Origin of the sequence: Pseudomonas sp. BO3-4, from assembly GCF_034044115.1 — a bacterium.
Lineage (GTDB): Bacteria > Pseudomonadota > Gammaproteobacteria > Pseudomonadales > Pseudomonadaceae > Aquipseudomonas > Aquipseudomonas alloputida.
In genome coordinates this window covers 1,355,004-1,408,149 of the sequence record NZ_CP139018.1, presented here as the reverse complement: position 1 = coordinate 1,408,149, position 53,146 = coordinate 1,355,004, and the positions used below count along the sequence as shown (strand labels likewise).

At 60.6% G+C, this 53,146-nt stretch carries 65 protein-coding genes, 2 tRNA genes and 2 pseudogenes (2 of these 69 only partly in view); 21 read left to right on the top strand and 48 right to left on the bottom strand.

Annotated elements, in window-relative coordinates:
- The 17 genes from REH59_RS06500 to REH59_RS06420 form a co-directional block, all read right to left on the bottom strand.
- Positions 1-209 carry the beginning of a phage tail protein gene (locus REH59_RS06500; protein ID WP_320450429.1) on the bottom strand. It extends 460 nt beyond the left edge of the window, so 209 of the gene's 669 nt are visible here — the first part of the coding sequence; it begins with the start codon at positions 207-209; the stop codon falls past the left edge of the window.
- Positions 206-499 (bottom strand): head-tail joining protein, encoded by a 294-nt coding sequence (locus tag REH59_RS06495; RefSeq protein WP_320450428.1) that lies wholly within the window; start codon positions 497-499, stop codon positions 206-208. The genes REH59_RS06500 and REH59_RS06495 overlap by 4 nt, the downstream gene beginning before the upstream one ends.
- 29 nt (positions 500-528) lie before the next feature.
- A complete protein-coding gene (locus tag REH59_RS06490; RefSeq protein WP_210668583.1) occupies positions 529-705 on the bottom strand; it encodes a hypothetical protein in 177 nt (58 codons plus the stop codon).
- A gap of 1 nt (position 706) precedes the next feature.
- Entirely contained in the window at positions 707-1,735 is a 1,029-nt protein-coding gene (locus REH59_RS06485; protein WP_210668585.1) for a major capsid protein, read from the bottom strand.
- Between the two features lie 11 nt (positions 1,736-1,746).
- Complete coding sequence (locus tag REH59_RS06480; RefSeq protein ID WP_236059015.1) at positions 1,747-2,097, bottom strand: head decoration protein; 351 nt, start codon at positions 2,095-2,097, stop codon at positions 1,747-1,749.
- A gap of 13 nt (positions 2,098-2,110) precedes the next feature.
- A complete protein-coding gene (locus REH59_RS06475; protein WP_320450427.1) occupies positions 2,111-3,331 on the bottom strand; it encodes a S49 family peptidase in 1,221 nt (406 codons plus the stop codon).
- Positions 3,332-3,333: 2 nt separating this feature from the next.
- Entirely contained in the window at positions 3,334-4,941 is a 1,608-nt protein-coding gene (locus REH59_RS06470; protein WP_320450426.1) for a phage portal protein, read from the bottom strand.
- Positions 4,942-4,943: 2 nt separating this feature from the next.
- Positions 4,944-5,159: a hypothetical protein gene (locus REH59_RS06465; protein ID WP_320450425.1), complete on the bottom strand. Its 216-nt coding sequence runs from the start codon at positions 5,157-5,159 to the stop codon at positions 4,944-4,946.
- A gap of 12 nt (positions 5,160-5,171) precedes the next feature.
- On the bottom strand, positions 5,172-7,058 hold the full coding sequence (locus REH59_RS06460) for a phage terminase large subunit family protein (protein WP_320450424.1): 1,887 nt from the start codon (positions 7,056-7,058) through the stop codon (positions 5,172-5,174).
- 43 nt (positions 7,059-7,101) lie between these two features.
- Positions 7,102-7,623 carry a terminase small subunit gene (locus tag REH59_RS06455; RefSeq protein ID WP_110740341.1) on the bottom strand — a complete coding sequence of 174 codons (522 nt, stop codon included), beginning with the start codon at positions 7,621-7,623 and terminating at the stop codon, positions 7,102-7,104.
- 148 nt (positions 7,624-7,771) lie between these two features.
- The gene (locus REH59_RS06450) at positions 7,772-8,119 is read right to left on the bottom strand and encodes a phage holin family protein (protein WP_185279662.1); all 348 of its coding nucleotides are present in this window, start codon (positions 8,117-8,119) and stop codon (positions 7,772-7,774) included.
- 207 nt (positions 8,120-8,326) lie between these two features.
- Entirely contained in the window at positions 8,327-8,875 is a 549-nt protein-coding gene (locus REH59_RS06445) for a hypothetical protein (protein WP_320450423.1), read from the bottom strand.
- Positions 8,872-9,204: a hypothetical protein gene (locus REH59_RS06440; RefSeq protein WP_320450422.1), complete on the bottom strand. Its 333-nt coding sequence runs from the start codon at positions 9,202-9,204 to the stop codon at positions 8,872-8,874. Before REH59_RS06440 ends, REH59_RS06445 begins: the two co-directional genes overlap by 4 nt.
- The gene (locus REH59_RS06435) at positions 9,201-11,969 is read right to left on the bottom strand and encodes a bifunctional DNA primase/polymerase (protein WP_320450421.1); all 2,769 of its coding nucleotides are present in this window, start codon (positions 11,967-11,969) and stop codon (positions 9,201-9,203) included. Before REH59_RS06435 ends, REH59_RS06440 begins: the two co-directional genes overlap by 4 nt.
- The gene (locus tag REH59_RS06430; protein ID WP_185279664.1) at positions 11,966-12,169 is read right to left on the bottom strand and encodes a TraR/DksA C4-type zinc finger protein; all 204 of its coding nucleotides are present in this window, start codon (positions 12,167-12,169) and stop codon (positions 11,966-11,968) included. The genes REH59_RS06435 and REH59_RS06430 overlap by 4 nt, the downstream gene beginning before the upstream one ends.
- The gene (locus REH59_RS06425; protein ID WP_185279665.1) at positions 12,162-12,650 is read right to left on the bottom strand and encodes a phage regulatory CII family protein; all 489 of its coding nucleotides are present in this window, start codon (positions 12,648-12,650) and stop codon (positions 12,162-12,164) included. The genes REH59_RS06430 and REH59_RS06425 overlap by 8 nt, the downstream gene beginning before the upstream one ends.
- A gap of 126 nt (positions 12,651-12,776) precedes the next feature.
- On the bottom strand, positions 12,777-13,001 hold the full coding sequence (locus REH59_RS06420) for a transcriptional regulator (RefSeq protein WP_258703218.1): 225 nt from the start codon (positions 12,999-13,001) through the stop codon (positions 12,777-12,779).
- 97 nt (positions 13,002-13,098) lie between these two features.
- Here REH59_RS06420 and REH59_RS06415 point away from each other — a divergent pair, with 97 nt between their 5' ends.
- The 12 genes from REH59_RS06415 (at position 13,099) to REH59_RS06355 (ending at position 18,978) form a co-directional block, all read left to right on the top strand.
- The gene (locus REH59_RS06415) at positions 13,099-13,803 is read left to right on the top strand and encodes a S24 family peptidase (protein WP_320450420.1); all 705 of its coding nucleotides are present in this window, start codon (positions 13,099-13,101) and stop codon (positions 13,801-13,803) included.
- Between the two features lie 139 nt (positions 13,804-13,942).
- The gene (locus REH59_RS06410) at positions 13,943-14,107 is read left to right on the top strand and encodes a hypothetical protein (RefSeq protein ID WP_185279668.1); all 165 of its coding nucleotides are present in this window, start codon (positions 13,943-13,945) and stop codon (positions 14,105-14,107) included.
- On the top strand, positions 14,104-14,613 hold the full coding sequence (locus REH59_RS06405; protein ID WP_320450419.1) for a hypothetical protein: 510 nt from the start codon (positions 14,104-14,106) through the stop codon (positions 14,611-14,613). The genes REH59_RS06410 and REH59_RS06405 overlap by 4 nt, the downstream gene beginning before the upstream one ends.
- Entirely contained in the window at positions 14,610-14,855 is a 246-nt protein-coding gene (locus REH59_RS06400; protein WP_185279670.1) for a pyocin activator PrtN family protein, read from the top strand. Before REH59_RS06405 ends, REH59_RS06400 begins: the two co-directional genes overlap by 4 nt.
- Positions 14,856-14,940: 85 nt before the next feature.
- Positions 14,941-15,456 (top strand): hypothetical protein, encoded by a 516-nt coding sequence (locus REH59_RS06395; protein WP_320450418.1) that lies wholly within the window; start codon positions 14,941-14,943, stop codon positions 15,454-15,456.
- On the top strand, positions 15,453-15,881 hold the full coding sequence (locus REH59_RS06390) for a hypothetical protein (protein ID WP_320450417.1): 429 nt from the start codon (positions 15,453-15,455) through the stop codon (positions 15,879-15,881). Before REH59_RS06395 ends, REH59_RS06390 begins: the two co-directional genes overlap by 4 nt.
- The gene (locus REH59_RS06385; RefSeq protein ID WP_320450416.1) at positions 15,874-16,077 is read left to right on the top strand and encodes a hypothetical protein; all 204 of its coding nucleotides are present in this window, start codon (positions 15,874-15,876) and stop codon (positions 16,075-16,077) included. Before REH59_RS06390 ends, REH59_RS06385 begins: the two co-directional genes overlap by 8 nt.
- A complete protein-coding gene (locus REH59_RS06380) occupies positions 16,074-16,259 on the top strand; it encodes a hypothetical protein (RefSeq protein WP_320450415.1) in 186 nt (61 codons plus the stop codon). Before REH59_RS06385 ends, REH59_RS06380 begins: the two co-directional genes overlap by 4 nt.
- A complete protein-coding gene (locus tag REH59_RS06375) occupies positions 16,256-16,864 on the top strand; it encodes a hypothetical protein (RefSeq protein ID WP_320450414.1) in 609 nt (202 codons plus the stop codon). The genes REH59_RS06380 and REH59_RS06375 overlap by 4 nt, the downstream gene beginning before the upstream one ends.
- Positions 16,861-17,280, top strand: a complete 420-nt coding sequence (locus REH59_RS06370) for a hypothetical protein (RefSeq protein WP_320450413.1) — start codon at positions 16,861-16,863, stop codon at positions 17,278-17,280. The genes REH59_RS06375 and REH59_RS06370 overlap by 4 nt, the downstream gene beginning before the upstream one ends.
- A 217-nt stretch (positions 17,281-17,497) precedes the next feature.
- Complete coding sequence (locus REH59_RS06360; protein WP_320450411.1) at positions 17,498-17,752, top strand: hypothetical protein; 255 nt, start codon at positions 17,498-17,500, stop codon at positions 17,750-17,752.
- Complete coding sequence (locus REH59_RS06355; RefSeq protein WP_320450410.1) at positions 17,749-18,978, top strand: Arm DNA-binding domain-containing protein; 1,230 nt, start codon at positions 17,749-17,751, stop codon at positions 18,976-18,978. Before REH59_RS06360 ends, REH59_RS06355 begins: the two co-directional genes overlap by 4 nt.
- 35 nt (positions 18,979-19,013) lie before the next feature.
- Here REH59_RS06355 and REH59_RS06350 read toward each other — a convergent pair whose 3' ends face one another.
- From REH59_RS06350 to dapA, 6 genes are all read right to left on the bottom strand, one after another.
- Positions 19,014-19,892: a nucleotide-binding protein gene (locus REH59_RS06350; RefSeq protein WP_320450409.1), complete on the bottom strand. Its 879-nt coding sequence runs from the start codon at positions 19,890-19,892 to the stop codon at positions 19,014-19,016.
- A gap of 252 nt (positions 19,893-20,144) precedes the next feature.
- Positions 20,145-20,234 (bottom strand) — tRNA-Ser (locus REH59_RS06345).
- A gap of 91 nt (positions 20,235-20,325) precedes the next feature.
- A complete protein-coding gene (gene purC, locus REH59_RS06340; RefSeq protein WP_003254733.1) occupies positions 20,326-21,036 on the bottom strand; it encodes a phosphoribosylaminoimidazolesuccinocarboxamide synthase in 711 nt (236 codons plus the stop codon).
- 30 nt (positions 21,037-21,066) lie between these two features.
- Positions 21,067-21,825 carry an MBL fold metallo-hydrolase gene (locus REH59_RS06335; RefSeq protein ID WP_003254735.1) on the bottom strand — a complete coding sequence of 253 codons (759 nt, stop codon included), beginning with the start codon at positions 21,823-21,825 and terminating at the stop codon, positions 21,067-21,069.
- Positions 21,826-22,947 (bottom strand): outer membrane protein assembly factor BamC, encoded by a 1,122-nt coding sequence (bamC, locus tag REH59_RS06330; RefSeq protein ID WP_003254738.1) that lies wholly within the window; start codon positions 22,945-22,947, stop codon positions 21,826-21,828.
- Between the two features lie 15 nt (positions 22,948-22,962).
- Complete coding sequence (gene dapA, locus REH59_RS06325; RefSeq protein WP_003254739.1) at positions 22,963-23,850, bottom strand: 4-hydroxy-tetrahydrodipicolinate synthase; 888 nt, start codon at positions 23,848-23,850, stop codon at positions 22,963-22,965.
- A gap of 259 nt (positions 23,851-24,109) precedes the next feature.
- Between dapA and REH59_RS06320 the strand changes: the two genes are divergently transcribed.
- Both REH59_RS06320 and REH59_RS06315 read left to right on the top strand, forming a co-directional pair.
- Positions 24,110-24,670, top strand: a complete 561-nt coding sequence (locus REH59_RS06320) for a glycine cleavage system protein R (protein ID WP_003254741.1) — start codon at positions 24,110-24,112, stop codon at positions 24,668-24,670.
- Positions 24,671-24,681: 11 nt separating this feature from the next.
- Positions 24,682-25,155 carry a peroxiredoxin gene (locus REH59_RS06315; RefSeq protein ID WP_014755600.1) on the top strand — a complete coding sequence of 158 codons (474 nt, stop codon included), beginning with the start codon at positions 24,682-24,684 and terminating at the stop codon, positions 25,153-25,155.
- Positions 25,156-25,272: 117 nt separating this feature from the next.
- On the opposite strand, the gene REH59_RS06310 is transcribed toward REH59_RS06315, so the two are convergent.
- Together REH59_RS06310 and REH59_RS06305 are read right to left on the bottom strand one after the other, a co-directional pair.
- On the bottom strand, positions 25,273-26,343 hold the full coding sequence (locus tag REH59_RS06310) for an AI-2E family transporter (RefSeq protein ID WP_003254744.1): 1,071 nt from the start codon (positions 26,341-26,343) through the stop codon (positions 25,273-25,275).
- A gap of 20 nt (positions 26,344-26,363) precedes the next feature.
- The gene (locus REH59_RS06305) at positions 26,364-26,603 is read right to left on the bottom strand and encodes a sulfurtransferase TusA family protein (RefSeq protein WP_003254745.1); all 240 of its coding nucleotides are present in this window, start codon (positions 26,601-26,603) and stop codon (positions 26,364-26,366) included.
- 122 nt (positions 26,604-26,725) lie between these two features.
- Here REH59_RS06305 and REH59_RS06300 point away from each other — a divergent pair, with 122 nt between their 5' ends.
- Positions 26,726-28,162, top strand: coding sequence for a M48 family metalloprotease (locus REH59_RS06300; protein ID WP_003254746.1), 1,437 nt, complete (start codon positions 26,726-26,728; stop codon positions 28,160-28,162).
- 320 nt (positions 28,163-28,482) lie between these two features.
- Here REH59_RS06300 and nadA read toward each other — a convergent pair whose 3' ends face one another.
- Together nadA and REH59_RS06290 are read right to left on the bottom strand one after the other, a co-directional pair.
- On the bottom strand, positions 28,483-29,541 hold the full coding sequence (nadA, locus tag REH59_RS06295) for a quinolinate synthase NadA (protein WP_003254747.1): 1,059 nt from the start codon (positions 29,539-29,541) through the stop codon (positions 28,483-28,485).
- A 274-nt stretch (positions 29,542-29,815) separates the two neighbouring features.
- Positions 29,816-31,324 (bottom strand): YdgA family protein, encoded by a 1,509-nt coding sequence (locus REH59_RS06290; protein WP_128573900.1) that lies wholly within the window; start codon positions 31,322-31,324, stop codon positions 29,816-29,818.
- A gap of 446 nt (positions 31,325-31,770) precedes the next feature.
- Here REH59_RS06290 and REH59_RS06285 point away from each other — a divergent pair, with 446 nt between their 5' ends.
- The 4 genes and pseudogenes from REH59_RS06285 to REH59_RS06275 all read left to right on the top strand — a co-directional run bounded on the left by REH59_RS06285 (position 31,771) and on the right by REH59_RS06275 (position 36,358).
- Positions 31,771-33,123, top strand: a complete 1,353-nt coding sequence (locus tag REH59_RS06285) for an APC family permease (protein WP_014862073.1) — start codon at positions 31,771-31,773, stop codon at positions 33,121-33,123.
- Positions 33,124-33,189: 66 nt separating this feature from the next.
- A pseudogene (gene mcpU / locus REH59_RS28730) lies at positions 33,190-34,350 on the top strand (methyl-accepting chemotaxis protein McpU); the annotation flags it as partial.
- 150 nt (positions 34,351-34,500) lie between these two features.
- Positions 34,501-35,256: a methyl-accepting chemotaxis protein gene (locus tag REH59_RS28725; RefSeq protein WP_370626846.1), complete on the top strand. Its 756-nt coding sequence runs from the start codon at positions 34,501-34,503 to the stop codon at positions 35,254-35,256.
- Between the two features lie 142 nt (positions 35,257-35,398).
- Positions 35,399-36,358, top strand: a complete 960-nt coding sequence (locus REH59_RS06275; protein ID WP_010952370.1) for a cation diffusion facilitator family transporter — start codon at positions 35,399-35,401, stop codon at positions 36,356-36,358.
- A 93-nt stretch (positions 36,359-36,451) separates the two neighbouring features.
- On the opposite strand, the gene REH59_RS06270 is transcribed toward REH59_RS06275, so the two are convergent.
- The 19 genes and pseudogenes from REH59_RS06270 to REH59_RS06185 form a co-directional block, all read right to left on the bottom strand.
- Positions 36,452-36,527: transfer RNA gene (locus REH59_RS06270), tRNA-Lys, on the bottom strand.
- A gap of 60 nt (positions 36,528-36,587) precedes the next feature.
- Positions 36,588-37,262 carry a 7-cyano-7-deazaguanine synthase QueC gene (gene queC / locus REH59_RS06265; RefSeq protein WP_010952369.1) on the bottom strand — a complete coding sequence of 225 codons (675 nt, stop codon included), beginning with the start codon at positions 37,260-37,262 and terminating at the stop codon, positions 36,588-36,590.
- 17 nt (positions 37,263-37,279) lie between these two features.
- Positions 37,280-37,927, bottom strand: coding sequence for a 7-carboxy-7-deazaguanine synthase QueE (gene queE / locus REH59_RS06260; RefSeq protein ID WP_003254753.1), 648 nt, complete (start codon positions 37,925-37,927; stop codon positions 37,280-37,282).
- A gap of 168 nt (positions 37,928-38,095) precedes the next feature.
- Positions 38,096-38,902, bottom strand: a complete 807-nt coding sequence (ybgF, locus tag REH59_RS06255; protein ID WP_003254754.1) for a tol-pal system protein YbgF — start codon at positions 38,900-38,902, stop codon at positions 38,096-38,098.
- Between the two features lie 6 nt (positions 38,903-38,908).
- Positions 38,909-39,409: a peptidoglycan-associated lipoprotein Pal gene (gene pal / locus REH59_RS06250; protein ID WP_003254755.1), complete on the bottom strand. Its 501-nt coding sequence runs from the start codon at positions 39,407-39,409 to the stop codon at positions 38,909-38,911.
- Between the two features lie 54 nt (positions 39,410-39,463).
- Complete coding sequence (tolB, locus tag REH59_RS06245) at positions 39,464-40,735, bottom strand: Tol-Pal system beta propeller repeat protein TolB (protein WP_012051477.1); 1,272 nt, start codon at positions 40,733-40,735, stop codon at positions 39,464-39,466.
- A 26-nt stretch (positions 40,736-40,761) separates the two neighbouring features.
- Entirely contained in the window at positions 40,762-41,880 is a 1,119-nt protein-coding gene (gene tolA / locus REH59_RS06240) for a cell envelope integrity protein TolA (RefSeq protein WP_012051476.1), read from the bottom strand.
- Complete coding sequence (gene tolR / locus REH59_RS06235; RefSeq protein WP_003254760.1) at positions 41,880-42,332, bottom strand: protein TolR; 453 nt, start codon at positions 42,330-42,332, stop codon at positions 41,880-41,882. The genes tolA and tolR overlap by 1 nt, the downstream gene beginning before the upstream one ends.
- Before the next feature lie 14 nt (positions 42,333-42,346).
- Complete coding sequence (gene tolQ, locus REH59_RS06230) at positions 42,347-43,042, bottom strand: protein TolQ (protein WP_010952367.1); 696 nt, start codon at positions 43,040-43,042, stop codon at positions 42,347-42,349.
- 2 nt (positions 43,043-43,044) lie between these two features.
- Entirely contained in the window at positions 43,045-43,497 is a 453-nt protein-coding gene (ybgC, locus tag REH59_RS06225; protein ID WP_003254764.1) for a tol-pal system-associated acyl-CoA thioesterase, read from the bottom strand.
- Between the two features lie 125 nt (positions 43,498-43,622).
- Complete coding sequence (ruvB, locus tag REH59_RS06220; protein ID WP_003254766.1) at positions 43,623-44,669, bottom strand: Holliday junction branch migration DNA helicase RuvB; 1,047 nt, start codon at positions 44,667-44,669, stop codon at positions 43,623-43,625.
- Positions 44,666-45,283, bottom strand: coding sequence for a Holliday junction branch migration protein RuvA (gene ruvA, locus REH59_RS06215; RefSeq protein WP_003254768.1), 618 nt, complete (start codon positions 45,281-45,283; stop codon positions 44,666-44,668). The genes ruvB and ruvA overlap by 4 nt, the downstream gene beginning before the upstream one ends.
- 109 nt (positions 45,284-45,392) lie before the next feature.
- Positions 45,393-45,917, bottom strand: a complete 525-nt coding sequence (gene ruvC, locus REH59_RS06210; RefSeq protein WP_003254769.1) for a crossover junction endodeoxyribonuclease RuvC — start codon at positions 45,915-45,917, stop codon at positions 45,393-45,395.
- A gap of 185 nt (positions 45,918-46,102) precedes the next feature.
- Positions 46,103-46,849: a YebC/PmpR family DNA-binding transcriptional regulator gene (locus REH59_RS06205; RefSeq protein WP_003254770.1), complete on the bottom strand. Its 747-nt coding sequence runs from the start codon at positions 46,847-46,849 to the stop codon at positions 46,103-46,105.
- A 114-nt stretch (positions 46,850-46,963) separates the two neighbouring features.
- Positions 46,964-48,739, bottom strand: coding sequence for an aspartate--tRNA ligase (aspS, locus tag REH59_RS06200; protein ID WP_014862070.1), 1,776 nt, complete (start codon positions 48,737-48,739; stop codon positions 46,964-46,966).
- Between the two features lie 93 nt (positions 48,740-48,832).
- Complete coding sequence (locus REH59_RS06195; RefSeq protein ID WP_003254776.1) at positions 48,833-49,054, bottom strand: FmdB family zinc ribbon protein; 222 nt, start codon at positions 49,052-49,054, stop codon at positions 48,833-48,835.
- Between the two features lie 94 nt (positions 49,055-49,148).
- Complete coding sequence (locus REH59_RS06190; RefSeq protein WP_003254778.1) at positions 49,149-49,478, bottom strand: ribbon-helix-helix domain-containing protein; 330 nt, start codon at positions 49,476-49,478, stop codon at positions 49,149-49,151.
- Positions 49,479-49,712: 234 nt separating this feature from the next.
- A pseudogene (locus REH59_RS28720) lies at positions 49,713-49,817 on the bottom strand (dihydroorotase); the annotation flags it as partial.
- 49 nt (positions 49,818-49,866) lie between these two features.
- A complete protein-coding gene (locus REH59_RS06185) occupies positions 49,867-50,340 on the bottom strand; it encodes a Dps family protein (protein ID WP_003254783.1) in 474 nt (157 codons plus the stop codon).
- A gap of 280 nt (positions 50,341-50,620) precedes the next feature.
- Between REH59_RS06185 and REH59_RS06180 the strand changes: the two genes are divergently transcribed.
- Positions 50,621-51,214: a cold-shock protein gene (locus REH59_RS06180; protein ID WP_003254784.1), complete on the top strand. Its 594-nt coding sequence runs from the start codon at positions 50,621-50,623 to the stop codon at positions 51,212-51,214.
- Between the two features lie 121 nt (positions 51,215-51,335).
- Here REH59_RS06180 and REH59_RS06175 read toward each other — a convergent pair whose 3' ends face one another.
- Positions 51,336-51,542: a SlyX family protein gene (locus tag REH59_RS06175; protein WP_003254785.1), complete on the bottom strand. Its 207-nt coding sequence runs from the start codon at positions 51,540-51,542 to the stop codon at positions 51,336-51,338.
- 1 nt (position 51,543) lies between these two features.
- The gene (locus tag REH59_RS06170; RefSeq protein WP_003254786.1) at positions 51,544-51,963 is read right to left on the bottom strand and encodes an HIT family protein; all 420 of its coding nucleotides are present in this window, start codon (positions 51,961-51,963) and stop codon (positions 51,544-51,546) included.
- A 691-nt stretch (positions 51,964-52,654) separates the two neighbouring features.
- Between REH59_RS06170 and REH59_RS06165 the strand changes: the two genes are divergently transcribed.
- On the top strand, positions 52,655-53,146 hold the start of the coding sequence (locus REH59_RS06165) for an OprD family porin (protein ID WP_012051471.1). Its footprint extends 774 nt past the window's final position; only the first 492 of its 1,266 coding nucleotides appear in the window; it begins with the start codon at positions 52,655-52,657; the stop codon falls past the right edge of the window.

Here is a 53,146-nt window from a genome sequence, read left to right as displayed (position 1 = left end):
ATTGCGATGCGCTCCTGCTGACCTACTGACCGGGCAATGTGGGTACGAAGCCAGCGCAATGTCTTGTTGACGGCTCGTCGCCGTGCAGCACTGATAGCCTTGGGTACCAGAGCAGCGAATTGCTCGAATCCCTTAAGCTGCCGAGGGTTCGCCTGCAAGGTGATCAGGCCTGACCTGGATGACTCCTTTTGATAGCTACCAACACTCATCGCACCTCCCGTAGAGCGAAGTTGATCCAGCCCGCGCCATCCGGGTCACGCCTGGCGATGATGTAACGGCCACCGCCGTCTGCTGGAGCAAGGTCACAGACCAGGTGCAGGCCTTCCTTAATGCCTGCCGCGTCACTCACACGTACAGAGAACACAGGCTGACGAAGGCCGGTGTTAATCGTGCCGACCTTCGGCTGCTGCCATGGAACGGACATGAACCCGCTCACGGGATTGTCGAAACCTTCGATCTCGACCTCATCGCCCAGATCAGCCAGCAGGGATGAGTCCATGTCCGCTACCTGATCGCGCCAGGCCACGGTCAGTCACCCGACTCGGTTTCGGAATCCAACTTGCCGCGACGAGAGATGATCCCCTCCTCGAGCAGAACGTCTCGCAGCTCGGCGGATGGGGGAACGTACACCTCCCCCTTGCGCACGACCTTCGAGCCGTCCTGGATGCAGCCATCGACCACCACGTATTCAATCTTGGCAGCCATGTCACACCACCTTCGCGGAGAGGAAAGCGTTCGGTTCCAGCAGCCCAGGCAGCGGCGCTGCCTGGACCTTCAGCCAGCGCTGGCTGGGCTCATCGGTAACCCAGCTCTTGGGGAAGCGCGCCGCTTCGACCAGACCGCTCTCGATGGCCGCCAGATCTTGGATCGCGGCATACAGCATCGCGTTTCGGGTGACAGTAGAGCCAAGGACCAGGCCGCCCGCCGGGATCAGTGGCTTTTCCCCGTCCTCATCATCCAGATACCACTCGTCGTACGCATAGAGGTCCACCCCTGGGTCATTGAGGTAACCGAGGTAGGTCACACCGTCAGGAAGCTCTTCCGGCTTGATCAGACCCATATCGACCCGGCGGGTGTTCAACTGCTTGAGCACCGCTTCGTTGCTTTGGAAAGCATCCTGCGCTTCAGCACTCAGCACCGCGACGTTAGCGGAACGGCCAGAGTCCTTGGCAATCAGGCGGCGCCACTGGCGCAGGTTGGCGATTGGGTCGGAGTCGGAAGTGTTCCAGCGCCCCGTAGCCAGTACAACCTTGTGGGTGTCTTCCATGAGGAAGTCGATGGTGTCATCCACACCATCACCTTGAACCCGAATGCGGCCAGTTGTGAGCGCCTGAGCACACATCCACTCTTCGCGGCGAATGATCTCGTTCTCCAGCTCCACCAGATCACGGCCGAGTCGTTCGCCCGCACGCTCCAGAGCCGTACGCGTCGAGAACGGGTTTTCACCAGCACCGCGCTTCAGGATCTGCTCGGCACGGGTGACCCGCTTGGGCTGGATGTATGGCGGCTGATAGGTCGACGAAGCGAAACCAGTACGCTGCGACACGCTGCCAGGCAGGGTCGGGTGAACGAACGGCGCCATCTTGCGCTGTCCTTTCACGATGTCGATGGTCACCGTCTCGGTGGGGAAGGTTTCAGGGGCTGCGGCGTTGAAGAAGGTGTTCATGAGGAAGCGGCGTGGCGTTGCCAACTGCTCAACGGCTTCCAGCATGGTCAGGGTGTCGAAGAGATCCATAGGTGCTCCAGTTAACGAATGAAGAGGCAGAGGGGACGCAGAGCCGCTTTCGCAGCCGACAACGTCAGGCCTTCACCGAGGGTGAGCTGGCTGCCCAGCACTTGGCCGGTAAGGCGAATCGGAGCGCTTTGCACGCCATCAGTGGTATCAACAGCCCGGTCAAGGATCGCCCTGGGCACCTGCGAGCCGTCCTCGGCAGCGGCTTTACTCAGCAGATACTCGCCAGAGGCGGTGACCTGGCCCAGCACGGCGCCGCGCGCAAGCTGTTGGCCGGTGGCGATGACGCCGGAGTCCATCACGATGGGGAAGTCGCCGGCCTCGAGCTGGGAAGGCGTAAAGGTGTGGGTATGGGGGTTTGGCATGAGGAGCTCCTGGTTAACGGCGCGAGGCGCCAGATACGATTGCGCTGACCGCCGTCTTGCGCTCGGCGGCCTGGCCGCCTTCCAGCGGGGTACTGCCAGCTACGCCTTGCGCATCACCTTTGATGCCAGAGAGCGAGATGCCGCGATCCTGCGAAGCCTTGAACAGCACCAAGGCAGTGGCTTCTACCGAGCTGCCACCATCGATGGCAGCCTCGATTTCCTTCTCGAACCCTTTGACGGCCAAGGCATTGATGCCCTTGATACGGTCACGCTCTGCAGTTGCGGCTTCGGTACGGATTGTTGCGGTATCAGGCTGCTCGGCCGCAGCAATCTCGATGGTGTTGGGGTCGGTGCCAGCTGCAATGGCCGAGCGCAGTTCTGCCGTGGTTTTGACAGTGGTCATGGTGTGTATCCTTGTAGAGTTGATGGCCGGCTTGGCCAGTTCGGTGATCAGGGACTCCAACGAGCCCACGCGGTGGGCCAGGCCGTGCTTGACGGCGTCAGCGCCGACTCGGATGCCGCCGTGGTCGCCCATCTCGGGCACCTTTGCCGCATCCACGCCGAGGTTGCGGGCAACCTTGCCCTCAAAGACTTGGGCCATCGCGTCGATGGTCTCGCCCATCTTGGCGCGGCCCTCCTCAGTTCCGAGATCGGGCCGCTTGTTCGGGGCGTTGCGGCTAACGATCTGGTAGCGGGCTCGCCCTGCCTTTTTGTCGTCCTCGATCACAGCCTCGACCACAACGCCGATGGAGCCGGCCAGGCTGGCCTCATCGATGACGATCTCGCCGGCCGCCGAGGCGATCCAGTAGGCCGCGCTGGCTCCGATGCCGCCGATGTACGCGACGATCCGCTTGCGATCCCGGCCGGCGTAGATCATCTCGGCCAGTTCGTTGATGCCAGATGCCACACCACCTGGGCTGTCGATGTTCAGCACGATGGACTTGACCTTCGGATCATCCAGCGCACGCTGGATGTCGGTGGCCAGGATCTGCGTGCTGGTGGCACCACTGATCTCGGTGAACAGGTTGGCGTACCGGAAGATCGGGCCAGTGATTGGCACCACCGCCACGTTGCCGCGCATGGTGATGCGTCGGGTTTCATCCAGACGCTCGCCGCGCTTGGTCGCCAGCGCCACCGGATCGCCCATGCGGTCGGAGATGGTTAGCAGGTTGTCCAAGGCGTCGGGCATCATCAGCCAGGGCTGCGAGGCAGCCAGCTCAAGTGCTCGAGGCATGTTTATTCCTCTTTGGGGTTGGGGTCAGGCGGGGACTCAAGTCCACCCTTGGGCAAGGCCTGCATGTTGTGCTCGCGCCGGTAGGTAACTTCGCGAGTGCGCTGACGGATGACTTGCTGCCAGGGCTCACCAGTCATGGCCGCCGTTTCCAGCGTCTCGTTGCTCACGCCGATCTCGATGCGCTTGCCAGCCGCGTTGGCTTCTTTGAGCTCATCAATCGCGCCACGCGCCGGCCCGATCCAGATTGCTTGGCAATAAGCCTTGCGCTTAGCCGGGTCGTTATAGCCCGGCAAATCGACCAAGCCGCGAGCTACAGCCTCATCGATGACCAGCTCGCGGCTTGGCTGGCAGAAATCACAGGCCAACCACCAACGACGCAGGCTGTAAAACCGCCAGGCTTGGAGCATGGCTGCGCGCGCGGCGCTGTAACTGCTGCTGTAGTGCAACAGCAGCTCCTCCAGCGGCAGCTCCAGCGCGGCACCGATTTCCTTCACCACAGCGGTGAAGAACGGGTCGAACTGCGCGTTGGGCCGGCTGGGGTTGGCAATCATCGGTTCCTCACCCACGCCCAGGTCAACGATGGCCCCTTCACCCAGCGCGATTGCACCGTCGGAAGTGTCATCACCGCCTGGCTGCTCTTCCGTCAGTGCGGACATCGGCAGGTTGTTAGCGTTGAAGCCGTCGCCCTTCTTGATGAATACGGTGAACATTGCTGAGATAACTGCTGCCATCAGCTCGGCGCTGCTGTACCGCTCCAACTTCTGGAGTGGCTCCAGCACCGGCGACAGATAAGGCGCGCCGCGCTTCTGCCCTGGTCGCTCTTTGTCGGCCATGACATGCAGCACCCGGCGGCGCCCGGTTTCAGCACCGAACACCGCCAAGCGTTCCCACTGCAGCGACTTGCCCAGCAGATGCTCACCGGGATAGCCAGTGCACACGTGATACGCCACCGGCGCCCCTAGTCCGTCGAACTCGACGCCTTCTACCAAGTTCGCCCGGTCCATGCCTCCGTTCGGGTTGCCGACACGGTCAGACTCGATCAGCTGCAAGCGCGTGCTGAAGATGCAGCCGGGGCGTTCCTGATCGGGGCTAGCAACAAACACGTCCCCGGCCACCATCGAAGAGACCAGCACCAAGGCCTGGAGCTGGTAGTGGTTGAGAGATGCTTCGGCATCACACTCGCGTGGATCATCGGCGTACAGGGACCACAGCCGGTCCAGCTGGCCGTTCAACTGCTCGGCTTCCTCCTCGGTAAGCCCCAGTGCGTCATGATCGACTTGGGCCCGGCAAACCAGCCCGGTACCAACGACGTTGGTGCGCAACCTGGTGATCGCCGCACGGGCGATCAGATGGTTGCGCATGGCATCGCGGGATCGGGCCACCAGCATACGGCGCTCGCTGTGGTTGAAGTCGCGCCGGGGGCTACCCAGACCAGGTATCCAGCTGGCAACGCTGCGCAGCATCCTAGAGGCACCACGCCAGCGAGTTTCGACACCGCCGCCGCCGCCTTGGGCGACGATTTGCTGTCCATCAACCGATGCCCTGGCCACGCGGATTGCTTCATTCATCAGCTGCTCAGCAGCCGAATCCCGCTTTCGGAACGGCCACATGGTCAGATCCCCACGTAGGAAACGCGGTTGCGACCACGGCCCTGCCGGGCTGCCGTCTCTGCGGCGACTTCGCCGGCGTACTGCTTCTCCAGCAAACGTAAGCTGTTGAGCTCGGCAAGCTGGATCTCCCGATCCTGCCGGCGCAAGTGTTGCCCGTTCTTCAGGACGCGAGAGATCGCCGCCCGGACCTCATCAAGGCGTTGTTGTGCATCTGTCATGGTGAACCTCGGTTAGCTGACGCGGCTCCGGGTACCCCTGCCCCGCGCAACCGCACGGCGAGGAACCGGCGCCACCGCCTGCTCAGTTGTGAAGAGGGTGGGCTGAAGCAGTTGCTGCTCCAGCTGGTCCCACTCGTGATCGCGCAGCAGGTGCGTTTTCAGGCTACGAGCCGCGTGCAAGGCATACACCTCGCAGTCCAGGGCTTCATTGCGCCGGCCTGCTTTCTTCTGCCAGACCATCTTGCTGGGGTTTCGCGGATGCGGCGCCAGCACCTCGTTGGTCACCTGCTCGTAGTAGTCCGAGCGGATCTCGCTGTACCAATGCATTCGCCCCGGCCCGCCGCCCTTGAGCTTCATCCGGCCATCGATCAGCGTCTTGGCCTTGTGAGTGCCGACGATGAACACGCGCAGGCCGTACTTCGACGCTTTTGTGTTGTCCTGGCTGGTGTCCGCAGATTGGGCAGGCTTGGTGAAGATCTCGCGGTCCCGGCTGTCGATGGACGCTCCCTTGATCGCCATGATGTTGAACCGCTGCCGATCTCGAACGTAGGTGTACACCGCGTCGCTGGTATTACCGTCTGAGCTGTCGATGCTGACTGCCGAAACGGCAAGCTGCGCGCCGCTTTCGGTGGGTATGGGCGTCGCGATGATCTTGTCCAGCTCAGTCCATACAGGGTCGTGCGGATCGATGGGGTTGCCTGGCAGCTCACCCCAGTACAATCGCCAGGACTCCTCGCCTCTCCCCCAACCAACCATGACCAGGGCAAGGCGGTCCCCTTGGACGTCGACGCCAACTGTGACCAGCAGCGTGCCTTTCGGGGCAGTCAGCTCGGCATAAGGCTCGGCACGTTTCTCCAACTCGTCGGTCTTGGGCGCATCGCTTTTATACTCGTAGCTTTCCCCCATGGAACTGTTCGTGAAGGCAATCATCGGACCGATGTTGCCCTGCCGCGTGGCATATTCCGCCTGCAGCTTCTTTTCGATCAACACCTCAAAACGGGAACCGTGGAACTTGGCATACAGCTCGTTGAGGATGTAGCCGGCGATACCACGGAACTCAGCCGTCGCTTCCCAGCGACCATGCGCAAGGTTGGCGTTCTTCTGGTGGTCATCCCAGATCTCGCCGCAGTGCGGGCACGCGTAGTACGCCGTTTCCGGACGACGCTTGCCGTACACCTCGTGGAAGTAGTGTTCGTCTTCGTCGCAGTGCAGATGATCGAAGCTCAGCGCGTGCGACTGACCACAGCCATGGCACGGCACCAGGCCGACACGCTTGTCCGACAGCTCAAGTTCCGCATCGATGGCCGACAGGCCCTTGATAGTGGGCGTGCCACCGATGATGATCTTTGAACGCCGGAAGGTCTTGAGACGCTCTTTGGCCAGCTTGATGCTGTCCCCCTGCCCCCGCAGGTTCAAGTTGCAGTCATCAGGCTCTTCGATGGCGACCCGTGGAACTGGCGTGGACTTCACGCTGGCCGGGCTGTTCGAGCCCACCATTTTCAGGAAGCCCCCGGGGAACCGTTTGAAGTCCTGGCGCTGCTGCAACTTGCGACTGCGCAGGTCGACCTTCTTCCGCAGCCGCTTGGTAGCTTCGATCATCGGCTCCAGCTTTTCCGCGACGTACTGCTTGGCCGCTTCAGCCTTGGGGAACAGGATCAAGATGGGCGAAGGGTCGAGATCAATCCACTTGCCGATGGCATTACCCAGCACACCCGACGTCCAGGCTACCTGGGCTGATTTGCGCCCCACGATCTCGAATACGTTCGGATCGTCCAACGCTTCGAGCGGTCCACCCGGCCAGATCAGGTGCGGGGTCATGTCGAAGCGGTACTTACCTGGTGCAGCTGACTCTTCGGGGGCGAGCCAGCGGAATCTGTCGGCCCACTCGGCAATACTCATTCTTGGTGGGGGCGCCCACTTACGGCAGACCCGCCCCATGGCTTTACTCGCCGTCTTCTTCAGAGCCCTCCTCGTCGTCCGACTCGTCAGAATCCCCAGCGAGATCGTCATCCTCGTCATACGCGGACAACCTCCTCAGTATTGATTCGATGGGCTCGCGGATCAGCTGGTCATCGACCTGCACGCCGTACTTGGCCGACAAGGTCGCCGCCAGCTCATCAGGGAAGGTATTGAGCAGTTCGATCTTCGCGGCAGTGATCACCGCCTCAAAGCGCTCAACCATTTCGGCCTCGATCACGACCTCACCCAGCTCGCGGGCCAACGCGATTTCTTCGCGATCACCGCGCAGCCGATCAAGGCGGTCGCGCGTCGATTCCTTCTTGCCGTTCAAGGCGGCCTGTCGCATCAGCCACTCGATCACCACCTGGGTGTCGTACTGGTTTTCGTTGCCACGGCCAACGCCGAACTCGATCACTGGCATGCCGTCCTTCTGCCAACGGCTCAGGGTCCGCTCATCACGGCCGATGATCTCGCCCAGTTCGAGCTTGCTGACTGTCTTGCCCATCACTAAGTCCTTGAAAAGACGGACATCCCTGCAGGAATTTCAGCTGCAGGGAAACCGCGAGTCTGCGCACCCGTGTAGGGGGCGGCCCTGGGGGAGGACCCAAAAATCGGCAAATGCCGACAGGCCCCCACCCCCACCCCAGGCCGGGTCACTGCCCTACCTCGCCGTTTGCCGGTGGGGCTTGCTCCAAGCCCAGACGCTTCGCAGCCCAGCGCTCATACAGGTTGATCGCGACATCGGCACCGGCCATGGCGGTAAGGCAACCTACGGCAGCAGACGCCCAGACCGAAACGCCCAGCGCGTACAGCAGCATGTTGGTGGACAAACCGCAGGTGACGCAGGCACCCGAGCGCAGGGCCAGCCGACGAATCAGCCCCCAACCGCGAGCACCCGCCTTGTCTGCTCGCCACATCTCTCCCGATACGCCGCCGACCAGGGACAGCACGATCACCATCCAAATCGGCAGTTCGGCTAACGCTTGTTGCTCGCTGTTCATGTAAGCCTCATTGGCAAAGCACGGCGCCAGAAACAGAAAACCCCGCCAGGTGGCAGGGTTCTCGGTGCGCCGACAGGTCGGAGCGGGTAGCGCAGCACGGTGCTTGTGGGGGAAGCGCCTAAGCGCACTTTTGATATCGTGGGGCCTTTTTACATGCCACCGGAAAAACCGAAAAGGGGTGATTTTCGGTACTCCGCAATGTGGCGCCTATGTAGCATCGATGTTGCACGCAAGTCGCATTCCTACCCGACGAACGGTCTGTTGCCGAACACGGCCGGAGCGGGCAGCCAGCACGGCAAACACCTGCAGGTGCAGTGACTTGACCCAGTTCCGGTAGGTGCGATCAGCATGCTCGGCAAGCCCGACCTCGCGCATCTGCTCCCTGATCGTGACTTGGTGGACGTAACGCAGTGCGGCCAACTTGGCCAGCGTTGCCGCCCGGTCGTTCCCGCGAGCCAATTCAGCAACAGCTGCATCTACTTCGGAGGCGGCGTGATCCAGACCAGCACCCGCCATCAGAATCCGCGCACCAGAAGAGCCAGTGCGAGGCGCTGATCCCTTCCACTCCATGATCGTCCCCATTTGGCTGCCAAGGCTGGCTCCCAAACCAAGCTGACGCCGCTGCTCGCCCCAATGCTGCATCAGAGCGCCAACCAGACGCAGGCGCTCGGCTGGATCTATCAATTCCGCCATTTCCGTCTGGTGCTGGGCCATCTGCACCAGGAGCTGAATGCGCAATCCCGCTTGCACCGTCATCGCCACTCCTCCAAATTCCATACCCAACACACAATCAGCCAACCCAACACAAACCCAACACAGATAAAAACTAATAAATTCAATGCTTTATCAGTAGGTGTGTTGAGTGTGTTGGGTTTGTTGGGTTTTTGAGTTCTCGCATAGGTTTTTTTGTTGGCCCGCCGAAGCATGAGAAATAAGTCGCCCGCACGCGCGCGTGCGCGCAAACCCAACACACTCAACACAAGGGCTCGGGAAGCCTTGAATTTAGGGGGTTCTACGCGTGTTGGGTTGCTCAAACAGACCCAACACAAACCCAACACACCCAACACAGGGGTTCTTGGTTTCATGCAGCGACCCCCTTCACGTGTTCCCAAGCGTCGACGTTCCACCCTGCAAGTTTCGCCTTGCTGCGCCAGGTGATAACAGCTTGCCCCAGCTCGGCCGCATTGAACGATGGGGGCAGGGAAGCCTCGGGATCATCAGGGAAAAAGAACGCCGCGAATCGGCGGTTATTCCCCTCCGTCCATGGAATTGAGCGCGTTTTATCGACCGTAGCACTAAGCATGAGTGAGAACTTCGTCTGACTCATGGCGTGCTCCTTGTTACGCGAGCACCACTCGATGAAAAGCGCGTACAAGTCGGTTGCGAGACAGCACCCCCATAGACCTCGCCCAAGCTCTCCAGTTTGCCAGAGGTGAAGGAAAGTTTGCCATGCCGTACGGCTGAGCGCGACCAAACGTTGTCGGGCCTCGGTCTTAGGAGGACGTGTCCGCTGGTTGAAGTCTCCGAGTTCGACCTCGAGCAGCCAACCGTAGAGTGCCGCCACTCCACCGTTGCTCAGCTCCCGACCGATAGCCTTCTGGCGATCTACTGGCAATGTTTGCAAGGGCCACATCACAAGCATCCGGCGATCATCTTCGCTGATAGGCCACGGCATGATTTCGTTGCTCAGAAAGACCGCATTCATATGGTTGGCCTCTTCCCAACCGTTGATGAACTTCGATTCCATCCGTACGGTTTTGCCGGTGATCATGTGCTTGATTTTGCCAACCTGGTTGTAGCGCTGATCCCGGCTCACGACCTCCTCGAACACAGCCCACAACTTCCGGCTTTGCCAGGCGTTGAAGCTACCCTCCAGCTGGGTCTGGCCAACGGTCGCGGCGTACTGGCCATACAACTGGCCGAAAATGTCCGCGAACAACAAGCTCTTGCCTGAGCCCTCCATGATGGAATGCATAAGGACCGCCGTATCCATCTTGGCCCCCATGTTCTGCAGCGGGTATGCCAACCACTTCGTCAGCCAGCTCAAGGCTTCCTCGTCATGGTTGCAGAGAAACGAAATCAACCAGCGCAAGTTTTCGCACGCGGCGTCATCACGGACAGGCTCCAAAGGAAGCCCCTCGAAAGTGTTGATGTAGAGGTTGGGATCCTTGGTCATAGTGGGGTCGAATACGATGTGGTCAACATCCACGACGCGACGATCTTGGCTGTTGAGCCACCACTTGTACTCTTCCCCCATGGCCATTTTCACGGCCCCCTCAGCGACACGACGCTTCTTCTCCCTGTCCCACACGTCCTTGGTGCCGTCGATGTACACGTACCGCTCGATGGGGTCGAGCTTCAACGCGCCGCCTTTCTTGGTCGACAAACGCCTGGCCTGATCAAGCTCCTGAGCCTGCTCTGTGGCGATGAGCTTCTTGTCAGTCCGCCCCATCCACTCCTTCGCAAGTGGCTTGCCGATCAAGGCCTCGAAGCCTGTCCGCTTCATCGACCGACCCTTGTCTAAGTCCCACACGCTGGTGGTGCCTTCGACCAGGGCGAAGCGACGCATCGCGCCGTCAATATCCAGGGCGCCACCCCCTGCCCCCCCGGTAGCCGAGGAGCCGGCCGGGCTGGTGGCTTTATCGTCCGATGGGGGTTGGGGAGGGTCTACAGCGCCGTTGTCGATGACTGTAGGCTGGTCGGTCTGCTCAACCACCAATGGGGTACGGGGACGTTCACCCAATGGCGGCGGTATCGGCGGGCGCGATTTTGCGTCAATGCCAAGGATTTGAGCAGCCGCCCTGGTCGCAGCCTTCTGATCGCCGTCGTGCATCAGGATGCAGAACACATCGAACGCATCGTTCTTGTGCCCATTCGCCAGCGGGTCCGAGGTATGGTGCGAATACAGCTTGCCCTCAGTGATAGTGACGCCGGGCATCCCGGAGCTACTGTGCGGGCTCAACCATTTCCCATCGATGCGCTTGTAACCGTGCGCCTCAATCATCGTGGCGATGTCATGGACGCGGTTGAATTCGGGAATGACTTCGGGGAGCCGATCACCAGATCGTGCAGCAGCTGGTGATGGCCTGGCCACGGGACGAGCTGCAGCCGCAGCTGCTGCCGCCTTCGGCTTCCAAGGGCAAACAGCCTCCCCCTTCGGTTTAAACTCGTCCCAACCCTGCCAGATGCCCAGCAGGTCAGCCGGCAACTCGGGCAGCCCCTCAGCAGTCGGAGGTGTACGCCACGTGTAGGGTTTACGAGTGCCTGGGTGAATGGATGGCGGCAAGACGTCCTGCACCAGCCCGCCCCGCAGCTCGAAAACCGTCACTTTCTTGAAGGGCTCAGCCGCCATGCGAAAAGCCGCCTCGCGGGCAGCATCGCCTTCGTCCTGCGCGGCCTTCACTTGCGCCATGAGCCCCTTGTAGATGGTGCCATCGGGGTCGTTTTTGTTCGGCCACACCAAGGCGTGGCGAGTCAGGTCAACACCCTCAGGAACACGGAACATCACGCGGAATCGTTCAGGGTTGCCTACTGAGGTGGGAAACGCATCAGCGAGCGCGTCAACGTCGAGCCCAAGGATCTGCTGCAAGACCTGCCGGGTCAGCTCAACGTCATCAACGTCGAGCGAGCAGACACGACTCGGCCCGAGCACAACACCAAGGTTGTGATTCGGGCTCGCAGTCCAGAACGCTTCAGCCTTCGAGGCATCCGTGAAATAGCCACCAGGCTTGTTCCAGCCGGCATCCTTCGGACCCTTCTCACCTGGTTCAATGGGAACCAGGGCAAGATCAAAGGCATCAATGTAGCGCCGCGCCCAATCAGCTGTGGTAGAGGATGGGCGATCACTCATCTCCGACGCTCCCGCAGCTCCTGGCAGCTGATGCAAGTCTCGCACCCCGCCACCAGCAGCTGACGCACCTCCGGGATTGGTTCATCGCAGTCTTCACAAAACTGCGCACTCGGCTTCGTCACTGGGCGAATACGGCGCTGAAGGGCTACCTGCAGGTGATAGTCGGCTTGATCGTTGGCCACATCGATCACATCAGCCATGAGCTTCATCCTCCATGGCTTGGCGGGCACCCGCCATGATCGCTAGCACTTGACGGATAACATCCATCCCGCGCTGCTCGAGGTCGACCACTTCACCAGCCGTCCAGACATTGTCGGCAGCGCCTTCGTGCAGGCTACCGACGAACTCACTGGACTCTTCAAGGAGCTTGGCTACTGCCTGCAGCGCTTCATTAGTCGCTGGGACCGGCTCCGGGCGATACCAGACGGCACCGGCCGGACGGACCAAGGCATCAAGCAAACGCGGGTCAGCGGTCCAGCGGACGATTTCTTCGATCTCGTCCGGGCTTGGCCAGCGGCGCTCTTCGGTAGGGTGAAGTTTCTTCTGCAGGGCATCCACGTCCATGACCATATCGAAGGCCAGCTTTGTGATACCGCCGTGATAGTCGCGACCGGCGCGGTAGAGCGCCTGCCGCAAGGCGAGAACCGGACCTGCATCCGGCAGTAGATCAATGCGACTCATAACCGTAAATCCTCGGTTTACGGTGTAGCCAGAGAATGAGGTAGGACCTATCCTACAGCTACGACCGTACTGTGCTGTGCGTCGTCGTCGCTGGGCCAGGGAGGTGAGAGTCCCTGGTCCAGCACCTTATTCCTTTGCTTGCCTCAAATACGCCCAATCAATGTCCGGTCGCAGCGCTTCACAACGAATCGCCCCTTCCGTTTCTCGATCCAGGCAAACAGCCAATCCCGCACTAGCGCGGCGGTTGCCGTAGGCGACTTGTTTCAACTGCCCAACAGACGTTCCGCAACGTTTCGCGAAAGCCTCAAGCCCTTCCTTGTCCATCGTCTTCAAGTACTCGCTAAGCGTCATAGACACCTCCATTGCCGGCGAGATTAGCAATTGCTAATTCGCAAGGCAATAGCAAGTAGTAATTTACTGTTTGCTAACGGAAAGCAATCATCGACACATGGATATCAACGAAAGGCGTATCGCCTCCCTCCGTACGATCATGGGTGCACTGAGCCAGAAGGAATTCGCTGAGGCTCACGACCTAGACGCGTCGTACCTGTCACAACTGCTCAACGGCCATCGCAAGCTGGGGGAAAAGGCTGCGCTAAATCTGGAGCTCAAGATTGGGCTCGCAGCAGGGACGCTGACATCTCCTCCCTCCGAGGAGTCATCCACCGCAGCCCCAGACAACGTGGTTCGCCTGCCCACCAGGGCGGAAAAGGACAAGAACTTCGTGCTGATTCCGCACCTCGATATCGCGGCGTCTATGGGGCATGGCAAGGCAGCCCCAGGTATGCACATTGAAGTCATTCGCGACATGACGGTTCACCTCGACTGGCTCAGGATGCAGGGCCTGAGCTTCTCGAATGTAGACAACTTGGCCATCATCACAGGAGATGGCGACAGCATGTCTGGTACGTTCGCCGACGGCGACGCTCTGCTTGTGGATCGTGGGATTTCCGAGGTGAAAACAGACGCGATATATGTCTTCACCCTTGAGGGCGATCTCTACATCAAACGCCTGCAGCGCCTTACCGGAGGCCAGCTGCGAATGATCTCCGACAACCCCATCTACCCACCGATTACCATCGATGAATCGATGATCGAGCGCATGCACATCCAAGCCCGCGTCCTGCTGGCCTGGAACGCGAAGAAGCTCTAACGAAATCCCGAGCTGCGCCCTACCGGCATTTGCTGGGGCGTAGCCACACTCCGATAATTTAGCATTTGCTATTGCTCAATTAATTAGCCTTTGCTAATTTCACCCCCGTGCCCCTCTCTCACATCAAGGACACGGAAGAATGAAATCAGCACAGCACAAAGGATCGGTCGCGATCCTGATCCACCCCACCGCCTGCAGCAGCCTTGCAAAGATTCAGGCATTCCAGCGCAGCACCGGCTTGCAGTTGGTCGTCACCCAGGATGGTAAGGCCCATGCAGTAGCGGCCACCGGAGGTGCAGCATGAGCGAGTTCCAGATACCTCTCCGCCAGATCATGCTGCTGCAGAGCACCCTGGACAAAGGCGGCTCAGCGACCTGCAAACTGCAGCGCCCGGAAGTGTCGCTTGACGCTCAGCTTGAGATCGAGAACGACACTACTCACCACCGCATCAAGGTGACCCTTGGGCCGCTCCTCAGCAGCCTGAGCCTTCCTCGCGCACTTTCGACCAAGTGCCAATCATTGCGAGACTTTCTGCAGGACCTGGCCAATGGCCGAGCTGACTCTGGCGCCCAGTCGGAAGAAGCACTCGCACTCTTGGAGGCGCAGGTCAGTGTGGAAGAAGTGCTCCAAACCGGCCAAACCGCCTATGTCATCGCCACCGTCAACCGCGAACTGCCCCTTGGCGCCGTAGTGACCAACGAGCAAGGGGATGTTTGTGTCGCCGTCACGGGTGCCTGCAAAGAACACCTCGCTGCAGCAGTGCGCGGAAAGCTTCAGCCCGGCCCCGAAGACCTCGGGAAATGCGCATGAGCACGCTGGAACAACTGCGCAGTGAGTTCGCCACCCCTTGCCCGACGCTGTCCGCCGTGAGGGAGCGCTATTTCGCTCACATCGGTACAGACCGACGGCTGAGGGAGCTCATCAACAAAGGCCAGATCGATCTGCAGCTGAGCAAGTTACACAACTCGGCGAAGGCCCAGCACGTGGTTTACCTGCAGAACTTGGCCGCATATCTGGATCGCCAGGCAGAGCGCACTAATCAATCCGCTTGAACCAGGCGGCCCCGGCCAACAGGGGCACCCTGCCCGCCACCGACTCTCACCCCGCAAGGTGGCGGGCCACGAAGGAGCACAGCACATGCAACCTCATCAGTACGCACTCGCCGCTGGCATCGGCTGGATGGTCACCCTGATCATCCTTCCTTTCCTGATCGCCAAAGCACGCCGCCTTGCCTATGCCCGAGGCTTCGACGAAGGCAAGGCCTTCCACGACCGGAGCTTGACCCAGCAGTTCAGGGAAGCGATGCAGGACTTGGACAAGCTGCGAACAGAACTGCAACGCACTCAACAAACCTGCAATGTGCAGCTCGCCGCACGCCAAGCCAGCATTGCCGCACTCAAGGCAAGTATCAGCGAGCTTGAGGCGCGAATCATGGCGTACACCGGCCTCGCGGTGACCAAGGCGGACTACGACAGGCTGGTTAGCGCCTCGTCCACGATGCGCCTAGCACAGCGCACCTTCAAAGCTCTGAAAACCGAAGCCGAGGCAGCCCGAGCAGGCGCGCAGGCTGACGTCATTGACGAGCTAGCCAAGCGGATCCACGCCCAACTCCGCAGCAACCCGAGCGCCGCAACTGCGGGAGCTCCAGCATGACGATTCATACCCCTCGCAGCTGCCTCGTCCATGGGCCAGCTGGATGCGGCAAGACCACTAACGCCCCGGCCATCGCCAAAGCGCTCGGCCTGAGCCAGATCCTCGACAACTGGGATGCAGGCGCCCCCGTGCCGTTGCTGGACACTTTGGTACTGACCAACGCTGACAATCCCGCCTGGTACTTCAAATGCCGTGTGATGACCTTCGACCAGGCCATGCAGACCGTCCATCAATACGAGCACCCAGCACCTGACGTCCAACTCAACGCAGCCGCTTGGCTCGGCCAGGCCGGGCTGTACCGCACTCGGTTTGACGCCGTGCGCAACCGCGAGCAGTCCGTCACGCCGGTTTCCGCCGCCGAACTGTTCGAGCTGGCCAGCAAACAGGTTCTCAGCCAGCTCAACGAGGGACGCCAACGTGGGTAAATCAACACGCACCTGGCAGCTGATCAGCCTCACGCTCGCCGTGGCGCTGATCGCTGCACTGGCCCAGCTGGAGCGCGTCAGCACTACCAGGCAGCCCGCGACAGGCACGCTAACGACCGTAAACAGCGCCACAGACCTTGAGCATCTGGCCTTGAGCCCCAACGCTCGCCGTGTCCACGAGAGGTATTCGCTGTGATCGACACATCGACCTATACCCCGACCACCCGCACCCGCAAAGGCATGCAACCCATGCTTCGCCCCGCCATGTCGTTCATTTGCGACATCTGTGGCAAGGCTCGCGTAAAGGGCAATCACGACCAGTGCTCCAAGACCCGCCAGGCTGCAGGTTTCCACATCATCCGAAGGGCTACAGCATGACCATCGACATCATCAAACTGAAGGCACTCGCCACTGCTGCGGCCGCGAACCAGTATGACGCCGTAGCCCTGAATGACTACGGCACTGCAGTACCGCCCGCGACGGTGCTGGGCTTGATCGCCGAGATCGAGCGCCACCGCCAGATGACCGCAGAGGGCTGTAAGCCCGACAGCAACATCCTGCTCACCGGCCTCCCCTGCGCCGACGTAGCGCCTTGCTCCAGCCTCGACAAAGAGGAGGGCTGCAAGCCCGACCTCAACACTCAACCTGCCAAGCTGTGCGGCACGCCTATCGCGACTCAGTTGGCAGCTTGTGAGGTTCTGGCGGAGCGGGTGCGCCAGGTCGAAGCCGAAAGCTACACACCTGAACGGGACGACCAATACACATCAGGACAACTTGCAGATGCTGCCAGCACCTACGCCTGGTGGGCTCGCTCTTGGAACCTACCGTACGCCCAATGCACGCATGCCCCAACGATGTGGCCATGGGCTCCAGGAACGTGGAAGCCCCAGGCTCAGCGGCAGATGCTCATTAAAGCTGGTGCTCTGATCCTGGCTGAGATCGAACGTCTGGATCGCCAAAAGGCACGTGAGGTGCAGCCATGAACGATACCAATCGAATGGTCAGTGTGCCCTGTGAATTGCTGGTGCAAGCCCTTGACGCAGCAGCAGCTGTTGGTATGCAGGACGTAGCTGACGAGTTGGATCGCCTCCTAACTCCAACAACTGCGAAATCAGCCGAGCTAATCGACGTGCTGCCAACGGTGGCAGTCGAAGGCCACCAATTGGTTATCCGCATCACCACCGAGTGCCTCTTGCATGCAGTAACTTGCGCGCCGGAATGGCCGGTCGACTACAGAGGCGCTCCGATCAGCATCCAGAACGGCACGTTATTGATACAGGAAATCATCCACGAACTGCAGCGTGAGGACGAGCAAGGTACCAACCAGATGCACCGTTTGCTTGACCAAGCCGCACTGGACGCTATCAACAATGGCAGCGAGGCAGTGAGTTATGACTGATCGCATCAGGCCCCCCATGGCCTCACACAGCCTCGACCTTCCTGCTATCTGCGATGTGTGCGGTAAAGGCAGGTCGACGCGGCGACACAAGCGGTGCAGCCGAATCCGGCAACAGCGCGAGAGCGGCAAATGGGAATCGTACATGGCCAATGTGGCCGCGAAAAAACGTCAGCAGCCTCAGCGCCTGCGACCACTTCGGTAAGTCGGAGAATATTTTATGGCTAAGCAGCAAGTTAAACCCATCCACGAAGCAAACAACTCGACTGCCGAAAAAGTACAACTTCTGATCACGCCCGCAGTATGGATTCGAAAAGAACTGTTGTTCCCCGTCTTCGGACTGAGCACCGAGGCAGTGCGCAAATATCGCGACCGGGGTATTTGGCTGGAAGAGAAGCAATGGCGCACCGACCCAGCCAACGTGATTGTTTACAACCGTGTAGAGATTGAAAACTGGATGGCCGGCCGTCCATGACCTTGAAACTTCCAGCTGGTGTTGACGCCCTCCCCCCGGGCGTCGACATCAACGGCAACCACCTGCGGATCGCCTTCATGTACGAAGGCGAACGCCGCCGGGAGCCTCTACGCAATGTTGCCAAGATCAACAAGGCCGCCATCGCCTATGCAGACAATAAACGCAGAACGATACTTGCGGAGATCAAGGAAAGCCGCTTTGACTACGCGGCACACTTCCCCGATTCGGTTTGGCTCAAAGCTCGACAAGAACTTCCCAATGAGCCAGCCAAAAGGACTGTAGACGAGGGGATAGTCCAGTGGCTTGAAGTTGCCAAGGTCAAAAAGGCCCACAGTACATTTATCAATTACAAGAGCAAGTCAGAACACGTCAGAAAAAAATTCACAGGTAGAACGATCGCAAGTATCCCAAAGAGCGAGCTTGAATTATTCCAAGCCGAGCTTCTCACTAATGGCCTCAAACCAAAAACTGTGAATGACATCTTCACGATTATACGGGGGGTGTGGGGGGACGCGTTCAGCGATGAAATCATCAAACTCAACCCGCTGGAGCGCATCGAGAACATCCAGTCTGACAGCGACAGTGAATTCGCCGATCCATTCACCCGAAACGAGATTGAGCGGATAGCCGCCGCCGATCCGGAGCGAATTACTGACAGCCGGATGATCGTCTTCAATTGCTGGGCCGGGCTGTCCCTGTCCGAACTGATCGCGGTCGGCGTCGAGGACGTCGACCTGGTGGCAGGCACTCTGACCATCCGGCGCGCTTTAGTCGCAGGGGAGTTCAAGGTACCGAAGGAACGCTCACGCATCCGAACGGTGGAACTGATCGCGCCGGCCCTGGAGCTGCTGACCATGATCGTGACCGATGCCAAGGATGCCGAACCTACGCACATCACCGTGGTGCAGCGAGACAACATCACGAAAAAGCATGAGCGGGTCCGCTTCCTGTTCCGCAGCTCCACCAGTGGCCTCTTGTGGAACGGCAAGACCGTAAGCAACTGGTTCACCGCCCACCTTGAGAAAGCGGGAATTCGCCATCGGGGCGCCAACCAGGCACGCCACACGTTCGCGAGCCAAGCATTATCGAGCTACGTCCCGATTGAATGGGTCGCCCGCCAACTGGGGCACAGCGACACGACCATGGTGCGCAAACACTACGGTCGTTGGATCTCGAAGGACACCAAAAGCATGGCGGACATCGTTACCAAAATGATGGGTTTTTAACGCTTCATTGAGGCAGTATCAGGTGCTGCCTCTTTTCACGCTCCCACACGTGCTCCCGGTCCTATGCACCGGAACCCATCCATGTAATAGATGTGGTTGTGACTCCACCTATCAACTCCGTACAGACGTACGCCTTTGGCTACAATAATGCAAAGAAGGCTCGCACCATACATTGATGGAATGATTACATCCTGGTCAACGTAGAGGACCTCCATCCCAACGATTTTAATATCTACTCCGTGAGCCTGTTTACTTCCTGCTTCCCACGCAGCTATCTCAAGGGCTGTGGCGGGTTTAGCAATAGAGTAAAAGAACTGCCGAATATCTTCAAAATGCTTGGTTGCTTGCTCCTGAGCGCGCTCTATCTCGTGCTTAACTCGCCACATTTGTCCCTGAACATCCATGAGTTGCTGCTGGACAACCGCAGTAGTGTGATCTTGTTCAGTGCCTTTTTTGTTAGCTTCTTGGGTACGAATAGAGTTTTTGATTTTTGCGCAGCTGGTCGTTACTCCATTAACATAATCGTCTACTGAATCATCATACGAAGTAAAGGTCACGCCAGCTAAGTCACTAGGCAAGCGAAATTCACCCGCCTTTGATCGAGGCACGAGAATGAAACACTTTTCGATACCGAGAGCACCAACAAATAGACCTAACTCGAAGAGTACGTTATCCCGTACAACACTGTAATTTTCACCGCGCATGATTAGCTCATCATCACGATGAAAAACGAACACTGCGTAATCAGTGCTGTTTGCTCTTTGAATAAGCGAAGTAATCGTTACCGACGACAATTCAAAAGCGTTATCCCACGGTGTAACCTGGGCATCATGCTCCAGCCTAATGTTTACAGCTTCCGCAACCCGGATCGCTTCAGCAGATGAAGCGATGAATACTCTTGGCTTTCCTTCCACAACGAGTCTCCTGCGAGCGTGCTGTCCAGCGGATCATGCCAGCAGCATCGACCGTATGATACTGAAAAGCCGTCTCGCTGCGCAGGACCCACAAGCAAGCTCTCTAAAGCCTGGATAATCGCGGGGCCAGAACCGGCCTAATGCGGTTTGGCATTGTCAAATTCTGCCCTAAATTTGCCCTAACCTAAGGCGCCTAAACGACGAAGCCCCCGAAAACATCAACGTTTTCGGGGGCTTCGACTACTTCACGTATGGCGGAGAGATAGGGATTTGAACCCTAGGTACTGTTGCCAGTACAACGGATTTCGAATCCGTCCCGTTCGACCACTCCGGCATCTCTCCAATGCCGCGCATCATACCAGCGTTCTTTTAAAACGCAAATCTTTTTTTCAAAAAAACCACGTGGTATCAGGCGCTTGCGTGAACGCGTCGCTTACAGCGGCACGCCCAGGCGCTTGGCAACTTCTTCGTAGGCTTCGATCACGTCGCCCAGGCCCTGACGGAAGCGGTCCTTGTCCATCTTCTTGCGGGTTTCCTTGTCCCACAGGCGGCAGCCGTCCGGGCTGAACTCGTCGCCCAGCACGATCTGGCCGTGGAATACGCCGAACTCCAGCTTGAAGTCGACCAGCAGCAGGCCGGCGTCATCGAACAGCTTGCTCAGCACTTCGTTGACCTTCAACGACAGCTTCTTCATTTCCACCAGTTGCTCGGCGGTGCCCCAGCCGAACGCGACAACGTGGGATTCGTTGATGAAGGGGTCGCCCTTCTCGTCGTTCTTCAGGAACAGCTCGAAGGTGGACGGCTCCAGCTTGATGCCCTCCTCCACGCCCAGGCGCTTGACCAGGCTGCCGGCAGCGTAGTTACGCACCACGCACTCGACCGGAATCATGTCCAGCTTCTTCACCAGGCACTCGTTGTCGCCCAGCAGCTTGTCGAACTGGGTCGGCACGCCGGCTTCTTCCAGTTTCTGCATGATGAAGGCGTTGAACTTGTTGTTCACCATGCCTTTGCGGTCGAGTTGTTCGATACGCTTGCCGTCGAACGCCGAAGTGTCGTTACGGAACAGCAGGATCAAGCGGTCGGCGTCATCGGTCTTGTAAACCGATTTGGCCTTGCCGCGGTAAAGTTCTTCGCGTTTTTCCATGATTGGGCTCCGCTTGCTTGAGGTGTTGGGCTAGGCGATTTCGCGCCAGTCGAGCCCGTGTTCCTGATTCGCCACCTGGAGCCAGTCCGGGTCACACCCGAGGGTATCGACAAAGCACTGGCGGGCCAAGTGTGGCAGGTTGTTCTTGCTGCTGAGGTGGGCCAGCACCAGGTGTTGCAGGTTGTTCCAGCCCAACTCGTGCACCAGGCGCGCAGCCTGGTGGTTGTTCAAATGCCCTTGCATGCCACCCACCCGCTGCTTCAGAAAAGCCGGGTAGTGACCACGTGCCAGCAGGTCGCGACAGTGGTTGGCCTCGATCAGCAGTGCATCCAGGCCCTGGTAACGCTCCAGCAACAGCGCGTCGTAAGAGCCCAGGTCGGTCAGCATGCCAAAGCGCCGCTTGCCGTCGCTGACCACGTACTGCAACGGCTCGTAGGCGTCGTGCTCGACCCGCGCTGCGGTTACTTCCAGGCTGCCGATACGCAGGCTTTGGCCACACGCGAGAAAACCGGCCACCTCCACCGGCTTGCGCATGCCGCGCAAAGTCCCTTGGCTGAGGTAGACCGGTACATTGTAGCGCCGTGACAGCAAGCCGACCCCATGCACGTGGTCGGCATGTTCGTGGGTGACCAGCACTGCACTGAGCTGAGCGGCAGAAACCCCGAGCAGCGCCAGGCGCCGCTCGGTTTCACGCAGGGAAAAACCGCAATCGACCAGGATGAACGTGTCACCACTGGCGATCAGCGTGCCGTTCCCTTGGCTGCCGCTTCCGAGTACCGCGAAGCGCACTTAGCCCAGGTGGTCCTGAATGGCGCTCAGCACACGGCGGGCGACATCGGCCGGAGCCACGGTGTTGATGTTTTTCTCGACCGTGACCTGCACGCTCTCACCCACCTTGCTCAGGCGAACCTGGTAACGCTCGGCACGGGCTTCACGCTCTTCCTTGGTCGGCTCGCTGCCGAACAGGCGGCTGAAGAAGCCAGGCTGGTTCTGCTTGTCGTCAGGCTTTTCGGACAGGTTGATGTAGTACAGGCCCAGGCTGCGGTTGATGTCTTCAACACGCCATTCGCCACCCTGCTCCAGCGCACGGCCCACGCCAGACCAGGCGCGGTCCAGGTCGGAGCCCAGGTACAGCACCGGGTTGCCGCTGCCGTCTTCGCTCAGGCTGACGCGGCTTGGGGCGTCGAAATCGCGCGCGGCCAGCAGCGACACCGAACCGCCCTTCTCGGCGCTGCGGTTCATGCTGGCAAGCATTTCGTCGACCAGCAGGGCATCGGTGCCGGTATTGCTGGAGCTGGACGGGAACGCAGGCTCGGCAGTGCTGCCGGCCGGGCGCTCGACGCTGACCACATACACTTCGGAGGTGTTGCGCTGCACGCCAGGCTCCATGCGCACACGGACACGCACCTCGCTGTCGCCGCTGCTGGCAGTGCTGGCCAGACGCTGGCCAAGCGATGCCGACAGTTCGTCGAAACGCTGCCAGGTGGTGTTGAACTCACCCGTCTGCGGGCGCTCTTCAGCAATGCGGAAGCCGTTATCCTCGAAGAACTGCCGGGCTACCGGCCACACTTCGGCTGGCGAATGCTGGGCCAGCACCCAACGGCTGCTGCCGCTGCGCTGCAGGCTGTAGTCGGTGACCTGGGCGGCACCGCCCGTCAACGGTTGCGGGCGAGGCACTTCAAACTCACCCTTGACGGTATCGTCAGCGACGTTACGCGGAATCGGCAGCAGCGGGTCAAGGCGTTTGACGTTGCTGGCGTCCGGCGGCAGCTGCATCGGCGCGGTCGGGTGCGCCTGCAGGTAGTCACTGCCGCGGTCGCGGAAATAGCCATCCTCGCCCCACAGCCAGCCACACCCACTGGTGGTGGAGATAATCAGGGCAAGGGCGGAAAGACCAGCCAGTCGCTTCATGCGGTGTACTTCCTCTTAAACCAGTACGCCGGACTGGCGCAAGGCAGTACGGACTTTTTCGTGGCAGCCTTCGCTCAGCCAGGTCAGTGGCAGGCGAATACCTTTTTGCATCAGGCCCATTTCGACGAGCGCCCATTTCACCGGGATCGGGTTGGACTCGCAGAACAGGTCTTTGTGCAGCGGCATGAGTTTTTCGTTGATTGCGCGGGCCTTCTCGGCATTGCCCTCAAGGGCGGCCTCGCACAGGTCCGCCATTTCGCGCGGAGCGACGTTGGCGGTGACGGAGATGTTGCCCTTGCCGCCCATCAGGATCAGCTCGACGGCAGTCGGGTCGTCGCCGGACATGACGATGAAGTCCTTGCTGACGCCATCGAGAATGGCCTTGGCGCGGGCCAGGTCGCCCGTGGCTTCCTTGATGCCGATGATGTTCGGCACGGTCGACAGGCGGATCACGGTCTCGGCCTGCATGTCGCAGGAGGTACGGCCGGGAACGTTGTAGAGGATCTGCGGGATGTCGACGGCTTCGGCAATGTGCTTGAAGTGCTGGTACAGGCCTTCTTGCGTCGGCTTGTTGTAGTACGGCACAACCAGCAGGCAGGCGTCGGCGCCAGCATTCTTGGCGTTCTGGGTCAGGTGCACGGCTTCGGCGGTGGAGTTGGCACCGGTGCCGGCGATGACCGGAATCGGTTTGGCGCTGCGTTTGACGCGCTCGACCACGTGCTTGATGACCAGGATGTGTTCTTCGACATCCAGCGTGGCCGACTCACCGGTGGTGCCGACAGCGACGATCGCATGGGTGCCGTTTTCCAGGTGGAAGTCTACAAGTTTGTCGAGGCTGCCCCAGTCAACACGCCCTTGTGCATCCATGGGTGTGACCAATGCCACCATACTGCCCGCAATCATGTAACTGCTCCTGCCGGAAAAAGAGAGCGGTAATGGTACTGGGGGCATCGACCTTGCACAAGCGAAGCAGGCGGGTGGAGCATTCCCCTCGGCGGCTTATTTCGCTACCCTTGGCCCTTTGATCGGTGCAGCGCGGCCCGCCGGGCCGTCGACCTTGCTCCCCGCCAGCGTCCAAGACCTCGCATGCGAGCCCCGGGCCCTGCCGACAGGAGGCATTTGCCCGTCCTGTGCCGACCGCTCATCGCTTTAGGAATGCTGCATGTCCACCCCCACCGTCCGCGAACAATTCCTTGTCATCAGTGCCCTGGGCCCGAACCCCATGGAGCTGGCCAACGTCCTCAGCCGCGCTGCCTTCGAAAACCGCTGCGCGGTGGTCACCTCGCGCCTGAGCCGCCACGGCGAGACCAGCGCCCTGGTGCTGCAGGTGGGCGGCAGCTGGGACGCCCTGGCACGTCTCGAATCCACCCTGCCAGGCTTGGGCAAGAAGCACGGCCTGACCCTCGACGTGGTCCGCAGCGCGGACCAGGAAGTGCGCCCGCAGGCCCTTCCGTATGTAGCCTACGTCAGTGCTGCCTACCGCCCGGACATCATCAACGAGCTGTGCCAGTTCTTCCTTGACCACCGCGTCGAGCTGGAAGCCATGACCTGCGACACCTACCTGGCGCCGCAAACCGGTAGCAGCATGCTCAACGCCCAGTTCACCGTAATTCTGCCGGCCGGCACGCAGATCAGCTGGCTACGCGACCAGTTCCTGGACTTTGCCGATGCCCTGAACCTCGACGCTCTGATCGAGCCATGGCGTCCCCAGAACCCAATGTAAGGAAACCGATCATGGCTGTAGCACTCGACCAACCTGTCGCCGACTTCCAGGCCCAGGCCACCAGCGGGCAAACCGTCAGCCTTGCCGAACTCAAGGGCCAGCAGGTGGTGGTGTACTTCTACCCCAAGGACAGCACCCCAGGCTGCACCACCGAGGGCCAGGGCTTCCGCGACCAGCATGACGCCTTCGCCGCGGCCAACACCGTGGTATTCGGTGTGTCGCGTGATGGCATCAAGTCGCACGAGAACTTCAAGGCCAAGCAAGGTTTCCCGTTCGAGCTGATCAGCGACAAGGACGAGGCCCTGTGCCAGCTGTTCGACGTGATCAAGCTGAAGAAGCTGTATGGCAAGGAGTACATGGGCGTTGACCGCAGCACTTTCCTGATCGACAAGGACGGGGTGCTGCGCCAGGAATGGCGTGGCGTGAAAGTGCCCGGGCATGTGGATGCAGTTCTGGCTGCTGCTCAGACCTTGAACAAGGCTTGAAATTGAATGGGGCTGCCTTGCAGCCCTTCGCGGGCACGCCCGCTCCCACAGGAATTGTGCAGGGCCCAGTGGGAGCGGGCGTGCCCGCGAAGGGCCGCAGAGCGGCCCCAATGACATTCAAAGCATCGGTGAAACGCTAGGCTCCTGCTTGGGCCACGCATCCAGCACGGCCTTGATCAGCGTCGCCAGGGGGATGGCGAAGAATATCCCCCAAAACCCCCATAGCCCGCCAAACAGCAGCACCGCGCAGATAATCGCCACCGGGTGCAGGCTCACCGCTTCGGAGAACAGCAGCGGTACCAGCACATTGCCATCCAGCGCCTGGATGATCGCGTACACCGTCATCAGGTAGATGAACTGGTCGCCCCAGCCCCACTGGAACAGCGCAATCAGGGTCACCGGCACGGTCACGACCACCGCGCCCACGTAAGGCACCACCACCGACAGCCCCACCAGCAACGCCAATAGCGCTGCGTAATTGAGCCCCAGGCTGATGAAGGCGATGTAAGTGGCAATGCCGCAGATCAGAATCTCGATACCCTTACCGCGGATGTAGTTGGCGATCTGCCGGTTCATCTCGCTGCCCACCCGGTTCAGCAAGGTGCGCTGGCGCGGCAGGTAGCCACTGACCCAGCGGCCAATGAGTTCGCGATCCTTCAGGAAGAAGAACACCAGAATCGGCACCAGCACCAGATAGATCATGGCATTGACCAGCAGTGGCAGGCTGGACAACGAGAAGGTCAGCGCCCATTGACCAAACTTGCCAATTTCACCGCGCACCGATTCGATGGCATGCAATACCTGCTCGTCCGACACCAGGTGCGGATAGCGCTCCGGCAGCAGCAGCAACAACGACTGCCACTTGCCGAGCATGCCCGGCAGCTCGTTGAACAGCGTGATCAGCTGATGCCACAGCAGCGGTACCAGCACCAGCATGAACACCGCCAGTGCGCCCATGAACAAGGCGAACACCAGCATCACCGCCAGGCGTGTCGGTACGCGCACGCGCTCCAGGGCGTTGACCAGCCCCTGCATCAGAAACGCCAGCACCATGCCCGCCAGCACCGGCGCGAGCATGCCGCCCAGGGTGAGCACGGCGGTAAAAGCCAGGAACAACAGGACCGCCAGCACCACCGCTTCCTCATCGGAGAAGTAGCGCTGCACCCAGTCGCGAAGCACTTTGAACATTGACGATCCTTGGAAAAGACTCAGGCCTTGCGCAGCCAGTAAGTATAGGTACCGGCCTCGGCCGTTTCTTGCAGCAGGGTATGACCGGCCAACTGGGCGAAAGTGCGGAAGTCGCGCTGGGAGCCTGCGTCCGTGGCGATAACCTTGAGCACCGCGCCACTGGCCAGGCGATTGAGCTCCATCTTGGCCTTGAGCAGTGGCAAAGGGCAATTCAGCCCGCTGGCGTCCAGTTCGGCGTCGCAGGTCAGGGTGTTACTCATCGCAGGGTCTCCAAAGGCATCGCCAGGGTGCTTCTTGGCATGGCTGGCTAGGATAGCGCCACTGGTCGCCAACGTGTGAGCCCGCTACAGTAGGTATCTTTGATCCGACGCGAGCTTCATGCATGAATCTACTGCGCCCTACCCTGCTGACGCTGGCCTGCCTGATGGCCCTTCCCGGCCATGCTGACGACCTGCCATCACTGGGTGATGCCAGTTCTGCGATCGTCTCGCCGCAACAGGAGCACCAACTGGGCCGTGCCTGGCTCAGCCTGCTGCGCGGCCAGGTCAATCAGCTCAACGACCCACAGCTCAAGGACTACGTCGAAACCAGCGTGTACAAGCTGGCCGAAACCAGCCAGCTGCAGGACCGGCGCCTGGAGTTCATCCTGATCGACAGCCGCGAGCTGAACGCCTTTGCCGCCCCGGGTGGCATTGTCGGGGTCAACGGCGGGCTGTTCCTCAACGCCCAGACCGAGGGTGAATATGCCTCGGTACTGGCCCACGAACTGGCGCACTTGTCGCAACGCCACTTCGCACGGGGTGTCGAGGCCCAGCAGCGTATGCAGTTGCCGATGATGGCAGCGCTGCTGGCCGGCATCGTGCTGGCCGCAGGTGGTGCCGGCGATGCGGGCATCGGCATGATTGCCGGCACCCAGGCGGCGGCCATTCAGGAGCAACGGCGCTTCTCGCGCCAGAATGAACAGGAAGCTGACCGCATCGGTATCCAGAACCTGGAAAAGGCCGGCTACGATCCGCGCAACATGCCGACCATGTTCGAGCGCCTGGCACGCCAGTATCGCTATGACGCAAAACCGCCGGAGTTCCTGCTGACCCACCCGGTGACCGAATCACGTATTGCCGACACCCGTAACCGCGCCGACCAGGCGCCCCAGGGTGGTATTGAAGACAGCATGCGCTACCAGCTGATCCGCGCCCGGGTAGCACTGACCTACGAAGGCACGCCGGGGCTTGCCGCCAAGCGCTTCCGCGCCCAGCTGGACGAAGACCCAAAACTGGATGCCGCACGTTATGGCCTGGCCTTGGCACAGATCAAGGGCGGGCAATTGAACGAGGCCCGTGAAATGCTCAAGCCGCTGCTGGCCAAGGCGCCCAACGACATCACCTACAACCTGGCGCAAATCGACCTGGACATCACCAACAACCGTCTTGCCGACGCCCAGCAGCGCGCCGAACGGATGCAGGGGCTGTACCCGGGCAACTACCCGTTGAAACAGGTGCGTGCCGACCTGCTGGTGAAACAGAACAAGCCGGCTGAGGCCGAGAAGGTGTTGAACGAGCTGGTGAAGAGTCGGCCGGATGACCCGGATGTGTGGTACGACATGGCCGAGGTGCGTGGCTTGTCGGGCAATACCATTGGCTTGCACCGGGCGCGTGCCGAGTACTTCACGCTGGTCGGCGACTTTGATCAGGCAATCCAGCAGCTGGATTACGCCAAGCGCCGGGCGGGTGGGAATTTCCCGCTGGCCTCACAGATTGACCAGCGCCAGCGCGAGATCATGGAGCAACGGCGCATGGTTCAGGAAATGATGGGGCGCTGAGGATTTTGGGGGCGCTTTGCGCCCCAATCGCGACACAAGGCCGCTCCCACAGGCGTCTGCAGGCGTCTGCAGGGCCATGTGGGAGCAACTGTCTTGCTCAATTTCTAAAAGCTGGCGCGATCCCTGTGGGAGCGGCCTTGTGTCGCGATAGGGCCGCAACGCGGCCCCGGCAACCTCAAGCGTTACCGGAAAAGGCCGCTCCCACAGGCGTCTGCAGGGCCATGTGGGAGCAGCTGTCTTGCTCAATTTCTAAAAGCTGGCGCGATCCCTGTGGGAGCGGCCTTGTGTCGCGATAGGGCCGCAAAGCGGCCCCGGCAACCTCAAGCGTTACCGGAAAGCTTCAGCCGCGCCGCCTGGGTAAAGTCCAGCATACGGTTTAGCGGCTTGATCGCCTTGGGCACCAGCGCCGGGTCAACGAAAATTTCGTTGGTGCCGTTACGCAGGCAATCCAGCACCCGCTCCAGGGTGTTCATCGCCATCCACGGGCAATGCGCACAGCTGCGGCATGCCGCGCCGTTGCCGGCGGTGGGGGCTTCGACGAATTCCTTGTCCGGGCACAGCTGCTGCATCTTGTAAAAGATGCCGCGGTCGGTGGCGACGATGAAGGTTTTGTTCGGCAGGGTCTGGGCAGCCTTGATCAGCTGGCTGGTGGAACCCACCGCGTCGGCCAACTCGATCACCGCTTCCGGCGACTCGGGGTGCACCAGGATCGCAGCATCCGGGTACAGCGCCTTCATGTCAGCCAACTGGCGCGACTTGAACTCTTCGTGAACGATGCAGGCACCGTCCCACAGCAGCATGTCGGCACCGGTCTGCTTCTGGATGTAACGGCCCAGGTGCTGGTCCGGGCCCCAGATGATGGTTTCGCCGTTGTCCATCAGGCTTTCGACAATTTCCAGGGCACAGCTCGAAGTCACCACCCAATCGGCGCGTGCCTTCACCGCTGCGGACGTGTTGGCGTAGACCACCACGGTGCGTTCAGGGTGCTGGTCGCAGAAGGCCGAGAACTCTTCTACCGGGCAGCCCAGGTCGAGCGAGCAAGTGGCCTCCAGTGTCGGCATTAGCACGCGCTTTTCCGGGGTGAGGATTTTTGCCGTCTCGCCCATGAAGCGCACACCGGCCACGATGACTGTTTCGGCCGGGTGGTTCTTGCCGAAACGGGCCATTTCCAACGAGTCGGACACGCAGCCGCCGGTTTCTTCAGCCAGCGCCTGGATGACCGGGTCGCAGTAGTAATGGGCAACCAGCACGGCATTCTGGGCTTTGAGCTCGGCAGCGATGGCCGCACGGTATTCGGCCTCCTGCTCGGCTGTCAGCGGGTTGGGCTGCTTGGCGTCGAGGTGGGCCTGAACCAAAAGGCGTTCGGAAATCTGGGTCATGATCGCTGGACCTGCAGGCGCGCTTGCGCGTCAAATCGAGTGTATCACCCGGCCCTGGCAGATCGGCTAAGGGTGCCGGACGGCATGGTGACCGCCACGGCCCTCTGCGGGCGCGGATTATTATCGGAGGCCGAAGGCTACAGACAATCCAGCGATTACTAAAGGGGTTTTTGTGTTGCCTGTGCTGGCCTCTTCGCGGGTAAACCCGCTCCTACACGGTGAAATCCTGGTAGGAGCGGGTTCACCCGCGAAGAGGCCGCAACAGGAGAAACCATCACCCCTGCGGCGACAGGGCCGCCAGATGCGCCGCCATGAACATGGCAAATTCTTCCACGGTCATTTTTCGGCCATTGAAATCGACCATGCCATCGGCATAGTGCAGGCTGCTGACCACATCATCGCCCTGTACGGTGGCCATGCCGCTCTGCAGCGCCATCATGCCGACCATCTCCCCCGCCTGGCTCGACTGCATGGCAATCGCTTGCGCATCGGTCTGGCCATCCAGCAAGGCCTGCAAGGTCGCCAGGTCACCGATCATCGGCTTGGACAGCGACAGCTTGCCTTTCACCTCCGTGATGATCTGCTTGCTCAGCTGGTCCGGCGGCAGGTCGAAGCTGGCCGGTGCGGCGAGGTCCATCGACAGGTTGAAGCGGCTCTCGCCATTGGCGGTCTTGAACGACAGGTTTTCCACCGCCAGCTTGGGCTTGGCGGCCAGCAATTTCTGCAAGTCACCCTGGAAGCGGGCCTTTTCGGCGTCGTCCATCTGGATCTGCGGCACCGGCTGGCCAGCCGCACTGGCGGCCTCGAACTCCGGCAAGTGCGACTGGTACCACTTCGACAAGGCCTGCAGCGCCGGGGCGTTTACCGAAGTCACGCTCACCGCCATCTGCGCCTTGCCTACCGCGCGGCCATCCCAGCTGATGTCGCCGACCTTGTACGCCGCGCGGCCACCTACGGTGTCCGTGCCGTCGAGGGTTTGCAAGGCGTTCTGTTCCAGGCCCTTGATCAACAGCACCTGCTGTTTCGGCCCAAGTGTGACCTTGGCTTCAGCCAACGCCAGATCGACGTTGCCGACATAGATGGCATCGTGCGCGGTGGCTGCGAGGTTACCGCCAAACGTCAGCCCGTTGAGCTCGAACGTGGCCGGCGGCTGGTCGTCATGCACACGCTTCATCACCAGCCTGTCGGCCTGGCCGCGGAACTTGGAGGCCTTGCCCTCCTTGTCCCCACTGACTTCGAACTGCATGCCCGAAAAGTCGAAGGTGTTGCCATCCGCTTCGTCAAACTTGAGCGGCGCCAGCTGAACCTGGCTGACCACACTGCCGCCGTAACCCAGGCTGGTCTGTGCGCTGATCGGGGCCTTTTCACCCGCAGCGGCGAACAATGGCGCGACGGCTTCATCCTTCTGCAGCGTGCTGTTGCTGACCGCCATTACCGGCATCAGCTTCAGTGCCCTGACCCTCGACCAGGGAAACGGGCCGTGCTCGATCTGGTCGGTCACGCCCACGTCAAAATTGATCACCTCGCCCTGCCCCACGTTGATGTCGCGAGCCTTGAGCCGGTACTGGGCAGTGCTGCTGAAGAGATGCTGCTCCAGCGACACACGCTCGATGCTCATGCTACCACCGGTACTGACCAGGGCCTTTTTGAGTTCGGCGTTGCTGCGTGCAAGGGCGTTGTCCAGCTCTGCCGGCAGCTGCTTGCCGGTGTACCAGGCGCCTGCGGTGGTTGCGACGGCAATGGCGATAGCCAGGCCGGAAAGGATGCCAACTGATTTCTTCATGAATAGAACCGATTGCTGTCCGTAAGGGCTTCGAAGGCGGCCAGAGGCCACGCAGAAATCGAAGAGTACCACCCCCGATTGGGCCGAGTGCTGGCCCAGCTCGAGAAATGCCATTTTTCGGACACATCCGACAGCCAGGTGAAACAAGCAAAGGATTCGTTAATTTTTACGAACACTCAAATTGATCAGAATCGCAAAAAAACGCGCAACAACCGAACAAATCCCGTATTTAATCGATAAATATTTCAATTTTGCAACATCTTGTCATGTTTAACTTGACACCAACCTACCCATCGTTTTTTATTTTCACCACTTTGCGCGCCCCACCGCGCCTTCCGCCGCTCCAACATAAAAGGTGAACAATATGGAGCCCACCCGCTCGCCCTTGCCGCATGCGCAATACACCGTGCCCGTCGTTTACGCCCAGCAGCAGGAGCCATGCCAGCATGCAGCCTGACCACAGCGCTTCCGGCAACGGCCAACTTCGCAAAACCCTGCGCCTCTGGCACGTGATCATCATCGGCCTGGCCTACCTGACCCCGATGACCGTGTTCGACACCTTCGGCATCGTCAGCGGGATCACCGCTGGCCATGTACCCAGCGCCTACATCCTGGCACTGGCCGGCATCCTGTTCACCGCGGTGAGCTATGGCACCCTGGTAAAACGCTTCCCGCAGTCGGGCTCGGCCTACACCTACACCCAGCGCGCGATCAACCCGCACGTGGGCTTCCTGGTGGGCTGGTCTTCACTGCTGGACTACCTGCTGCTGCCGATGGTCAACGCGCTACTGGCCAAGCTGTACCTTTCGGCCATGTTCCCGGAAGTACCTGAGTGGATGTGGGTCGCCGGCTTCGTCACCCTGATCAGCCTGATCAACATGCGCAGCGTAAACCTGGTGGCCCACTTCAACCTGCTGTTCGTGGGTGTACAGGTGGCGATCATCGCCGTGTTCATCTACCTGTGCGTGCGCGGCCTGGACCAGGGTGAAGGGCTGGGTACCACCTGGAGCCTGATACCGTTCGCCGACAGCCAGACCCAGTTCAGTGCCCTGGCCGCCGGTGCAACCATCCTGTGCTTCTCGTTCCTGGGCTTTGATGCGGTCACCTGCCTGTCCGAGGAAACCCGCGATCCGGCCAAGACCATTCCCCGGGCAATCTTCCTCACCGCACTGATTGGCGGCGTGGTGTTCATCACCGTGTCGTACTTCATCCAGGCCTACTTCCCGACCATGGCCCGCTTCCACGACCATGAAGCAGCCCTGCCGGAAATTGCCCTGTACGTTGGCGGCAAGCTCTTCCAGTCGATCTTCATTGCCTGCACCGTGATCAACACCATCGCCTCGGGCCTGGCCTCGCAAACCAGCGTGTCACGCCTGCTGTATGTAATGGGCCGCGACAACGTGATCCCGGCCAGCGTCTTCGCCCGCCTGCATTCGCGCTACAAGACGCCAGTGCTGAACATTGCAGTCGTAGGGCTGATTTCGCTATCGGCGATCTTCTTCGACCTGGTTACCGCCACTTCCATCATCAACTTCGGCGCCCTGGTCGCGTTCAGCTTCGTCAACCTGTCGGTCATCAACCACTGCTACCTGCGTGAAGGCAATCGCAAAGGCCTGAGCAACCAGTTTAAGTACCTGGTTCTGCCTACCATCGGCTTCTGCATCATCGTCTCGCTGTGGCTGGACCTGAACGCACATTCGCTGATGTTTGGCGGCATCTGGGCTGCGCTCGGGCTGGTCTACCTGGGCTGGCTGACCAAAGCCTTCCGCGCGGCACCGCCCAACTACGTCGCCGAATGACCCACGCTGCCAACAACGCCCGCGCCTGATCGCGGGCGTTGCATTTGTTTGAAAAGGAAAGCCCTCATGCCGCTGCGTCGCCTCTCCATCCAGTGGAAGATCACACTCCTCGCCGGCCTGTGCCTGCTGGCCATTGTCGCCTTGCTGGTAGCCACCTCGCTGACCCAGGCCCATCGCAGCGCCGCCCTGGTCAACCAGGCCAACACTGCCATGCTCGAAGACAGCGCCCGCCAGCGCCTGCAGGCCCACGCCGAAACCCAGGCCTTGCGTATCCAGCGCTACTTCATGGACGCCTACCAGTACGGCAATGGCTTTGCCCGCCTGGTACAGGTGCTGAAGGACCGTGGTGGTAGCGACCTGCGCGCCGAACTGACCCGCCAGGCGCGTGCCAGCCTGGCCGGCAACCCGGATGTGATTGGCCTGTACCTGGTGTTCCAGCCCAATGCCCTGGACCAGCAGGACAGCCACTACCTCGGGCAGGACGCCCTGGGCAGCAATGAGAGCGGGCGTTTCTCGCTGTACTGGTCCCAACCAAGCCCCGGCACCCTGGAACTTGAAGCCATGCCGGAAACGATGCTCGGTGACACCAGCATCGGCAGCAACGGCGCGGCGAAGAACCGCTGGCTGACCTGCCCGCAGGACACCGCCAGGACCTGCATGCTCGAACCGTACCTCGACGAGGTCAACGGCCGTCAGGTGCTGATGACCAGCATCGCTCTGCCACTGCTGGAACACGGCAAGGTAGTCGGCGTGGTCGGCCTGGACATCGGCCTGGCCAACCTGCAGCAACTGAGTGTGGACGGCCGCCGCGACCTGTTCGACGGCCAGGGCCAGGTGAGTATCGCCACCGCCGCCGGCCTGCTGGCGGGCAACAGCCGCGACGACAGCACGCTCGGCAAGCCCATGGCAAATGCGGCAGCCGACGGCCTGCTACGCGTGGCCCACCCCTTCACGCCAATCCCTGACACAGCCCCGTGGCAGGTATGGCTGGAAGTACCGGAAAGCGTGCTGCAGGCCCCTGCCGTAACCCTCAACCAGCGCCTTGATGCCCATAACCAGAATGCCAACCTCACCAGCCTGCTGATAGGCCTTGGCACGGCAATCGTGGGGTTGCTGCTGGTGTGGCTGACCGCTCGCGGCGTTAGCCGGCCAATCCTGGCCGTGGCGGCACGCCTGGAAGACATTGCCAGTGGCGAAGGCGACCTTACCCGTCGCCTGGACTACGCCCGCCAGGATGAACTGGGCCTGCTCACCGGCTGGTTCAACCGCTTCCTCGACAAATTGCAACCGGTCATTGCTCAGGTCAAAGGGTCGCTGCAGGAGGCCCGCGACACCGCCGACCAATCGGCTGCCATCGCCAGCCAGACCAGCAACGGCATGCAGCAGCAGCATCGCGAAATCGAACAGGTGGCCACAGCGGCCAATGAAATGAGCGCCACCGCTCTGGATGTCGCCCACAACGCCTCGCAGGCGGCCCAGGCCGCACGCGCCGCGGATCAGGCCAGCCAGGAAGGCTTGCAACTGGTGGACAGCACGCGCCAGGGCATCGACCGCCTGGCCGCAGGCATGAACACTGCCATGGACGAGGCCCGTGCACTGGAAGACCGCAGCGGGCAAATCGGCTCGGTGCTTGAAGTGATCCGCACCATTGCCGAGCAAACCAACCTGCTGGCACTGAATGCCGCCATCGAAGCGGCCCGCGCAGGCGAAGCCGGGCGTGGCTTCGCCGTGGTTGCCGATGAGGTGCGCGGCCTGGCCCAGCGCACGCAGGTTTCGGTAGAGGAAATTCGCCAGGTCATCGAAGGCCTTCAGCAAGGCACCCAGGACGTGGTGGGGGCCATGCATGCAGGCCAACGCCAGGCCCAGGACAGCGCCGCACGCATGGAGCAGGCATTACCGGCACTGCAGCGTATTGGCGAGGCCGTGGCGGTGATCAGCGAAATGAACCTGCAGATTGCCTCGGCGGCGGAAGAGCAGAGTGCGGTGGCCGAGGAAGTGAACCGTAACGTGGCCGGCATTCGAGACGTGACAGAATCGTTGGCCGGACAGGCCGATGAATCGGCACGCATCAGTCAGGCCCTGAACCGGCTGGCCAACCAGCAGCAAGCGCTGATGGAGCAGTTTCGCGTTTAGCCTGTCAGGGCCTCTTCGCGGGCACGCCCGCTCCCACAGGTTCGGCGTAACCCTAAGGGGCTGTGCAGTTCCTGTGGGAGCGGGCGTGCCCGCGAAGAGGCCCTGACAGGCACCGCACCATTGTTATTCTTGAGCACAACTTATGCCTAATCCAACCCGATCCACCTTCTTCGACATCACCAGCGAACAAGGACTTTTACGCACCTCGATCGCCGCCACCCTGTTCATCGCCACCATCGGCATCGCCTTCGGCCTTGCCTCCGGCTCGTTCTCCATCGTCTTCGACGGTGTGTACTCGCTGGTCGACGCCAGCATGAGCGGGCTGTCGCTGGTGGTGGTCAAGCTGATCACTTCGCACACCACCAGCGTGCAGATGTCACGCAAGCTGCGCGAGCGCTTCACCATGGGTTTCTGGCACCTGGAACCCATGGTACTGGCGCTCAACGGCATTCTGCTCGGCGGCGTGGCCATCTACGCGCTGATCAATGCCGTCAGCAGCCTGCTGCAAGGCGGGCGCCACCTGGAGTTCGGCATTGCCATGGTCTACGCGGCGCTGACGGTGATCACCTGCGTGACCATCGCCGTCATCGAGGCCCGCGCCAACCGCAAACTAAAGTCAGACTTCGTGCGCATGGACGTCAAGGGCTGGGTGATGTCGGCCAGCATCACTGCCGCACTGCTGATCGCCTTCTGCTTTGGCTATGCCGTGCAAGGCACTGCGCTGGAATGGGTATCACCCTATATTGACCCGGCGGTGCTGGCGCTGGTGTGCCTGGTGATCGTGCCGTTGCCGATGTCGGTGGTGCGTCAGGCGCTGTCTGAAATCTTCCTGGTCACCCCTGGCGACCTCAAGCTGCACGTAGATGAGGTGGCCAAGGCCTTCGTCGCTCGCCACGGCCTGCAGTCTTACCGCGCCTATGTCGCCAAGGTCGGGCGTTCGCGGGAGATCGAACTGTATTTCATCGTGCCCAAAACCATGGCGGCGAAGACCATCGATGAATGGGATGCCTGGCGCAACGAGATTGGCGACGCGGTAGGCGGCGAAGGGCCGGACCGCTGGCTGACAGTGGTGTTCACTGGCGACCCGGAATGGGCCGAGTAATGTGTGGGCGCTCTGCGCCCTTTTTCCGAAACCCGTAGCGCAAACGAAAAAGCCCGCGACCATTTCTGGTAGCGGGCTTTCACGGACTGCGTATGGTGGGTCGTGTAGGATTCGAACCTACGACCAATTGGTTAAAAGCCAACTGCTCTACCAACTGAGCTAACGACCCATTTGATGGCGCGTATAATACTGATTTCTAACGAGAATTCAACACCCCATCACGATTTTTTCAAAAATACCGAGTCGGGTCTTCGATACCGGCGGCCTTGAAACCGTCGGCGCGCAGGCGGCAGCTGTCGCATTTGCCACAGGCGCGGCCGTCATCGTCAGCCTGGTAGCAGGAAACGGTCAGGCTGTAGTCCACACCACGGGCCATACCGGCCTGCACGATCTGCGCCTTGCTCATGTTCTGCAGCGGCGCCTGGATGCGGAAACCCTGCCCTTCTACGCCAGCCTTGGTCGCCAGGTTGGCCATGCGCTCGAAGGCCTCGACGAACTCGGGACGGCAATCCGGGTAGCCAGAGTAATCGACGGCGTTGACGCCAATGAAGATGTCGCGCGCTTCCAGCACTTCAGCCCAACCCAGCGCCAGCGAAAGGAACACGGTGTTGCGCGCCGGCACATAAGTGACCGGAATGCCTTCACCCGGGGCTTCCGGCACGTCGATGCTGCTGTCGGTCAATGCCGAACCGCCGATGCCGTCGAGGTTCAGCCCAATCACCTTGTGCTCGACCACACCCAGGTCGCGGGCCACGCGGGCAGCGGCGTTCAGCTCGGCGCGATGACGCTGGCCGTAGTCAAAGCTCATGGTGTAGCAGCTGTAGCCTTCGGCCTTGGCCATGGCAACCACGGTGGCCGAGTCCAGGCCGCCGGACAACAGGATTACTGCGCGTTTTTCTGTCATGTGTACGTGCTCCTCAATCAACGTCCGGGCTCGTCGTTCCACAGCAGCTTGTGCAGCTGAAGTTGGAAGCGTACGGGCAGGTTGTCAGCAACGATCCAGTCAGCCAGGTCACTGGCGTTCACCTGATGATGGCTGGGTGAGAACAACACCTCACCGGCACGCTCTGCCAGGTTGTACTGGATCAGCTTGGATACCGCCCAGTCATAATCCTCACGGGAACAAATGACGAACTTGACCTGGTCGTTGCGCGTCAGCTGCTCGATGTTCTCGTAGCGGTTACGGTGCGACTCTTCGGAGCCTGGGGTTTTCAGGTCGACCACACGGCTGACGCGGGTGTCGGTGCCGGCAATATCCAGCGCGCCGCTGGTCTCCAGCGACACCTCGTAACCCGCGTCACACAGCCGCTGCAGCAATGGCAAGGCGTTGGGCTGGGCCAGCGGTTCGCCACCGGTGACACAGACGTAGCGCGGCTTGAAGCCGGCCACTTGCTCAAGGATCGAATCAAGGGTGCGAACGGTACCGCCACTGAAGGCATAGGCACTGTCGCAGTACTGGCAACGCAGGGGGCAACCGGTGAGGCGCACAAATACCGTAGGCAGCCCGGCCGTTCGCGTCTCACCCTGCAAAGAGTAAAAGACTTCGGTGATGCGTAATGTGTCTTGCATGCTCGCCACGGGCGTGACAGCTAAACAGGCTGTCCGCCTCCGTCAGGCACTGTCGCGGACTCGACATCGCGTTATCCGCAGCAGCGTGTTTACGAAAAAAGGGCAGTGATTCTAACGAAAAAACCCGCGACTGGCGCGGGTTTCTTTCGAGCGGTACAGCGACAACGCCTAGAGCTTCTGCAGGTCACGCTGGGCCAGTTGAGCGGCAGAGGTGCCGGGGTACTGGGTGACGACCTGCTGGAGGATGCCTTTTACCTTGTCGGTATGGCCCATACGGCGCTCGACATCAGCCAGTTTGTACAGCGAATCTGGCACCTTGCTGTGCTTCGGGTACTTTTGGCTGACCTGGGCAAAGGCCTGGCTGGCGCCTTGCAGGTCACCCTTGGCCAGGTTCACTTCACCCAACCAGTACTGGGCATTACCGGCGTACTGGCTGTTGGGGTACTTGCGCAGGAAGGCGTTGAACGCCTGGCTGGCCTTGTCGAAGTCTTTCTGTTTGATCAGGTCGAAAGCTGCGTCGTAATAGAGCTTCTCTTTCGCCGGATCACCGGGCTGGCTACTGCCGGCCGGTTGTTGCGCAGCAGCACCTGCTGCGGCATCGGGGGCGGCATTGGACGCACCACCACCGGAGGAATTGTCAGGGGTTGCGGCAGGCGCAGCGCCACTGTTGATGCGACGGTCCAGGTCCTGGTAACGCTCCAGGTTTTCCTGCTTCATGCGCGACACATCGTTTTGCAGCTCTTCGATGATGCCTTGCTGGCGGGAAAGCTGATCCTGCATCTGTTGCAGCTGCATGAACAGCTGGCCCTGTGCAGAGGCAGGGGCCGAAGCCCCTGACCCGGCATAGGCGCCGCTCGTGCCATAACCCGCAGGCGGATAGCTGCCTGCGTTGTCATCTACTACAGGGACCTCAGCCCAGGCCGCAAGCGGCAGGCTGAGTGCGAGGACGGTTACTACACGGCGGCACATACGCATAAGAACTTACTTACGCAGTTCTACGCGACGGTTCTGAGCCCAGGACTGCTCGTCGTTGCCGGTAGCAACTGGACGCTCTTCGCCGTAGGAAACCAGTTCCAGCTGAGCAGGGGAAACGCCCTGCAGAACCAGGTAGCGCTGAACGGCTTTCGCACGACGCTCACCCAGAGCCATGTTGTACTCGCGGGTGCCGCGCTCGTCGGTGTTACCTTCCAGAACAACACGGTTGCCGTTGGCTTTCAGGTCCTTGGCGTGAACGTCCAGAGCGCGCATGGCTTCTGGCTTCAGGTCCGAGCTGTCGTATTCGAAGTAGAAGGTGGTGATTGCGCGCAGGGCGGCTTCTTCGCTCAGGGAGCCGTCAACAGCGCCAGTGTTGGCACCGTAGCCAGCGTTAGGATCTACAGCAGCGCCTTCGCCTGCGTTATCACCGCCCTTCGAGGAGCAACCTACAGCTACGGCCATGGCCAGGGCCAGCGCAGCAAATTTACCAAACTTCAGCATTTCCATCGTGAAACTCCTAATGAAACCCCAGTGTGTTAAGCAAAATGTATTACGCCGCAATCAGTTCAGGTAAGGGGACCAGGACGGTTCTCTGACTTCGCCTTGAGCGGTAGGAAGTGGGAGCCTCACGCGGCCATTAAGCGACACGAGCATCAAGACTCCCCGGCCCTGCTGGCGGGTGGCGTAGATTAGCATGGTGCCGTTTGGCGCAACAGTGGGAGACTCATCAAGACTTGTTTCAGACAGAATCTTTACACTTCCGCGCTGCAAGTCCTGTGCCGCCACTTTGAAGTTGGTAAAGCCCTGTTGGCGATGGATCATTACCAGGGTCTTTTCGTCCGCCGAAAGTTTCGGGTTGGCGTTGTAGTTACCCACGAACGTTACGCGCTCGGCACCACCACCACTGACCGACTGTTTATAGATCTGCGGTTTGCCGCCACGGTCGGAAGTGAAGTAAAGGGTGTTGCCATCTTTACCCCAGAACGGCTCGGTATTGATACCCGGGCCTGCAGTAACACGGCTGATCTGGCGCGAGGCCACATTCATCACGTAGATGTCCGGGTTGCCGTCCTTGGACAGCACGAACGCCAGGCGCGAACCGTCTGGCGACCAGGCTGGCGCACCGTTCAGGCCTTCGAAGTTGGTCACCTGCTCGCGGCGGCCAGTATCGATGTTCTGCACGAAGATACGTGGGCGCTTCTGCTCGAACGAAACGTAGGCGATCCGTTTGCCATCTGGCGCAAAGCGCGGCGACAGGATCGGCTCACGCGATTGCAGCAGGGTCACCGCACGCGCACCGTCGTAGTCCGAACGCTGGAGGGTGTAGCGGGTGTTGTTGGTGGAAAAACGCTCAGCCGTCACGTACAGCATGCGCGTAGAGAACGCGCCCTTGATGCCGGTCAGCTTCTCGAACGACTGGTCGGCAATGTAGTGCGCCATGTCGCGCAGCTGGTCGGTGCTGCCCGCCACGCTGCCGGTCAGCACTTGCTGCTCGGTGGCGACGTTGAACAGCGCGTACTGCACCTGCAGGCGACCGCCCGACGGCACGATGCTGCCGACCATCACGTATTGTGCACCCAGCGCTTTCCAGTCACGGAAGATCACTTCGCTGGCCTGCGACGGCTGGCTGATCATGTTCTGCCGCGGAATTGGCGAGTAGTAGCCAGAGTTGCGCAGGTCATTGCCGATGATGTCGGCGATGTCTTCGGGCAGCACGCTGCCGCCCTGCAGACCGAACGGCACTACCGCGATGGGCGTGGCCCGATCACTGCCGCTGGTAACCAGGATGTTCTTTTCTTCTGCCACCGCCATGCCTGCCACGCAGCAGAGCATGACCAGCAGTCCTCTCAGACGTTTAATCACAACGCTAGATCCTCAGGTGTAAATGTCATCTTGAACGAACGATATTGGTTGAAATCGCTCGGCTTCATACCCTGCATCTCGGTCAAACGACCAATGTTCTTCACCGCAGCCACCGCCGAACTGTCATACGGGCCGTCACCACTGGAACGGGCCACGCTGACACTGGTGATGGTACCGTCCGGCAACATGTTGATCTGCAGGACCACCGTCATGCCCTTGCGCGCGGAAGGCGGACGTGCCCAGCCCTCGGCCGCGCGCATACGGATCAGGTCGTCGAAGTCGCCGGCCACCTGGTCACCCTGCTCGTCGGCCAGCGCTTGCTGCCGCTCGGTGGTATCGGACAACAGCTCGGCCAGTGCCTGGGCTTTCTTGTCTTCTGCCGCCTTGCGGGCCGCTTCCTGTGCCTTCTTCTTCTGGGCATCTGCAGCGGCCTTTTTCTTGGCCTCTTCAGCTGCCTTCTTCTTCGCGTCCTCGGCCGCCGCTTTCTTCTTGGCGTCCTCGGCTGCTTTCTTCTTGGCCTCTTCGGCTGCCTTTTTCTTGGCTTCCTCGGCGGCTTGCTTCTTCGCCTCTTCAGCGGCCTCTTTCTTGGCCTCTTCTTCGGCTTTTTTCTTGGCTTCGTCCTCAGCCTTTTTCTTGGCGATGTCGGCCTGCTGTTTCTCGGCGGCTTTCTTCGCCTCGTCGGCTTTCTTGGCTTCGGCGGCTTTCTTGGCCTCGGCAGCCTTGGCAGCTTCGGCGGCCTTGGCAGCATCCTCGGCTTTTTTCGCCTCGGCGGCTTCGCGGGCCTCTTCGGCCTTTTGAGCGGCGTCAGCTTTCTTTTGTTCCGCGGCCTTCACGGCCTCCTGCTCGACCTTCTTCTGTTCCAGCTGCTCGACTTCGGTCTGGCGCGAAGCGGTTTTCTTCGCCTCCCCGGCAATCTTCTGATTGGTCTGGGTGGTTGCCTGGCTCTTGGACTTGAGCTGGTACAGGGTAGCCTGAACGATCGGCTTGGAAGGCGGCAGCTCAGGCGTCATGGCAAAACTGACGAACAGCAGGGCAAACACCAGCACATGCAGGCCGATGGCCCAGACACTGGGCCAGAAGTAGCTTTCCGAGGCGGATGGCTCTCGCTGTTGCATCAGGGCGCCTCGGTAATCAGGCCAACGTTACCGACACCGGCCTTCTGCAACCCGCCCATGGCACCCATGACCGCGCCATAGTCGACAGCCTTGTCGCCACGAATGAACACCTGGGTCTGCTTGCCCTGGTCACGGCCGGCAGCAATGATCTTGGTAACGGCGTCGGTCATGGCCGGCAAGGTCATGGCCTTGTCCATCTGCTTGTCGGTATCGACTTCACTGCCGAGGTTCCAGTAATAGGTTTTATCGGCCTTGATGGAGATGGTGAGGATCTGGACGTTGTTGTCCTGCGGCAAGGCTTCGCTGGAAACCTTGGGCAGGTCGACCTTCACGCCCTGATTGAGCATGGGCGCCGTCACCATGAAGATGACCAGCAGCACCAGCATCACGTCGATGTAGGGCACCACGTTCATCTCGGCGACGGGCTTGCGTTTGTGGCGAACTCGGGCCATGGGCTTCTACCTGATTACTCTTCGCTGGTGTGCACTTTGCGGTGCAGGATCGCCTGGAACTCGTCGGCGAAGGTGTAGTAACGGCCGATCAGTACTTCACTGCGCGCGGCGAAACGGTTGTAGGCAATGACAGCCGGGATTGCCGCGAACAGGCCGATGGCGGTAGCGATCAGTGCTTCGGCGATGCCCGGAGCAACGGTGGCCAGGGTGGCCTGCTGGGCGCTGGCCAGGCCGCGGAAGGAGTTCATGATGCCCCATACGGTGCCGAACAGGCCGATGTACGGGCTGGTCGAACCAACGGTGGCCAGGAACGGCAAGCTCTGCTCGAGTTTTTCTTCCTCGCGCGAGATGGCCACACGCATGGCACGGCCAACACCTTCCATGACAGCGTCCGGATCAACACCCGGCTGCTGGCGCAGGCGCGAGAACTCCTTGAAACCGGCACGGAACACCTGCTCCACGCCGGAGTCCGGGTCAGGGTTGCTGCCTGCCTGGCGGTACAGCTTGGACAGGTCGATGCCTGACCAGAAACGCTCTTCGAAGGCATCCAGCGCACGACGACCGGCGCGCAGCATGGTGCTGCGCTGGAAGATCATGATCCATGAGGTGACCGAGGCGGCCACCAGGGTCAGCATTACCAGCTGTACCACCACGCTGGCATTGCTGACCAGACTCCACATGGAGGTATGGTCGACGACGTTAGCTTCCACGCTTATTCTCCTGCATTCGATTGATTACCCGAGCCGTCCGCCGCAAAGGCGTCGCGCAGCTGGGGGGGTAGGGCTCGGGGTTTGAAAGTGTCGGCGCGCACGGCAGCCACCAGGAACTGCCCTTCGCAAAGCAGCGTTTCATCCTTTTCCCGCCAGACCTGCTGTACGAAACGCAAGCTGGCGCGATTGAGTTCAAGTACTTGCGCGGTCACCCGCAATTCGTCATCCAGCCGCGCCGGCGCGTGATAGCGCGCTTCGCTGGAATGGACCACGAACAGCAGGTTGTCTTCAGCCAGCTGCGACTGGGAAAAGCCCAGGTGCCGCAGGCGTTCGGTGCGCGCGCGCTCCATGAATTTCAGGTAGTTGACGTAATACACCACGCCGCCCGCATCGGTATCTTCGTAATAGACGCGACACCGGTGTGCGAACGGTTCGAGCTGATTTTGCGCGCGCATACTCTAGTGCTTACTCCTCAGCTTGCCAATCCGCTGTGGCAACTGTTTTTTCTTCATTAATGTCTTATTGCCAGCGCACCCAGGGCATGCCAGCGGTAGGACCACGAAAAGTCGCTTTTGATCTGTCATTCATCGCCTGGCTCGGAAAAATCGCCCCCCTCCCCCAAGCGCCCGGGAATATTCAGCCCAAAGTGCAGGTAGGCATGCCGGGTGACCACGCGGCCGCGTGGCGTGCGCATGATGTAGCCCTGCTGAATCAGGTACGGCTCAAGCACATCTTCGATGGTATGACGCTCTTCGCTGATGGCTGCAGCCAGGTTGTCCACGCCCACCGGGCCGCCGTCGAACTTCTCGATCATGGTCAGCAGCAGGCGACGGTCCGAATGGTCGAAACCACGCTCGTCGACATCCAGCAGGTTCAGCGCCATGTCAGCCACGGCCTTGGTGATCTGGCCCTTGCCGCGTACCTCGGCATAGTCACGCACGCGGCGCAGCAGGCGGTTGGCGATGCGCGGCGTGCCACGGGCACGGCGGGCGATCTCGTAGGCCCCCTGGTCTTCGATGGCCAGGCCAAGGATGTTGGCCGAGCGGCTGACAATGGTGCTCAGATCCTTGTCGTTGTAGAACTCCAGGCGCTGGACGATACCGAAGCGGTCACGCAGCGGGTTGGTCAGCATGCCGGCACGGGTAGTAGCCCCCACCAGGGTGAAGGGTGGCAGATCGAGCTTGATAGAACGGGCTGCCGGGCCTTCGCCGATCATGATGTCGAGCTGGAAGTCCTCCATGGCCGGGTAAAGCACTTCTTCGACCACAGGCGACAGCCGGTGGATTTCGTCGATGAACAGCACGTCGTGCGGCTCGAGGTTGGTCAGCATGGCTGCCAGGTCACCGGGGCGCTCGAGAATCGGCCCCGAAGTGCTCTTCACCGACACGCCCATTTCATGGGCGATGATGTTGGCCAGGGTGGTCTTGCCCAGGCCGGGCGGGCCGAAGATCAGCGTGTGGTCAAGCGACTCGCCGCGGCCGCGGGCGGCCTGGATGAACAGCGCCATCTGCTCGCGCACCACCGGCTGGCCAATGTACTCGTCCAGGCTCAGCGGACGAATCGCACGGTCCTGGACTTCTTCGCGGTCGCGGCCACTGGCGGCGATCAGGCGGTCGGCTTCGATCACTTGGAAATCATCCCTTTCAGGCTGCGGCGGATCAGCTCTTCACTGCTCAGGCCGGCCTTGTCCTTGATCGCGGCAATTGCCTTGCTGGCTTCCTGCGGCTTGTAGCCCAGCGAGACCAAGGCACTGACTGCATCGGCCTCGGCACTGGACTCGCTGGCAACCGGTAAAGGCCCATCGGACACCAGGGTGAACATGGCCGGCGAGGTTTCCCAGGCCTTGAAACGGTCCTTGAGCTCGACCAGCAAGCGCTCGGCGGTTTTCTTGCCGACGCCCGGCACGCGCACCAGGGCTGAGGTGTCCTGGGCCTGCACGCAGCGCACCAGTTCATCCACTTCCAACCCGGACATCAGCGCCAGGGCCAGCTTAGGCCCTACGCCGTTCAGACGGATCAGCTCGCGGAACAACTCGCGCTCACGTTTTTCGGCAAAGCCGTAGAGCAAGTGGGCATCTTCGCGCACGACCAGGTGGGTATGCACCGTGACGGTTTCACCCACTTTGGGCAGACGGTACAGCGTGGTCATGGGAACTTCCAGTTCGTAACCCACGCCGTTGACGTCGATAATCAGGTGAGGCGGTTGTTTTTCCGCCAGGGTGCCGCGCAAACGTCCAATCACGTTCCGATCCTTCCTCTCGGGGAGCCGGTCAAAGACCGCTCAACCCTATCAGCAAATGCAGCGGGTGAATGCATCACCCGAACAAAATGTGTATCAGCGCATGAAGCGCTTACAGACGCAAGCGCCCGCCGCGTCGCCGCGCTGTGCTCAAGCCATGCGGCACCAGGCTGGAGCGGGTGTGGGCGTGGCACAGGGCGATGGCCAGGGCATCGGAAGCGTCGATCTGCGGTTTTTGCGTCAATTTCAGCAGGTGCATGACCATCATCATCACCTGCTCCTTGTTGGCCCCACCCGTGCCGGCCACGGCCTGCTTGACCTGGGTGGCGCTGTACTCGGCGATCTCCAGGCCAGCCTCGGCGGCGGCGACGATAGCCGCGCCACGTGCCTGGCCAAGCTTGAGCGCCGAATCGGCGTTGCGGGCCATGAACACCCGTTCGATGCCCATGGTCACCGGGCCGTGCTGAGCAATGATTTCACTGACACCACGAAAAACAATCTGCAGCCGCTCGTGCAGCTCACCGCTGCCGGTGCGGATGCAGCCCGACGCCACGTACTCGCAACCACGGGCGGTCTGGCGTACCACGCCATAGCCGGTGATGCGCGAGCCGGGGTCGATACCTAGAATCAGAGTCATAAAGCCCGTCGAAAAAATGATGCATCTCTACAAACTGCGCCGGCCCTTTCGCGGGTAAACCCGCTCCTACAGGTACTGCACCACATTTGAAATGGGCGTAATACCTGTAGGAGCGGGTTTACCCGCGAAAGGGCCGGCACAGGCGCTATCAAACGCTCAGAGTTGGCACAAAATGCCAAATCACCTTAGCCGAGGTTTTCCATGATCTCATCGGAAATCTGGGCGTTGGAGTAAACGTTCTGCACGTCATCCAGGTCTTCGAGCATGTCGATCAGCTTGAGCACCTTTTCGGCACCGTCCTGGTCGAGTTCGGCGCTGGTGGTCGGCTGCATGACGATTTCCGCGTCAGCGGCCTTGAAGCCAGCCTCTTCCAAGGCATTACGCACGGCATAGAAGCTGTTGAACGAGGTGAACACGTCGAAGGAGCCGTCGTCGTTGGCAACCACGTCGTCGGCATCGGCTTCCATTGCCGCTTCCATCAACGCGTCCTCTTCCACGCCCGGAGCAAAGCTGATCTGGCCTTTGCGTTCGAACAGGTAGGCCACAGAACCGTCAGTACCCAGGTTGCCGCCACACTTGGTGAAGGCATGGCGCACGGCCGCGGCGGTACGGTTGCGGTTGTCGGTCATGGCTTCGACCATGATCGCCACGCCACCCGGGCCGTAACCTTCGTAGCTAAGCTCTTCGACATTGTCGCTTTCATTGGTGCCAGCACCACGGGCCACGGCACGATCGATGATGTCGCGGCTCATGTTGGCGCCCAACGCCTTGTCCAGCGCCAGGCGAAGGCGCGGGTTGGATGCCGGATCAGGGCCACCCTGCTTGGCAGCGACCGTCAGTTCGCGGATCCACTTGGTGAAGACCTTGCCCCTCTTGGCATCCTGGCGCTCTTTGCGGTGCTTGATGTTCGCCCACTTGGAATGACCAGCCATAACGACTCCGAATCCTTTGAATCACAAACAGCCCCGCCCCATGACGGGGCGGGACGGGAAAATACCTGCGTCGAAACGCAAAGGCGCATCCATGTGGATGCGCCCGGGGACTGCTTACTCGACCTTGGTCTGTTCGCGCAGTCGGATGTGCAGCTCGCGCAGGGCCTTGGCGTCGACCATGCCAGGGGCCTGGGTCATGACGCATGCGGCGCTCTGGGTTTTCGGGAACGCGATCACTTCACGGATCGACTGAGCGCCGGTCATCAGCATGACCAGACGGTCCAGACCGAACGCCAGGCCACCGTGAGGCGGTGCCCCGAACTTCAGAGCGTCGAGCAGGAAGCCAAACTTCTCTTCCTGTTCTTCTGCCTCGATACCCAACAGACGGAATACCGCCTGTTGCATCTCTTTACGGTGGATACGGATCGAACCGCCACCCAGCTCGGTACCGTTAAGCACCATGTCGTAGGCACGGGACAGGGCAGTGGCCGGGTTGGCCTCGAGCTCCTCCGGGGTGCACTTCGGCGCGGTGAACGGGTGGTGCAATGCAGTGAAGCTGCCGTCTTCGTTCTCTTCGAACATTGGGAAGTCGACGACCCACATCGGCGCCCACTCGCAGGTCAGCAGCTCGAAGTCGTGACCCAGACGAATACGCAGCGCACCCAGGGCTTCGCTGACCACCTTGAACTTGTCGGCACCGAAGAACACGATGTCACCGTCTACGGCGCCAACGCGATCGAGGATGTTGTTGAGGTTGGCCTCAGGGATGTTCTTGACGATCGGCGACTGCAGGCCTTCGACGCCCTTGGCGCGCTCGTTGACCTTGATGTAGGCCAGCCCCTTGGCACCGTAGATACCGACGAACTTGGTGTACTCGTCGATTTTGCTGCGCGGCATGCTGGCACCACCTGGCAGACGCAGGGCGGTAACGCGGCACTTCGGATCGTTGGCCGGGCCGGCGAACACCTTGAAGTCGACATCCTTCAGCTGGTCGGCAACGTCAACCAGCTCCAGCGGAATACGCAGGTCTGGCTTGTCGGAGCCGTAGCGGCGCATGGCCTCTTCGAAGGTCATGTGCGGGAATTCGCCGAATTCCAGGTCGAGCACTTCCTTGAACAGCTTGCGGATCATGCTTTCGGTCAGGCCCATGATCTCGCTTTCATCGAGGAAACTGGTCTCGATGTCGATCTGGGTGAATTCCGGCTGACGGTCGGCACGCAGGTCTTCGTCACGGAAGCACTTGGCGATCTGGTAGTAACGGTCGAAGCCAGCGACCATCAGCAGCTGCTTGAACAGCTGTGGCGATTGCGGCAGGGCGAAGAAGCTACCGGCGTGGGTACGGCTTGGCACCAGGTAGTCGCGCGCGCCTTCCGGGGTGGCGCGGGTGAGGATCGGGGTTTCGACGTCGAGGAAGCCGTTGTCATCCATGAAGCGACGGATGCTGCTGGTGATGCGCGAACGCAGGCGCAGCTTTTCAGCCATTTCCGGGCGACGCAGGTCGATGAAGCGGTAACGCAGGCGGGTTTCCTCACCGACGTCGGAGTACTCGTTCAGCGGGAACGGCGGGGTTTCCGCCTCGTTGAGCACGGTCAGCTGGTAGCCGAGGATCTCGATGGCACCGGAGGCCATGTTGGCATTCACTGCACCTTCAGGACGCTTGCGGACCTTGCCGGTGATCTGCACGACGTATTCGCTGCGCACACGGTCGGCAGCAGCGAAGGTTTCGGCGCGATCCGGGTCGAACACGACCTGGGCCATGCCTTCGCGGTCACGGATGTCGAGGAAGATCACCCCGCCGTGGTCGCGGCGACGATGGACCCAGCCGCAAAGGGTGACTTCCTGGCCGTCCAGGCTCTCGTTCAGTTGGCCGCAATAATGGCTGCGCATCATGATGGTGGTTTCGCTTCTCGTGATTCGTGTATTCGGTGGAGGCCTTGGCCGCCCGGAGGGCTAATACTGCAAGACCCGGTCACAGCATTCAACTCAGTCGGCCTTGTCGCCGCCTGCCAGATTCTTTTTCGCCCCGGTCTTGAAGTCGGTTTCGTACCAACCGTTACCGCTCAGGCGAAAGCCTGGCACCGACAGCAGCTTTTTCAGTGCCGGCGCCTGACAGGCCGGGCAATCGGTCAGCGGCGCGGCGCTGATCTTCTGCAGCACTTCCATGCGGTGCTCGCAGGACGCACATTGATAGTCATAAAGGGGCATGGGTGTCTCTCGTCAACCATAACGCTGGCTGCCGGGGGGCAGCAAAAAGCGGGATTATATATGGTTAGCAAGCACTGCGCAGCCCGCCTGGCGATCAGCGCACACTTGGCGGGTCCTGCAGCCACGCCACGCAGATTACCCGGATCAGCCCGCTGAAGTTGCGCACTCCGCCCTGGCGCAGGTGCACCTCACGGTCCACGTAGGACAACACGGCACTGACCGAACAACGGTTGGCGGCGGCGATGCGCTCAAGGATACCCCAGTAGACAGCCTCCAGGCGCAGACAGGTAGAAAAGCCGTTGAGCCGCACGGAACGTGACACCGGCTGCGTCTGCAACATGTCGAAGTCCGCCTTGAACGGGTCGATGCACTGTTTTCCTGGCCAGCTGCCCTGGCCAGCCATACGTTTGCTCGCTTGCATCATGCGCCACACTTCCTCGTCACAGGTACCAGGTGGCCTATGAAGCGCTGACGGGCGAGCTTAAAGCAGCGGCAAAATGTTCCTTCGCAAATACCGGATTGCCAGGCGGAGCCTGTGGGAGCGGCCTTGCGTCGCGATAGGGCCGCGCAGCGGCCCCAGGATCTCGGCATCATGCATAGATTGCTGGGGCCGCTTTGCGGCCCTATCGCGACACAAGGCCGCTCCCACAGGGGTTACTCAGGCCTCGTGGCAGAGGTGCCCGTCGACCAAGGTGTAACGCACTGCACCTGGCAGGCGGCTGCCGATGAATGGTTGGGCACCGGCTGCGCCGGTGTTCGCGGGCGTGCCCGCTCCCACAGCGGTTGCGCAAGCTTTCCGCCTTGAGCAACGGTTACTTGCCGTCGAGCAGTACCCGCAGCATCCAGGCGGTTTTCTCGTGTACCTGCATGCGCTGTGTCAGCAGGTCGGCGGTCGGCTCGTCACTGACCTTGTCCACCACAGGGAAAATGCTGCGCGCAGTGCGTACCACGGCCTCCTGCCCCTGAACCAACTGGCGGATCATCTCGTCTGCCGGGGGGACGCCTTCCTCCTCCTTGATCGACGAGTGCCGTGCATAAAATGCATACGAACCCGGTGCCGGGAAGCCCAAGGCACGGATGCGCTCGGCGATCGAATCGACTGCCAGCGCCAGTTCGTTGTACTGCTCTTCGAACATCAGGTGCAGGGTGCGGAACGACGGGCCGGTGACGTTCCAGTGAAAGTTATGGGTTTTCAGATACAGCACGTAGGTATCCGACAACAGGCGGGACAGCCCATCGACGATGGACTTGCGATCTTCTTCACTGATACCGATATCGATTGCCATGAAGCTCCCCTTTCCATAAGGCTTGAGACTCAAGCGGGCGCCGACCACTGTAGCAACACTTGTCGCATCCCGCATGTGACATGGCGCAATACATCGCCACTGGGCGGCCCGCGGTTTGAGTAGGCTGCGGCTTTACTGTTAAATAGGCACCGTGCCACCCGTGCGGACTGTCATTGCCGGGTGCATAGGCTGGCCCGCCACGTGTTCGCGCTCTATACCTCATGCGCACCGTGCTGCCAGCTCTTCCTGTGATCGGCCTTATCAACAGTGAGCCAACCCCATGTTCAAGATCGTCCATCTGGTGACGGGCGTCGCAGCTTTGCTGCTATCGCTCATACCCAGCCTTAAAACCGATGCGACACCCTTCCTGCAACAACCCGACGCGGTCTACCTGGCCCTGCTCGGCCTGCTCAATCTGGTGCTGGCCCCGGTCGTGCCGCTGTATCATCGCGGCGCGCGGCAACAACTGCAGCACCTGGCCTGCGCCCTGCTGGTGGTCGCCGTCGTGCTGCAGACCCTGACGCTACTGGCCCGCCCGGAAATGGGCAACCTGGCAGCCCTGGTGTGTGCGGCGCTGGCCGTGGCCCTGCATCTGGCCGTGGGCTTTGCCCGCAGCCCGCGCAAGGCACGCGGCAGTCAACACGTGGCACAAGATGCCGGCAACCGTGATACCGGCACCGTCAAATGGTTCAACACATCGAAAGGCTTTGGTTTTATCTCCCGAGACTCGGGTGATGACATTTTCGTGCACTTTCGGGCCATCCGCGGCGAGGGCCACCGCATTCTGGTCGAAGGCCAGCGCGTGGAGTTTTCGGTGATGCACCGCGACAAGGGCCTGCAGGCCGAAGACGTGGTTGCAGTAACCCGCCGCTGACCAACGGCTGACCGGCCGACGCTATCGACGGCAAGCCAACGCCCACAAGGGCCGTGCTGCACCTGAAGGCAGCATCATACCTGTGGGGGCTGGCTTGCCGGCGATAGCAGCCGGGAACAACTCAATAATGAGGAGGCGGGGCCTCTTCCCCTTCGCTGCCATACTGGCCAACCATCTCTTCATGGCGCCTGATCAGCTCGGCCATCTGCAATTGCAGCCGCTCGATCACACGCGCTTGCTCCACCACCACGTCATTCAGCGCCTGGATAGCGTCATCCTGAAACGCCTGACGGGTTTCCAGTTCGACCATCCGCATTTCCAGTGTCATCTCAGGCCTCTTGGTAACCAGCAAGTTGTAGCCCACGCAGGCGCTGGCGAACGGCTTGCAGTTGATCATCGGTGTAGCCCACAGGCGCACACTTGCCCCATACCGGTGCCGGCCACGCGGCGTCGTCGCGCTGGCGCACGATCACATGCATGTGCAACTGGCTGACCACGTTGCCCAAGGTAGCCACGTTCATCTTGTCGGCCCCATAGCTGGCCTTCAGCGCTTCTGCCAACAAGGTGGTTTCCTGCCACAACTGCTGTTGCTCTGCCGCATCCAGCTCGAACAGCTCACTGACACCAGCGCGCTTGGGCACCAGAATGAACCATGGGTAATTGGCATCCTTGCTCAGCAGCAACTGGCACAGCGAAAACTCTCCCAACACCAGCGAATCCTGCTGCAAACGCGAATCGAGGACGAACACGGCATATCTCCTTCAGGCAATACCATCCCGCTTCAGGCGGAAAACAGGCCAGCAAGGATACCTTGCACACTCCCGGTAACACAGCGCTACTTTTCGCACCAAAATGAGGCCACCTGCCCGCCCCTCCCACACTGACCACCCCACAAACGACGCTGGATGAACAAGTTGCGGTAACACTTTGACTCTAAAGGCAACTTTTTAATTTCTAATGATTCTCGATCGCACAAATCACACAAGCAGCCTTCGCCCCGCGTTTACGGGACTTCCCGACCCTCGGTAGCAGGTTTTGTGAAAATTTCATGAACTGTTGCGAATTTTGAGCACGCTTGTTGCATTCCCTTCACGCCAAGTCGGCACGACATCTGCAGTGGCAGCTGTACGCGACAAATAACAATAGCGACATGGGTGACCAGGGAGTTTCCTCAACCGGAATCGGCAATTACCGATTCATTACGGTGACAGGAACAGCGCTGAGGTTATACGGCCCCTGCACCGGGGCGTGATTTGCGACATGGAAATACTTAAAAGCGACACGGTGAAAAAGTTCCGCAAAGAGTGCTTATAGCCATATCGCCAACAACAGTCTGCGTGCTATACATTTTCGCCGACATAACAAGAAAGAGCTGCCCCATATAACTAAAAGACTTGGACGCAGCGGTACTCTTCCTAAAAACCAAAGGAGCAAATCACGATGCGCGTGATGAAGTGGAGCATGATCGCCCTGGCCGTTTCGGCAGGGACCTCGCAGTTGGCAATGGCCTCGGCACAGGACGAGTCCAAAGGTTTCATCGAAGACAGCAAGCTGAGCGTCAAGACCCGCATGCTGTATTTCAGCCGTGACTTCCGCAACAACGAAGGCGGTCAGAGCCGTCGCGAAGAAACCGGCCTGGGCTTCGTCGGCACCTTCGAGTCCGGCTTCACCCAAGGCACCGTGGGTGTAGGTGTCGACGCCATCGGCATGCTCGGCCTGAAACTGGACAGCGGCAAGGGCCGTGCCGGTACCGGCCTGTTCCCGACCGGTTCCGACGGCCGTTCGCAGGATGACTACTCCAAGGGCGGCGGCGCGGTCAAATTCCGCATCTCCGACACCGTGCTGAAAGTGGGTGACCAGTTCACCGCGCTGCCGGTCTTCGCCACCGATGACAGCCGCCTGCTGCCAGAAATCGCCCAGGGCACCCTGATC

What these genes read in the sequence shown, in the direction of transcription:
- tolR (WP_003254760.1), bottom strand. Translation starts at nt 42,332, where the DNA reads ATGGCCCGAGTTCGCCACAAACGCAAGCCCGTCGCCGAGATGAACGTG.
- REH59_RS06465 (WP_320450425.1), bottom strand. Translation starts at nt 5,159, where the DNA reads ATGACAGATGCACAACAACGCCTTGATGAGGTCCGGGCGGCGATCTCT.
- tolB (WP_012051477.1), bottom strand. Translation starts at nt 40,735, where the DNA reads ATGCTCTGCTGCGTGGCAGGCATGGCGGTGGCAGAAGAAAAGAACATC.
- REH59_RS06470 (WP_320450426.1), bottom strand. Translation starts at nt 4,941, where the DNA reads ATGTGGCCGTTCCGAAAGCGGGATTCGGCTGCTGAGCAGCTGATGAAT.
- bamC (WP_003254738.1), bottom strand. Translation starts at nt 22,947, where the DNA reads ATGAAGCGACTGGCTGGTCTTTCCGCCCTTGCCCTGATTATCTCCACC.
- REH59_RS06205 (WP_003254770.1), bottom strand. Translation starts at nt 46,849, where the DNA reads ATGGCTGGTCATTCCAAGTGGGCGAACATCAAGCACCGCAAAGAGCGC.
- REH59_RS06370 (WP_320450413.1), top strand. Translation starts at nt 16,861, where the DNA reads ATGAACGATACCAATCGAATGGTCAGTGTGCCCTGTGAATTGCTGGTG.
- REH59_RS06285 (WP_014862073.1), top strand. Translation starts at nt 31,771, where the DNA reads ATGCAGCCTGACCACAGCGCTTCCGGCAACGGCCAACTTCGCAAAACC.
- queE (WP_003254753.1), bottom strand. Translation starts at nt 37,927, where the DNA reads ATGCAAGACACATTACGCATCACCGAAGTCTTTTACTCTTTGCAGGGT.
- purC (WP_003254733.1), bottom strand. Translation starts at nt 21,036, where the DNA reads ATGGAAAAACGCGAAGAACTTTACCGCGGCAAGGCCAAATCGGTTTAC.
- REH59_RS06355 (WP_320450410.1), top strand. Translation starts at nt 17,749, where the DNA reads ATGACCTTGAAACTTCCAGCTGGTGTTGACGCCCTCCCCCCGGGCGTC.
- REH59_RS06395 (WP_320450418.1), top strand. Translation starts at nt 14,941, where the DNA reads ATGCAACCTCATCAGTACGCACTCGCCGCTGGCATCGGCTGGATGGTC.
- REH59_RS06430 (WP_185279664.1), bottom strand. Translation starts at nt 12,169, where the DNA reads ATGGCTGATGTGATCGATGTGGCCAACGATCAAGCCGACTATCACCTG.
- REH59_RS06310 (WP_003254744.1), bottom strand. Translation starts at nt 26,343, where the DNA reads ATGTTCAAAGTGCTTCGCGACTGGGTGCAGCGCTACTTCTCCGATGAG.
- REH59_RS06195 (WP_003254776.1), bottom strand. Translation starts at nt 49,054, where the DNA reads ATGCCCCTTTATGACTATCAATGTGCGTCCTGCGAGCACCGCATGGAA.
- dapA (WP_003254739.1), bottom strand. Translation starts at nt 23,850, where the DNA reads ATGATTGCGGGCAGTATGGTGGCATTGGTCACACCCATGGATGCACAA.
- REH59_RS06175 (WP_003254785.1), bottom strand. Translation starts at nt 51,542, where the DNA reads ATGACACTGGAAATGCGGATGGTCGAACTGGAAACCCGTCAGGCGTTT.
- REH59_RS06460 (WP_320450424.1), bottom strand. Translation starts at nt 7,058, where the DNA reads ATGAGTATTGCCGAGTGGGCCGACAGATTCCGCTGGCTCGCCCCCGAA.
- ybgC (WP_003254764.1), bottom strand. Translation starts at nt 43,497, where the DNA reads ATGCGCGCGCAAAATCAGCTCGAACCGTTCGCACACCGGTGTCGCGTC.
- queC (WP_010952369.1), bottom strand. Translation starts at nt 37,262, where the DNA reads ATGACAGAAAAACGCGCAGTAATCCTGTTGTCCGGCGGCCTGGACTCG.
- REH59_RS06390 (WP_320450417.1), top strand. Translation starts at nt 15,453, where the DNA reads ATGACGATTCATACCCCTCGCAGCTGCCTCGTCCATGGGCCAGCTGGA.
- ybgF (WP_003254754.1), bottom strand. Translation starts at nt 38,902, where the DNA reads ATGCGTATGTGCCGCCGTGTAGTAACCGTCCTCGCACTCAGCCTGCCG.
- REH59_RS06445 (WP_320450423.1), bottom strand. Translation starts at nt 8,875, where the DNA reads ATGACGGTGCAAGCGGGATTGCGCATTCAGCTCCTGGTGCAGATGGCC.
- REH59_RS06485 (WP_210668585.1), bottom strand. Translation starts at nt 1,735, where the DNA reads ATGGATCTCTTCGACACCCTGACCATGCTGGAAGCCGTTGAGCAGTTG.
- REH59_RS06180 (WP_003254784.1), top strand. Translation starts at nt 50,621, where the DNA reads ATGTTCAAGATCGTCCATCTGGTGACGGGCGTCGCAGCTTTGCTGCTA.
- REH59_RS06375 (WP_320450414.1), top strand. Translation starts at nt 16,256, where the DNA reads ATGACCATCGACATCATCAAACTGAAGGCACTCGCCACTGCTGCGGCC.
- REH59_RS06410 (WP_185279668.1), top strand. Translation starts at nt 13,943, where the DNA reads ATGAAATCAGCACAGCACAAAGGATCGGTCGCGATCCTGATCCACCCC.
- REH59_RS06290 (WP_128573900.1), bottom strand. Translation starts at nt 31,324, where the DNA reads ATGAAGAAATCAGTTGGCATCCTTTCCGGCCTGGCTATCGCCATTGCC.
- REH59_RS06420 (WP_258703218.1), bottom strand. Translation starts at nt 13,001, where the DNA reads ATGACGCTTAGCGAGTACTTGAAGACGATGGACAAGGAAGGGCTTGAG.
- REH59_RS06435 (WP_320450421.1), bottom strand. Translation starts at nt 11,969, where the DNA reads ATGAGTGATCGCCCATCCTCTACCACAGCTGATTGGGCGCGGCGCTAC.
- REH59_RS06360 (WP_320450411.1), top strand. Translation starts at nt 17,498, where the DNA reads ATGGCTAAGCAGCAAGTTAAACCCATCCACGAAGCAAACAACTCGACT.
- REH59_RS06300 (WP_003254746.1), top strand. Translation starts at nt 26,726, where the DNA reads ATGAATCTACTGCGCCCTACCCTGCTGACGCTGGCCTGCCTGATGGCC.
- REH59_RS06400 (WP_185279670.1), top strand. Translation starts at nt 14,610, where the DNA reads ATGAGCACGCTGGAACAACTGCGCAGTGAGTTCGCCACCCCTTGCCCG.
- REH59_RS06415 (WP_320450420.1), top strand. Translation starts at nt 13,099, where the DNA reads ATGGATATCAACGAAAGGCGTATCGCCTCCCTCCGTACGATCATGGGT.
- REH59_RS06185 (WP_003254783.1), bottom strand. Translation starts at nt 50,340, where the DNA reads ATGGCAATCGATATCGGTATCAGTGAAGAAGATCGCAAGTCCATCGTC.
- REH59_RS06480 (WP_236059015.1), bottom strand. Translation starts at nt 2,097, where the DNA reads ATGCCAAACCCCCATACCCACACCTTTACGCCTTCCCAGCTCGAGGCC.
- aspS (WP_014862070.1), bottom strand. Translation starts at nt 48,739, where the DNA reads ATGATGCGCAGCCATTATTGCGGCCAACTGAACGAGAGCCTGGACGGC.
- REH59_RS06275 (WP_010952370.1), top strand. Translation starts at nt 35,399, where the DNA reads ATGCCTAATCCAACCCGATCCACCTTCTTCGACATCACCAGCGAACAA.
- REH59_RS06305 (WP_003254745.1), bottom strand. Translation starts at nt 26,603, where the DNA reads ATGAGTAACACCCTGACCTGCGACGCCGAACTGGACGCCAGCGGGCTG.
- tolA (WP_012051476.1), bottom strand. Translation starts at nt 41,880, where the DNA reads ATGCAACAGCGAGAGCCATCCGCCTCGGAAAGCTACTTCTGGCCCAGT.
- REH59_RS06405 (WP_320450419.1), top strand. Translation starts at nt 14,104, where the DNA reads ATGAGCGAGTTCCAGATACCTCTCCGCCAGATCATGCTGCTGCAGAGC.
- REH59_RS28725 (WP_370626846.1), top strand. Translation starts at nt 34,501, where the DNA reads ATGCAGCAGCAGCATCGCGAAATCGAACAGGTGGCCACAGCGGCCAAT.
- REH59_RS06455 (WP_110740341.1), bottom strand. Translation starts at nt 7,623, where the DNA reads ATGGGCAAGACAGTCAGCAAGCTCGAACTGGGCGAGATCATCGGCCGT.
- REH59_RS06190 (WP_003254778.1), bottom strand. Translation starts at nt 49,478, where the DNA reads ATGATGCAAGCGAGCAAACGTATGGCTGGCCAGGGCAGCTGGCCAGGA.
- REH59_RS06475 (WP_320450427.1), bottom strand. Translation starts at nt 3,331, where the DNA reads ATGCCTCGAGCACTTGAGCTGGCTGCCTCGCAGCCCTGGCTGATGATG.
- REH59_RS06495 (WP_320450428.1), bottom strand. Translation starts at nt 499, where the DNA reads ATGGACTCATCCCTGCTGGCTGATCTGGGCGATGAGGTCGAGATCGAA.
- REH59_RS06320 (WP_003254741.1), top strand. Translation starts at nt 24,110, where the DNA reads ATGTCCACCCCCACCGTCCGCGAACAATTCCTTGTCATCAGTGCCCTG.
- pal (WP_003254755.1), bottom strand. Translation starts at nt 39,409, where the DNA reads ATGGAAATGCTGAAGTTTGGTAAATTTGCTGCGCTGGCCCTGGCCATG.
- ruvC (WP_003254769.1), bottom strand. Translation starts at nt 45,917, where the DNA reads ATGACTCTGATTCTAGGTATCGACCCCGGCTCGCGCATCACCGGCTAT.
- nadA (WP_003254747.1), bottom strand. Translation starts at nt 29,541, where the DNA reads ATGACCCAGATTTCCGAACGCCTTTTGGTTCAGGCCCACCTCGACGCC.
- REH59_RS06450 (WP_185279662.1), bottom strand. Translation starts at nt 8,119, where the DNA reads ATGAACAGCGAGCAACAAGCGTTAGCCGAACTGCCGATTTGGATGGTG.
- REH59_RS06490 (WP_210668583.1), bottom strand. Translation starts at nt 705, where the DNA reads ATGGCTGCCAAGATTGAATACGTGGTGGTCGATGGCTGCATCCAGGAC.
- REH59_RS06425 (WP_185279665.1), bottom strand. Translation starts at nt 12,650, where the DNA reads ATGAGTCGCATTGATCTACTGCCGGATGCAGGTCCGGTTCTCGCCTTG.
- REH59_RS06315 (WP_014755600.1), top strand. Translation starts at nt 24,682, where the DNA reads ATGGCTGTAGCACTCGACCAACCTGTCGCCGACTTCCAGGCCCAGGCC.
- REH59_RS06440 (WP_320450422.1), bottom strand. Translation starts at nt 9,204, where the DNA reads ATGAAACCAAGAACCCCTGTGTTGGGTGTGTTGGGTTTGTGTTGGGTC.